This window comes from Amycolatopsis xylanica (assembly GCF_900107045.1).
Lineage (GTDB): Bacteria > Actinomycetota > Actinomycetes > Mycobacteriales > Pseudonocardiaceae > Amycolatopsis > Amycolatopsis xylanica.
This window is the reverse complement of the sequence record NZ_FNON01000005.1, coordinates 57252-114922: the sequence shown is the minus strand read 5'-3', so window position 1 is coordinate 114922 and position 57671 is coordinate 57252. Positions and strand designations below refer to the sequence as shown.

Below are 57671 nucleotides of genomic sequence, written 5' to 3'. Positions count from 1 at the left end.
ACGGCCATGCGCACCGAGCCGACCACGTTCGCCGGGCGCGACCAGGTCAACCCGCAGGCGGGCCGCGACGCGGCCAAGGCGTTGTGGGCCGAAGCCGGGATCACCGACCCGATGTCCCAAGTGGACGCCGCCGAGATCTACGTGCCGTTCTCGTGGTTCGAGCCGATGTGGCTGGAGAACCTGGGTTTCACGGCCGAAGGCGAAGGCTGGAAGGCGACCGAAGCCGGGGACACCGCGCTGGGCGGACGGCTCCCGGTGAACCCGTCGGGTGGCGTGCTGTCGTCGAATCCCATTGGGGCGTCGGGGATGTTGCGCTTCTCGGAGGCCGCCAAGCAGGTCATGGGCCGGGCCGGTGACTACCAGGTCGACGGTGCCCGGGTCGCGCTCGGGCACGCCTACGGCGGCGGGTCCCAGTACTTCTCGATGTGGGTGGTGGGGTCGGCCAAGCCCGGGGCCTGACCCGCGGGACCGGGATAAAGCGGGCTTTATCCCGCGATGTTTAGCGGGCTTTATCCCGGGGAGTAAAGCCCGCTTTATCCCGGGGTTGCTGGGGGCCCGCGGCTTTGAGGGTGCGCAGGACGGGCGCGGTCTCCAGGGTGCGGATCGCGTCGAGGGTGCCGAGGCGGTGCGTCAGGTAGTGGTGCAGCGCGCCGGGATCGGCGCACAGGGCGTGGGCCATCAGGTTGGTCGGGCCGGTGGTGGCGGCGACGAAGGCGAGTTCGTCGTGCTGGGCCAGCGTGGTGCCGACCGCGTCGAGGTGCGCCGGCGTGACGGCCATCCAGAGCAGTGCTTCCGTGGTCGCGCCGAGCAGTGCCGGGTTGATCTCGACGTCGAAGAACAACTCGCCGGTGGACTGCAGCGCGGCGAGCCTGCGTGCGACCGTGGCCGGGGACCAGCCGGTGGCCGCGGCGAGGTCGGTGAGGCTGGCGCGTCCGTCGCGGCCGAGTGCGGTGAGCAGATCGCGGTCGGTGGCGGCGAGCAGGCGATCGCCGGGAACCACCTCGAGTGCCAGCTGCTGTTGCTGGTGCTCGGTGAGACCTTTGAGGTGTCCCGGCCACGGGGTCGGGCCGCCGCGGTAGGCGTGCAGGATGTAGTGCGCCGACACCGAGGTGATGCTCGTGGCGCGCGGAATGTCGTGCAGCAGCAAGGGGTTTCCGGTCGCGGCTCCGGTGTCGACGATCGTGACGATCTCCGTGCCGCCCGAGGCGAGCTTCACCCAGGACGTGTCGGCGCGCCTGGCCAGCGCGAGCGCGAGGTCCTGTGCGGTGTGCGGACTGGCGGTGAGCCTGGCGAGCCAGCGGGTCTGGCCGGCGCGGTGCGGTTCGCCCAGGCCGACCACGCGCATGCCGTGGTCGGCACGCAGGCGCTGGTAGCGGCGGGCGATGGTCTGGGTGGACACGCCGAGGACCTCGGCGATGCGGCTGAACGAGGCGCGGCCGTCGAGCTGGAGTGCGTGGATCAGGCCACGGTCTATCTCGTCGAGCATGCACATATTCTGCACGGGGACGGCAGCTGATGGAACAAATCGACAAATCGTCGTGAGTGGGTGGAACGTTCGATCAGTGCTCGGCAGGCTCCGCGGCATGACGAATTCCAGGCGCGGGGCGGCGTTGGCCGTCCTGCTGACCGCCGAGGCGATGAACCTGCTTGACGCGACGATCGTGCAGGTCGCCGCGCCCGCGATCGACGCGGATCTGCGCGGTGGCGGCTCGGCCATCCAGTGGTACAGCGCCGCTTACACGCTGCCGTTCGCGATCCTGCTGATCACCGGCGGGCGGCTCGGCGACCTGATCGGGCGCAAGCGGATCTTCCAGATCGGCGTCGCCGGTTTCGTGGTCACTTCGCTGTGGTGCGCGCTGGCCGGGTCGGCCGGGCTGCTGATCACCGCGCGAGCGCTGCAGGGCGCGGCGGCCGCGTTGATCATCCCGCAGACGATCGGGCTGATCCGCTCGATGTTCGCGAACCATGAGCTGTCCAAGGCGTTCGGATGGATCGGGCCGGTCATGGGCCTGTCGGCGGTCTGCGGCCCGCTGCTCGGCGGGGTGCTGACGCATGCCGACCTGTTCGGCTCGTCGTGGCGCGCGGTGTTCCTGGTCAACCTGCCGCTCGGGGTACTGGTGCTGGCGGCGAGCCCGCTGCTCACCGAGGACAAGGCCGCACACCGGCCGCGGTTCGACTTCGCGGGCACGCTGCTGGCGAGCGTCGGCACGGGGCTGATCGTGTATCCGCTGATCGAAGGAAATCCACTGTGGACCATCGCTGGGGTCGCGGCGCTCGTCCTCTTCGGACTGCACCAGCGGCGGCGGTCACGGCAAGGGCGAAGCCCACTCGTCGAGATGAGCCTGTTCCGCGATCACGGGTTCCCGGCCGGGCTGGCGACCGCGTTGCTGTTCTTCGCCGTGGTCACCGGCTTTACGCTGGTCGTGGCGTTGCAGGTGCAGCTGGCCGAGCATCGCGACGTGCTCGCCGCCGGGCTGACGCTGGTGCCGTGGTCGGTGGGCGCGGGTGTCGCCTCGGTGGTCTCCGGCCGGGTGCTCGTGCCCCGGTTCGGGAGCAAGGTGCCGTTCGCGGGGCTGGCGATCATGCTCGCCGGGCTGCTCGGGTACGCGCTGGGCGCGCCAGCGCTGCTGGTGTGCGGGATCGGGCAAGGGCTGTTCACGTCGGGGTTCTTCACCGCGACGCTGCGCCGGGTCGGTCCCGCCGAGACCGGGTCGGCCGCCGGTCTGCTCAACGCCGTCCAGCAGCTCGGCGGGGCGGTCGGGATCGCCTTGCTGGGCAACGTTTTCCTGACCTACGGGGTGACGGCGGCCTGCTGGGTCGCCGGCGCGCTGCTGATCGGGACCGTGCTCACGACCGTGGTGCTCACCAGGCCAGCGGGATCAGCTCCGAGCCGTCGTCTTCCGGAAGTTCAGGCTCGGCGGTGACGAACAGGCCGGTGCCACGGAAGTCGATCTCACAGCCGCCGAGCGTCGCGATGAACGCGGTGTCCGCGGCGTCGCGGCCGGTCGCGACGCGGACCAGGCTTTGCCTCGGCGCCAAGCGGGTCGCGTCGAAGACGTACCAGTGGCCGTCGATCGCGGCCTCGAAGACGGCATGGAAGTCCATAGGGGACAGACCGGGCGCGTAGACCGAGACGTAGCGCGCGGGGATGTCGATCACCCGGCACAGCGCGACGCAAATGTGCGCGAAGTCCCGGCAGACGCCCTCCCCCGCCAGCAACCGGTCGACGGCGTCGTCGACCGGGCTGCCCGAACCGACCACATAGGACATCCGGTCGTGCACATAGCCGACGATGGCGTCGACCTTGGCGCGATCACCGCTGAGGCCGCCGAATTCGGCCATGGCGAAACCCATGCGGTCGGTCGGGCAGTAGCGGCTGGGCCGTGTGTAGATGGCGAGGTCGGCGGTGGTGAGCGCCTGAGGCTTGACGGGCTTGATCTCGCACTCGGCTTGGTAGCGAACCGAGAAATCCCTGGCGGGCAAGTCGAAAACGTGCGTGCGGGTGCCGTGAGCGAACTCGACGATCTCGGGCGGGAAGTCGTCGGAGAGCGTCAGTTCCTCTCGGTCCGCGCCGGCCGCGGCCGCGAGGGTGAACGCGACGCGGCCGGGCACGGTGACCGACAGGGCGACTTCGGCATCGATCAGGCAGCGCATCCCGCCATGTTAGGCGTAGCGCACTTGGTAATGCTTGATGCCGTTGAGCCAGCTCGACCGCAGGCGGTCCGGCGGCGAGAGTTCGGTGATGTCCGGCATGGCGTCGGCGATGGCGTTGAAGATCAGGTCGATCTCCAGGCGCGCGAGGTTGGCGCCGATGCAGTAGTGCGAGCCGGTGCCGCCGAAGCCGACGTGCGGGTTGTCCTCGCGCAGGATGTCGAACTTCTCGGGCTGGTCGAAGACCTCGGGGTCGAAGTTCGCCGAGCTGTAGAACATGCCGACGCGGTCGCCCTTGCGGATGCTCTGGCCGCCGAGCACCGTGTCGCGGGTGGCGGTGCGCTGGAAGGCGACGACCGGGGTGGCCCAGCGGACGATCTCGTCCGGCGCGGTCTTCGGGCGGCGCTCCTTGTAGAGCTCCCACTGGTCGGGGTGATCGAGAAACGCCTTCATGCCATGGGTGATCGCGTTGCGCGTGGTCTCGTTGCCCGCGACCGCGAGCAGGATGACGAAGAAGCCGAACTCGTCGGAGCCGAGCGCCTCACCGTCCACATCGGCGTGGATGAGCTTGGTGACGATGTCGTCCATCGGGCATTTCCGACGTTCCTCGGCCATGTTCCACGCGTAGCCGACGAGCTGGGCCGACGCGGCGAGCGGCTCGAGTTCGTACTCGGGGTCGTCGTAGGCGATCATCTGGTTGGACCAGTCGAACAGCTTCATGCGGTCTTCCTGCGGCACGCCGATGAGCTCGGCGATCGCCTGCAGCGGCAGCTCGCACGCGACGTCGGTGACGAAGTCGCCGGAGCCCTTGGCCTTCGCCTCGCTGACGATGCGGTGGGCGCGGTCTCGCAGGGCGTCTTCGAGCTTGGAGATCGAGCGCGGGGTGAAGCCCTTGGACACGATCCGGCGCAGCTTCGTGTGCTGCGGGGCGTCCATGTTGAGCAGGACAAGGCGGTTCGCGTTCATCCGGTCTTCGGTCATGGTCTCGTCGAAGCGGATGATCGCGGTCTTCTCGGCCGACGAGTACAGCTCGCTGTCGCGCGAGACCTCTTTGACGTCTTCCAGCCGCGTCACCACCCAATAGCCGTCGTCACCGAAACCCGCGGTGTTGTGGGGCTGCGGGTTCCACCAGACCGGGGCCGTCTGGCGCAGCTCGGCGAACTCCTCGAGGGGAAGCCGATGCGCGTAGAGGTCGGGATCGGTGAAGTCGAAACCGGCGGGGATGAGCGGTGCGGCCACGGGACCTCCTGGTCGACGACGTTGTCGAAAACACTGTCCGGACTCAGTTGGAACACGTTCTAAACCCGATTAGAGCATACGGCGTTAACCATGGGAAGAGGCCTGAGTGAACGGGGTTTACTTCGCCGATCCGGAGCGGAAACTCCAGGTAGACGTCGATCTGCCCGCTTGGCGGTTGACCAGGTGATTCCTTGCACTAAATTAGAACGTGTTCTACTCTCGACTCACTGAGAGTAAGCGGACGAGGAGGTACCCGTGGGCGATCCGGTCATCGTCGATGCCGTGCGCACCCCCATCGGCAAACGCGGCGGCTGGCTGTCCGGCCTGCACGCGGCGGAACTGCTGGGTGCCGCTCAGCGCGGCCTGCTCGACCGGTCCGGGCTCGACCCGGCACTCGTCGAGCAGATCATCGGCGGCACGGTCACCCAGGCCGGCGAGCAGGCGGGCAACATCACCCGCACCGCGTGGCTGCACGCGGGCCTGCCGGTCACCACCGGCGCGACGACCATCGACGCGCAGTGCGGCTCGGCCCAGCAGGCGACGCACCTCATCGCCGGGCTGATCGCGGCGGGCGCGATCGACATCGGCATCGCGTGCGGCGTCGAAGCCATGAGCCGCGTCCCCTTGGGCGCGAACCGCGGCACCGAGGCGGGCACGCCCCGGCCGGAGTCCTGGTCGATCGACATGCCCAACCAGTACGGCGCGGCCGAGCGCATCGCCGCCCGCCGCGGCATCACCCGCGCCGACGTCGACGCGTTCGGCGTCGCCTCCCAAGCGAAAGCGGCGGCGGCGTGGGCGGCGGGTCATTTCGACCGGGAAGTCGTGCCGGTGAAAGCGCAGGAGCAGCTGGTCACGCGCGACCAGGGTCTGCGCGACACGACCTTGGAGGGACTGGCGCGCTTGAAGCCGGTCATGGAGGACGGGGTGCATACGGCGGGGACGTCCTCGCAGATCTCCGACGGCGCTTCGGCCGTGCTGCTGATGTCGTCGTCCAAGGCGCGTGCGCTCGGGCTGCGGCCGCGGGCGCGGATCCGGGCGCAGGCGCTGGTCGGGGCCGAGCCGTACTACCACCTGGACGGGCCCGTCCAGGCGACCGAGCGCGTGCTCGCGCGTGCCGGGATGACGATCGCCGACCCCGATCTCTTCGAGGTCAACGAGGCGTTCGCGTCCGTTGTCCTTTCGTGGCAACGGGTTCACGCGCCCGACGAGAGCCGGGTGAACGTGAACGGCGGGGCGATCGCGCTCGGGCACCCGGTCGGCAGCACCGGCGCCCGGCTGATCACGACCGCGCTGCACGAGCTGGAGCGCCGTGACGGCAACACCGCGCTGATCACGATGTGCGCGGGCGGCGCCATGGCCACGGGCACGGTCCTGGAACGCCTCGGCTGAGTCCCCGGGGTCGTGAGTGTTGCGGCCGGTTCTAACCGGCCGCAACACTCACGACCCCCGGGCGCCGGTCCGCACAAACGCCACTCTTGCGAGGCTGAGCGACACACAAGCCCCGTTCATTCCATCGGGAAGCCCTAACAAGCTGGATAAATACGGCAAGGTCGGGCGAAAGGTGGGGTTGCGCGTCCTTTGTGGACGCTCAAGGGGCGTGGCCGGTAGCGGCTGAAGGAGTCGAGCTTCGCGAAACCCGAGTTTTGGCCAGTGGATGGCCCAAACTCGGGTTTCGCAAGCCACACTGTGGTCTAGGCCAAGGGCTCACTGCCCAGCATTGGGTTATTGGGCGGAAAGCCGAATTGGCGTGCGTGGGTGGCTTGGGTGAGGGCCTCCCTCACCCAGTTCGAGTTGGTGAGGGCCTCCCTCACCCAGATATGCGGGTCAGGGCCTCCCTCACCCAGTTCGAGTTGGTGAGGGCCTCCCTCACCCAGATATGTGGGCCAGGGCCTCCCTCACCCAGCTGCTTGGGTGAGGGAGGCCCTGACCCAATCGGGCTCGCGCGAGGGGCCTGCGTGAGGGAGGTCGTGAGCGTTGCGGGCGGTTAGAACCGCCCGCAACGCGCACGACCCCGAGCTCCCCGGGCAGGGCGCCCAAGCCCGGCGCGGCCCCCCTCGAACTTGGGCGAGCCCGCACCGGCCAGCCCCGGAACACGTCATGTTCGGGCCTTTCCCTCGGTAGGACCGGCCGCAGCACTCACGAACCCAGGTATGGGAGGGCCCGGCACTCGGGGGAGAGGGTGAGTGCCGGGCCCAGTTCGGGGAATGCCTTACGGCGTGGGTGGGGCCGGGGTCGGGGTCAGGGTGATCACGACGCGGCGGTAGACCTGGATGGCGCCGGTGGCGCTGTCCCAGGTGATGGAGCCCTTCTGGAAGTCGCTGCGGCGGCCGCCAGGGATGTCGTACTCGTCACTGGTCGGGTAGCCCAGTTCGGACCGCTCCCAGCCCATGCTCGCCCACTTGTCGCGGATCGCGCCGAGTACCCAGTGGGCGCCGGTGCTGGGTGACCAGAAGATGGACATCATGCGCTCGGGGATGTAGTGCACGAACTGGCCTGTGCCGTCGGCGCAGGTGGACTGGTCGATGGCCAGAGGCGCGGGGCTGCCGTTGATGTCGAAGCGGCCCAGGCTGTCGAAGACCGGGATGATCGCGCCGGAGAGCATGCGGGCCTCGCCGCGGTCGGCCTTCCAGTAGAGCCTGCCGTTGGCGTAGTCGCGGTAGCGGACGCCGTTTTCGACGACCTCGGGCGACTTCGGGTTGCCGATCTTGGTGCGCAGGGCGTCGTCGTTGTACCAGCGCAGGATCAGCGGGGTCGAGATGATCGGGTCGGGGTCGACGATGTTCCAGGTGGCGTCGGCCTTGTAGACGTCGAGGTTGCCGTCCCACCAGTTCTGGCCGCTGTCGTTGGCCGCCCAGATCTGCGCGTTGATGTGGCGCATGAACCGGCCCGGCAGCGCCTTCGACTCCAGCGTCACGCCGGAACCGGTCAGGCCGGCCTTCGGGCACCAGGTGGCGTCCAGCTTGAACTGGTCTGAGCCGTCGCTGGCGTGCAGCTTGACGCGCATGTCCTGCTGGCGCAGGTAACTGCCGACGTGCCCGGCCGACTCGAAGGAGTAGCAGGCCGGGTCGGCCAGGCCCGCGACGGTCTTCCAGGTCGACTCGCCGAGCTTGGCCTCGCCGGCGGCGCCGGGGGTGCCCGGCGTGATCCAGGCGTCGCCGCCGCCGCTGCGGACGTACCAGCCCTTGGCGCCGGGCGTGGTGGCCATGAGCGACTGCGCGAGCACCGCGTACTGGCCCTCGCTCAGGAACTTGGTGACGTCGGCGGGGGTGCCGGCGAGTGCCGCGGCCGCGGCGGCGACCAGGCGCGGGCGGAGGCGGCTCTGCTCGGCCTTGGCCTTGATTTCGCGGACGAGCTGGCGGTCCGCCTCTTCGCGGGCGGCCTTTTCCCTGGCGGCGTCACGCTTGTCGGCGTCGTAGATGCCGGTGTCGATGAACGCCTTCCACACGGCCGGGTCGCTGCTGCGCAGCGCGGCGTTGGCGGCGTTGAGGATCTCGACGTGCCGCGGCTGGGCCAGTTCCTGAGTCGTCAGGAGCTGGCGGATGAAGTTGTCGTCGGTCAGGTTCGTCCACGGCTCCGGCGCGGTGATCGCGAGGATGGCGGCGGCGTTCTTCTTCGCCAGCTGCGCGGCCAGGATGCGAGCCTTCTCGGCGTCTTCCTGCCTGGCCTTCTCGATCGCGTCGCGCTGGTCCTGCGTGTGCAGGGTGTAGATGGTGGTGGTGATGAACGTCTTCCACGCGGTGGCGTCGCCGCCCCACGCGTCGGCGGCGCCCGCCTTGACCTTGGGGCCGGTCGAGCGGCGCCACACCTGGTAGACGAAGTTCTGGTCGGTGCCGTCGAGCATCGCGGCGTCGGCGGGGATCTCCGCCCAGGCCGCGGCCTTCTGGCGCGCTTCCCGCGCGAGGCGGGCCTCTTCCTGGCGGCGGGCGTACTCGATGCGGTCGCGGTCGGCGAAGTCGAAGACGCCGGTGCGGATGAACGCGGTCGCGTCCGGCGCGTCCGGGCGGTCGACCACGATGCGGTAGACGCGGTACGCCTCGGCCTTGGTCTGCGGGAACTTGTCCGCGCTGATCTTGTCGTAGACCTTGAAGACGAAGTTCTTGTCGGTCAGCATCAGCCACTCGTCGGTGGCCTCACCGACCTCGATGGCGCGCACGGCCTTGACCTTCTCGACGTCCGACGCCTCGGCGAGCGCGGTGGCCGCCGCGTCCGTGCTCTCCTGCGGAACGGACGGCGGCGGCGGTGGTGCGGTGACGGCGGCATACCCCGCCGACGGCGTGACGAGTCCGGCCAGCGCGGCGGCGGTGACGACGGCCGCGCCCACGCGCACGGACCAGCCACGGGTGATCACAGTTCTTCGCATACCCCAGATACCTTTTTCAGTAGGTGTGCAACCCACCCGGGGAACCGAGGGCATGGCGAAACGACGACGCGCTCGAATACGCAGCGCCCGAACCCACTAAAGCCCCCAGTAGCCCCAGTGCCGGTATCTACCCCAGTGAGATCCCGGCTTGGGGAAACTAACGTGCCGCACCACGCAACCGCAAGGGCACCACGGAAAAGTTGACCTTCGGGGCATTACGGGAATGGGTATTCCCCGCGAAGGGTTTACGAACGCGCCCGCGTTTTCAGGACAGTTCCGTGCGTATCACCGGCCCGTTCCCCGGCCTCGCGAACCGCACTCTCGGCCGCCCCGGTGTCCAGCGCTCGACCCACAAGGTGTCCGTGTCGACCCAGGTGAGCACCGCCTCGGTGAGATCGAGCCGGAAGAGGTGACTCGGCTCGGCGTCCTCGCCGACCACCGACTTGAGCTCCTCCCAGTCGGTGATCTCCACCGCGACACCGGCGATCTTGGCGTCTCCCCCGTCCTCGACCCCGGGGTAGGCATGGATCGCGAACCGCCCGTCCCGCCGCAGATCCCGTGCCTTCACCGCGTCGAGCATCGACCCGACGAAGATGTCCGGCCCGTGGAAATCCACCTCCGTTCCGCTCACCCTCGGTGAGCCGTCGGCCCGCAGTGTCGCGAGCACATGTGACTTGTCCGCCAGGAACCGCGCGAGAACCTTCTCCGCCAGCTCCGGCGCTTCCGCTGTGAACCGCTGCCAGGTAGCCATGGGACGAGCATCGCATCCGGCACCGACAGTTTTCCCTCAGCGCGAGGTCAGGCGCCATAAACCGGCTCGGGAGCCGGTGCGCTCGCCACCAGCCGCCCGACCACCGGGCCGAGCTCGGACGGCTCCCAGCGGGCGCCCTTGTCCTCCACCACGCCATGCCGCCACGGGTCGGCCAGCGAGACGCGGCCACCGTCCACTTCGAACACCCGGCCGGTGACGGCGGCGGATTCGGCGCTGCCCAGCCAGACCACCAGCGGCGACACGTTTTCCGGTGCCATGGCGTCGAAACCGGTCTCGGGCTTGGCCATGTTCTCCGCGAAGGCGACCTCGGTCATCCGGGTCCGCGCGGCGGGCGCGATCGCGTTGACCGTGACGCCGTACCGGCCGAACTCGGCGGCCGCGTTCACGGTCAGCCCGGCGATCCCGGCCTTGGCCGCGGTGTAGTTGCCCTGCCCGACACTGCCGAACAGGCCGGCGCCCGAGCTGGTGTTGATGATCCGCGCGTCAGGCCGCCGTCCGGCTTTCGACTCGGCTCGCCAATGCGCCGCCGCGTGCCGCATCGGGGCGAAATGGCCTTTCAGATGGACGCGCACGACGGCGTCCCATTCGTCTTCGGAAAGGTTGACGAGCATGCGGTCACGCAGGAATCCGGCGTTGTTGACCAGCACGTCGAGCCTGCCGAACGACTCCAGGGCGGTCGCGATCAGGTTCTCGGAGCCCGCCCAATCCGCGACATCGTCGGTGTTGGCGACGGCTTTTCCACCCGCCGCCTCGATTTCCTCGACCACGGCGGACGCCGGATCGAGATCGACGTCGTTCACAACCACCGACGCGCCCTCGCGCGCGAACGCCAGCGCGTGCGCCCGCCCGATCCCCCGGCCCGCGCCAGTGACGACGACGACCCTACCCTCGACGATCATTCGCTCTCCTTGCTCGCTGCCGCGAGAAACGCGGGAACCTCACCGCCGCCGTGCACCTTGAGCGTCGCCCCGCTCACGTAAGAAGCCAAGGGGGAAGCCAAGAACACCGCGCACGCGCCGATCTCGTCCGGTTCGGCCAGCCGTCCTAACGGGACGGTCTTGGCGACTTCCACGCCGTCGCCGTAGTGCAGCTGGGAAAGCTCGGTCTTCACCATGCCGACGTCGAGCGCGTTCACCCGCACCTTGGGCGCCCACTCGACGGCGAGGCTCGCCGTGAGGTTGTCCAGCCCGGCCTTCGCGGCGCCGTAGGACGCGGTGCCCGGCGACGGCCGCGTCGCGCTGACGCTGCTGACGTTGACGATCGCACCGCCCGTTTCCTGCTGCTGCATCACGGCATTCGCCGCGCGGGCGACGGTCAGCGGCGCGAGCAGGTTCAACGCGACGATCTTGCTGTGGAACCGCGGTGACGCCGTCGCCGCGTCCGCGTACGGCGCGCCTCCCGCGTTGTTGACCACGACGTCCAGGCGGCCATACCGGTCGACGATGGCCGCGATCAGCTCGTCCACCTGGTCCGGCTCGCGCACGTCACAGGCGAAGAAGTCCTCGTCGTCTTCCGGCGGGGTGCGCCCGCAGATCGGCACGTGGGCGCCCGCGCGCAGGAAGGCGCGCCGGATCCCGGCGCCGACCCCGCGCGCGCCGCCGGTGACCAGCACGACGGCGTCGTCGAGCCGGAGCCGCAGAGCTGTACCCGAGTCGTGCACCCTGCTAACGTACCAAGCAAGTGCTAGGTTTGGTAACCCGTGAGGATGCTTATGCCGGTCAACAGCGAGCAGCCCGAGCCGGGGATCACCGTGGTCACGGTCGACGCTCCCCCGGTCAACGCCCTCACCGTCCGCGGCTGGTTCGACCTGGCCGAAGCCGTCCGCAAGGCGGGTGAGGACCCCGCGACGCACGTCGTCGTGCTGCGCGCGGAAGGCCGGGGCTTCAACGCGGGCGTCGACATCAAGGAGATACAGGCCGACCCCGGCTACGGCGCGCTGATCGGCGCGAACCAGGGCTGCGCGGCCGCGTTCGCCGCGGTCTACGACTGCGCGGTGCCGGTGATCGCCGCGGTGCACGGCTTCTGCCTCGGCGGTGGGATCGGGCTGGTCGGCAACGCGGATGTGGTGGTGGCCAGCGAAGACGCCACGTTCGCACTGCCCGAAGTGGACAGAGGCGCGCTCGGCGCGGCCACGCATCTCGCCCGGCTGGTGCCGCAGCATCTGATGCGCGCGCTGTACTACACGGCGGGCACGATCGACGCCCATCAGCTGCACCACCACGGCTCGGTCTACGCGGTCGTGCCGCGTGCCGACCTCGACGAAACCGCGCTGGGCGTCGCGAGGCAGATCGCCGCGAAGGACACGCGGGTGATCAGGGCGGCGAAACAGGCGATCAACGGCATCGACGTGCAGCCGGTACACCGCAGTTACCGCTTCGAGCAGGGCTTCACCTTCGAGCTCAACCTCGCGGGCGTCTCCGACGCCGCGCGCCAGGACTTCTTGGACGGCAAGTGATGGACAAGCGGATGACCGTCGACGAGATGGTCGGCGAACTCTCGGACGGGATGACGATCGGGATCGGCGGCTGGGGCTCGCGGCGCAAGCCGATGTCCTTGGTACGGGCCATTCTGCGGTCGCCGCTCAAGGACCTGACCGTCGTTTCCTATGGCGGGCCGGACGTCGGGCTGCTGGTGTCCGCCGGCAAGATCCGGCGGCTGGTCTTCGGGTTCGTCACACTCGACTCGATCCCGTACGACCCGTGGTTCAGCCGGGTCCGCGAAGCGGGGCAGATCGAGGTGACCGAGTACGACGAAGGCGTGCTCGGGACCGGTCTTTCCGCTGCGGCGCAACGGCTTCCGTTCCTGCCGACCCGCGCCGGTCTCGGGTCGGACGTGCTGACGTTCAACCGCTCGCTGCGGACGATCCACTCGCCGTACGAAGACGGCGAAGAGCTGCTGGCCGTGCCCGCGCTGCGGCTGGACGCGGCGTTGCTCCACCTCAACCGGGCCGACGCGCGGGGCAACGTGCAGTATCTCGGGCCGGATCCGTACTTCGACGAGCTGTACGCGCTCGCCGCCGATCGCGTGTTCGTTTCGGTCGAGAAGGTGGTCGAGACCGCGGAGCTGACGCGCACCGCGCCGGTGCAGAGCCTGTTGCTGAACCGGGGTTTCGTCCACGGCGTGGCGGAATCACCGCGTGGCGCGCACTTCACCACCGCCGCGCCCGACTACGGGCGCGACGAGCGGTTCCAGCGGCATTACGTCGACTGCGCCAAGGATCTCGACGCGTGGCCGGGGTTCGTGGACCGGTACCTGTCCCGTGACGAGGCCGGTTACCAGGCCGAAGTCGCCAAGTTCGAGGAGGCAGCGTGATCCGCGCCGATGTGGCCGTCGCCGCGTGCGCCGACCTGTTCCGGGGCGACGGCGAGATCGTCGCGAGCCCGATGGGCTACATCCCCGCGCTCGGCGCCCGGCTGGCGCGGCTGACCTTCGAGCCGGACCTGCTGCTGTCCGACGGTGAGGCGTACCTGCTCGACGCCGACGGGACACTCGAAGGCTGGCAGCCGTTCCGCAAGGTGCTCGACACCGTGGTGCCCCGCGGAAAACGGCATGTGGTGATGGGCGCGAACCAGATCGACCGGCACGGCAACCAGAACATCTCCGCCATCGGCGCGCACGCGCGGCCGACGCGGCAGCTGCTCGGCGTGCGCGGCGGGCCGGGGAACACGGTCAACCACCGCACGAGCTACTGGGTGCCGCGCCACAGCACGCGGGTCTTCGTCGACCAGGTCGACGTCGTCTCGGGCGTCGGGTACGAACGTGGTGCGGGGCAACAGTTTCACGACGTCTACCGGGTAGTCACCAACCTCGGCGTGATCGACTTCGGCGGAACCGAGCACGCGCCGCGCCTGCTCTCGGTCCATCCCGGGGTATCGGTCGAGGTCGTGGTCGCGGCGACATCGTTCGAACTGGACGTTTCGAACGTCACCGAGACTCGGACGCCCACCGACGAGGAACTGAAGCTGATCGACTCGCTCGACCCGAAGTCGTTGCGGGACAAGGAAGTCCCGTCGTGAAGACGGCGTTGACCTCGCTCGTCGGCATCGAGCACCCGGTCGTCCAGACCGGCATGGGCTGGGTCGCCGGGCCACGCCTGGTCACCGCGACGGCCGAAGCCGGCGGCCTCGGCATCCTGGCCTCGGCGACGATGACGTTCGACGAGCTGGCCGCCGCGGTCAAGGAGGTCCGCGGCCGCACCGACCGGCCGTTCGGCGTCAACCTGCGCGCGGACGCCCACGACGCCGAGCGCCGCATCGACCTCCTGATCTCGGAAGAGGTCCGCGTCGCGTCGTTCGCGCTGGCCCCGCGCCCGGAGATGATCGCCCGGCTGAAGGAGCACGGGATCGTGGTGATCCCGTCGATCGGCGCCGCCAAGCACGCGGCGAAGGTCGCCTCCTGGGGCGCCGACGCGGTGATCGTGCAAGGCGGCGAGGGCGGCGGCCACACCGGCGGCGTGGCGACGACCTTGCTGCTGCCCTCGGTCTTGGACGCGGTCGACATCCCGGTGATCGCCGCGGGCGGTTTCTTCGACGGCCGAGGTCTCGCGGCGGCGCTGGCCTACGGCGCGGCCGGGGTCGCCATGGGCACCCGGTTCCTGCTGACCCAGGAGAGCACGGTCCCGGACGCGGTCAAGCAGGAGTACCTGCGGCGCGACCTCACCGGCACGGTCGTGACCCGCAAGGTCGACGGCATGCCGCACCGGGTGCTGCGGACCGAGCTGGTCGACGCGCTGGAGTCGTCACGCACCGGCACCCTGCGCGCGGTGCGCAACGCGATCCGGTTCCGCAAGCTGACCGGCGTGTCGTGGCCCGCGCTGGTGCGCGAGGGCATCGCGCTGCGGCGGGAGCGCACGTGGTCGCAGGTGATCATGGCGGCCAACACCCCGATGCTCCTGCGCGCGGGCCTCGTCGACGGCGACACCCGGGCAGGCGTGCTCGCGTCCGGCCAGGTCGCGGGCCTGCTCGACGACCTGCCGACCGTGGCCGCGCTGGTCGGGGGGATCGTCGCCGACGCGGAGCGGATCCTCGCTCGTTTGGCCGGAAAACCCTGTGGTTGACTTGATTCATGATCCCGGTGGCGGACGGTGAGCTGCATGTGAGTGTCACCGGCGACGGTCCCCCGCTCCTGCTGATCGCGGGCGGGCTCGGCGCCGCCGACGCCTACCGGACGCTGGCGAAGCACCTCGACGGCTTCACCATCGTCAGCTATGACCGCCGAGGCCATTTCCACAGCTCAGACCACACTTCGGGGCCGATCCCGGTCACCCGTCACGCCGACGACGTCTTCGCGATCCTCGAGCACCTTTCGCTCGGCCCGGTGAGCGTGTTCGCCAGCAGCGCGGGCGCGCTGATCGGCCTCGACCTCGTCTCCCGCTACCCGGCGGCGGTGTCGACGCTGGTCGCCCACGAACCGCCCGCCGTGCAGCTCATGCCGGACGCCCAGGCCTGGCTCGAGGACGTCGCCCAGCAGGTCCGGCTGGCCCGTTCGGGTGACCTGATGGCCGCGTTCACGCGGTTCGTCAGCGGCATCGCGGGCGCGGCACTGCCCGACCTGCGCGCGGTCCGGCTGCCCAACGAGAAGGAATGGCAGTTCCTGTTCGACCGCGAGATCACGGAGTTCTTCGACTATCTGCCGGATTTGCGCGCACTGCGCAAATCCGGCGTCGACATCGTGCCGACCGCGGGCTCGGGGAGCCGCGGCCGGTATCACTACCAGCCCGCGAAGGTGCTGGCGCTGGAGCTTGGGCTGCCTTTCGTCGAGTCACCCGGTGCGCACCTGGCGCCCCAGCGGAACCCGAAGGAATTCGCGGTCGCCCTGCGCGAATTCCTGTCGTGAGTGGTACGGCCGGTTAGAACCGGCCGTACCACTCACGACCACTTAGTAGAACGACCTGGACGTCCGCTGGCCGTTGTGCGAGGTTTCTATCCGCCTGTTGAACGGCACGCCCGGCGTCACGGAGATGTCACCCGCCGGCCCCACGGGGCTCCTGAGCAGGTTCCGTGGCGCTTCGCCCTGCCGGTACTGGAGCACCTCGACATCCGGGTAAGCGTGGCCGACCAAGGCGATGTCGGCGTTGTCACCCTGAAGCCTGATCGCGAGGGTCTGCTGTGTCGGGAAAAACGGGGACGAAACGCTGTTCACGCCTTGGAAAGCGAGGAACAGCTCCGCACCGTCATCACGTTGCTCCGCCTCGTAGATCGAGATCTGGTTGAGGCAGGTCGCGCACCCGAGTTCCTTCGCCGGAACGACCACGGACGGTCGTTCCGGCAAGGAGACCTTTCCACCACACATATGGCAGTAGTACTCGCCCGCGGTCTTGCCCTGGATCGTGCTCGCGGTGACCGTGTAGGAGACCTCACCGGTATCGGTGTCCCACGCCACCGCCATCCGGAAGCGGGCGGTCGGATCCTCGGAGAAGTCACGGTTGTCGCCGAACAGATAGCCGAACAGGGCATCTTCCTTGGCGATGAAGGCCCTGGCGACGATGATGCCCTTGCCGGGCGCCTTCGCGCTGGTCTTGATCGTTTTCCGCTGGCTGCCGGGCGGCGGCTGGCCGAAGTAGATCTCCTTCGCCACCTCCTGGTCGGACTTCCGGTGGTCCGGCGCGTACCTGCCGTCCGGCAGGCCGTTGCGGCAATCGTTGTCCGGGCACATGATCAGACCGCTCGGGTCGGACATGGTGACCGGCGAGTCGCCCGCGTAGGCGTAGGCGTTGAACTGCTGGGGCTGGGACGGGTCCAGCACCGGGTCGGCCGAGACGAACTTCCCGGTCGCGGGGTCGTAGTCCCGCTCACCCAGCCTGGTCAGCCCACTTTTGGCGTCCGGCTGGCCGCCGACGAAACCGCGGGTGGCGGGCCAGGTCGCCGGCTTCGGCTGCCGGTACTGGCCGAACGGGTCGACGCGGTTGTACGACACCGCGAGGTCGCTCGCCTTGACCGCCGCCGTGTCGGTGCCGTTGCGGTCCTGGAACAGCCAGGTCAGCCCGCCCGCGGCGGTCCGCATACCGATCGTCTGCCCGTTGTGCCTGTAGAACCGGGTCCCGGTCTTCGCTCCGGTCGCCTTGTCGACACGCACCTCGCCACTGGCCAGGTAGAGCGTCGCGCCCTTGTCGTCCTTGGTGATCAGCCGCGTGCCGTCGGCGTCGTAGACGTACGACGTCGTGCCGCCCGCGTCGGTCGCCGAGACCAGCCGGTCCTCGAGGTCCCAGTCCATGGTCTGCGGCACACCGTCCGGCTTCGGCCTGACGCGGGTAGCGCCGGTTTCGGTGTAGTCGTAGCCGCCGACACCCGCGCCTTCACCGGTGGTGGTCACCTTGGTGGCCGCGTGCGGCCTCGGCTGCCCCGGCGCCGGATACTCCGACACCCGCTCGGACTTGACCTGGCCGTTGGAGCCGTACTTGGTCTCCTTCTTCCGGTTGCCCGCGGCGTCGTACTCGTACTTGTTCCAGTACGGAGCGAGCCCGCCGAGGCTGCTGCCCGCCGCTCCCGCGCACTGCGCCGTGGAGGTCCACGCGTTGGTCATGCGCTTGACGTGGTCGTAGCTGAAGCACTGCACGTCCTGCGTCTCGCCCAAGGTCTTGGTGTCGACCTTGGTGACGTTGCCCGCCGGGTCGTACCCGAAGTTGACGTCGGACTGAACGTTCCACTCCTTGCGATGCTCCATGGTCACCCTGGACACGCGCCGGGTGGCCCGGTCGTAGTCGTGCCGCTCCCAGGTCTCGTTGTTCACGTCGCCCAGCCGCAGCAGCTCGGGCTCGCCGAACTCGGTGTATCGGGTGAACCCGGCATACGTCGCGGTGCCGACACCCTTCAGCGTGCTCGGCTTGCCCCAGTTGTCGTACCGGTACTGCAGTGTCTCCGCGCCGAGCCCACCGTCGAGCGCCGGCGCGGTCTCTTGGTCCAGACCACCGGCGACGTTGTAGACGGCGCTGGACTGATACGTGCCCTGCAGTCCGTCACCGGTGTCCGGAATGGTCACCTTCGTGCCGGTCGGGTGATAGGCCGCGTCATAACCGGTGACTTCGACCTTGTACTCCTTCGCGCCGACGAAGCGGCTGGACGACACGAGGTGTCCCTTGGCCGTCCGGCCGTCCTTGAAGGTGTCGTAGTCCCACTTCGCCAGCACCGGGGCGTCCTTTTCGGTGCCCATCTTGGTCTCCGTGCGCCTGCCGAGCAGGTCATAGCCGTACACGACCTTCTTGTTCCGGGCGTCGGTACGGACCGCGAGCTGTCCGCCGTCGTCGTACTCCAGCGTGGTCGTGCCCTTGTCGGGGTCCTTGACCTCGGTCTGCCTGCCGAGCTTGTCGTACTTGTACTCCCACTTGTTGCCCGCGGCGTCCGTCATCGTCTTCGGCTCGCCGGACTTCGTGTAGGTGTACGACGTGTCCTCACTGGCGCTGGTCGCCAGCGCGGTCGTGTGCTGTGCCTGCTTGGTGACCAGGCCGCGCGCGTCCGTGAAGGAGGTCGTGGTGGTGCCACCGGCTGGCGGCACGGCCACCGTGCGGTCGCCCTTGTAGGTGGTCGTCGAGCGCCACTTCTCCTGGCCCTGGCTGCGCACGACCGTGGCCGTCGGCCGCTCGACCGCGTCGAACTCGGTGATGGTCTGCGTGGGCACGTCGGCGTCGCCCGCGCTCGAGACGAACAGGTCACGGCCGGGCTGACCGGTGGCCAGGTACTTGCCGTTGTTGACCACCGCGAGGCCGCGGGTGTCGTACTTGGTGTCCGTGACGACCTTCGTGGTCGACGTGCTGCCGTTGACCCATGGGTACTCCTGGGTCTGCCTCGGCCGCAGGAAGCCGTCGTAGAGCACGAACCCGGACACGTAGTTCAGCCGCGAGGTCAACGTGTCCGTGACGACCGCGCTCGTGCCGTCGTTGCGCAGGAAGTAGGAGAACCGCTGGTTCCCCGCCTCGCCGTCCACTTTGGACCGGCCGGGCCGCCAGACCTCGGCGAGCCTGCCGAGCGGGTCGTAGGCCAGGTCGGTGCGCTTGCCGTTGAGGTCGACCACCGTCTTGGGCTGGTTGAGGGCCTGCTCGAAGGTGGTCGTGGTGGTCCCGCCCGCCGGGTTGGTGACCACCATCGTGGTGGGCACCCCGGCCGCCGGGGTGAAGGCCGTGCCGGTCGTCCGCTTGAGCGCGTCGGTCTCACTCGTGATGCGGCCGTAGCCGTCGTACGCGGTCTCCGACTCGGTGAGCCAGTCGGTGGCCTTCCCGGCGAAGTCGAACGACTTGACCTTCCGCACCTTGGTGGCGTTGCCCGCCGTGGCGACGCCGAGTCCCTGTCCGTCGTAATAGGTCTCGGTCACGCCGAGCGCGTCGTCGGGGTACTTGGCCGCCGCGCCACAGGCCACGCCGGTCAGGGTCTGGCTGCTCGGGAGGTTCGTCGCCGAGCCGTCCGTGTTCCTGGCGTACGCGGTCGTGGTGCACCGGTCGTCCTGGGTGTCGGCGAGGTCGCCGAGATCGTTGACCTGGGTCAGCAGCCCGGTGTTGTCGTCGTAGGTGTTGGTGAGCTCGGTGTTGCGAGGGGCACCGTCCTCGACCGTGGTGCGGGTCAGCGTCTTCTCGGTCCGGACCCGGTGCGCGACCGCCTTGTCCTGCGTGCCGGTGGTCCAGACCTTCGGCAGGTTGAGCGTGGCCGAGACCTCGGGACCGTTCACTCCATTGTGGACGACGCTTTCCAGCTCGAAGCCCTCCAGCCCGTCGAGGTCGTCGCGCTCGACCCCCTTGGAGTCCTTGACCTTGGCGGTCCTGATCCCGCCCTTGTCGTTGTCACGGCCGCCCTGCATGCCACGGAAGTAGCGGTGCTCCTGCTCGGAAACCTTGACACCGGGCTCTGCCGCGGTGTTGCCGTGCTGCACGACGACCTTGTCGAAGCCGCGCCACTGCGACCACGTCCGGTTGCGCTCCAGCGTCAGCGGGTCGTCGTCGTAGCGCCACGCGCCGGGTCCGTAGGCGTACTTGGTCAGCTCGGCGAGCGAGCCGCCGACGCGGTCGCGCTTGAGCACCTCCTTGACCACGTACTTGTTGAACCAGTCGATCCGGCCCGGCGCCTGGTCGGGCTGCCAGTACTGCGGGAAGCAGCGCTTGTCGTTCGCCCAGGCGTTCACGGTGGCGTCACAGTCGGACTCGTACCAGTTGACGTTGACCGAGCCGCCGGTTTCGTTGTGCACCACGTTGATCCGCGGCTTGTTCAGCTTCGGATAGGCGAGCGAGGTGTTCACCCGGTTCGCCTCCATGGTGTACCCGAAGACGACCGGGGGCTCCGGCGTGGTGCCGCCGACCAGTCCGGTGTGGGTCAGCTTGTCCAGCTTCAGCGTCGCGTCGGTGCCGTCACCGGGATCGACGTAGCTGTGCTCGAAGTCCCACGTGTCCACGCCGGCGTACTGGCCGTCGACGAGCGTCTTGGTGGTGAGCTTCTTGAGCCGCTTCGTCGACCAGAACGTCGGCGAGACCTTCGAGCAGGTCGCCGAGTCGCAGAACTGGTCCCACGGGACGTCCTTCTTGGTGCAGTCGACGTTGCGGGTGCACCGGTCGGCCGATTCGACGTCGACGATGCCGGTCGCCCCGCCCGCGACGCCTTCACGGGTGCCGAACTCGGCGCGCAGCAGCGCACCGCCCCTGGTGTACTCGGCCTTGGTCTTGCCGTTCTTGTTGTAGGCGTTGGTTTCCTTGGTGTAGAAGTACTTGACCTCGTTCTTGTTCCGGTCGACCACCCGGTCCAGCATCCACTTCCAGGCCTGGTCGCAGGAGGAGGCGGCGAAGTCGTTCGGCACGTAGCACGGTTCGCCGTCGTTGTTGCCGTACACCGGGGCGTTCCAGGTGGAGGCCGCTGCGGGCTCGGAACCGAAGTAGTACTGGGTTCCGTCCACAGTGGTCACTCGCCAGTGGTTGCCGTCGCGGTCGCCGTTGTTCTTGCCGGACAGGTACTCGACCTTCGACCCCTCGTCGTTCTTGGCGTGCCAGCCGGCGGCGTCCTTGACCAGGTCGGTCGCGGTGCCGTTGAACGAGATCGAGGCGTGGTCGCCCGCCCAGCACTGGTCGTAGCTGTCCTTGGCGCCGTCGTCGGCGCAGGTCCGGAACTTCCAGACGACCGCGCCTGGGCTCAGCTCGAAGCCCTCACCGGCCGCGGTGGCCTGGTTGTTCGCCGCCGCGGTGCGGCCGTCGACCGTGCCGGAGTTGTAGCTCAGCACCAGGTTCGGCTTCAGCTCGCCCGGCGTCGGCGGCATCTTGAACGGATGCGACCAGGCGAACGTGCCCGACTGCAGGCCGACCTGCCAGTTCGAGGATTCCGAAAGCGTGGAGGCCGCGTAGTCACCCGCCACACCGCCCGCGCCGGTGTCCAGCGCGACCACCGAACCTTCGGCGGCGACGGGCACCGAGGAGCTGGCCTTCCCCGCGGCCAGGTCGTTGCCGGTCGGCAGCACGGTCCGGGTCCGGCACTCGGCACGGTCCGGTGTGGACAGTGCGCAGGCGGGCAGGCTCACCAGCCGCAGCCGGGACGCCCAGTCACCGCCGTAGGCGTACCGGAACTCCGAATAGTCCACCTCGACGGTGGTCGGCCCGGCGGCCGCCTTGGCGCCGTCGGCACTGCTCAGCTTGGTCAGCACCCCGGACACGCCGGCGGCCGCGGTCGCCTCCCGGTCGAGCACCTCGACCTTGACCTTGCCGGGCGCGGCCTTGCCCGCAGCCTTGGCCGCGGCGCCGCTGATCCAGACCGGGGTCTCCCCCGCCCGTTGCGGCTGCTCGGTCACCGTGACCTCGCCTTCGGCCTTGGCGGGCCAGGTGACCTTCGCGGCGCCCTTGATCACCCGGTTCGCCAGCGGGTCCTCGCCCATCGGCTCGAACGGCGGCTTCTTGCCCGCCACCGGGGTGGCCGTGCTGAGCGGCGCGGGGTCGCCAGGCGGCCGCACCGGCGCGGCACTCGCCGGCGCGGTCACGACCGCGCCGGCGAGTGCCGCGACCAGCACGGCGGTGATTCCTCGGGGTCTGGTCCAGCTTTGTCTTCTTCGCATACTCCACCTCTTTTTCGGGGAATGGCGGGTATTACCGGGCGCGGACGGCGGCGGTGAGACTCGGCATGGTCGCGACGTACCCGAGGCGGCCGATGAGCCGCTGCCCCTCGCACGCCTCATCCACGGAATCGAACCGCTCGTTCCGGTTGTTCGTGGCGCAGCCGTAGAGCGGCTTGTTCTCCATCCCGGCTGGCGGCTCGGTCCAAATCCAGCCGGAGACCTTGAGCTGCGTCTTGCCCTCGCAATTCGCGTCGGTCGAGCTGAAGGTGTCGGCGCCGTCTTTGCACAGTCGCAGCGGGACAGTGCCCGCCTGCGAGGCCAGCGACAGGCGGCCGAACGAGCCTTCACGCGAGTAGCCCGGTGGCACGTTGGAGACCTCACTGGCGTGATCCTCCACGCCGCCGCCCTCCGTGCGGATGAACCGGAACAGCTCCGCGTAGGCCAGCGTGTAGCCGAGCAGCCCTTCCTTGGTGTGCCCCTCACATCCGGGATCCGTCGACTCGAAGTGCTCGCCGGTCTTGGCCGTCTTCAACAGGCACCGGTACAGCGGCAAGGTCGGTTGCCCGGCGGGCGGGTTCACGTAGACCGCACCGAGCACCCCGAGCAGGCGCTGGCCCTCGCAGGTGTCCATGACCGAGGTGAACGTGTCCTTCTCGAAGTAGCACGAGTACAGCAAGCGGGTGTCGGGCGTGCCGACGGGCACGAGCTGGCCCAGCGGGGCCTGGAGCCGGTAGTCCCTCGGCAGCGTCGACTCCGGCCGGTTGATGGTGTAGAACTCGGTGTCCGTGTTGACGTACCGCTTGAGCATGCGTCCCGGCGCCCGGTTCGGCAGCGGATAGCGGTATTCGTCGCTGATCTCGTCCTCGGTGCGCACGCCCCGGTGAACGCGAACCTCGTCGATGGTCCCGCGGAATTGGGGCCCTCCCCCGGGTCCGCCGCCCGCGCCGATACTCAACGTCGGCCCCAGCGGCTGGATGGCTTCGAACGGTTTGTCCGGCAGCCGCGCTTCACCGATCTGGACGCCGTCGGCGTAGAGGCGCAACGCGGGAGAAGCGGCGTCGAACACACCGGCCAGATGAGTCCATCCCGTATGCGGCGCGCTGTCCGGAACCGCCTCGTACCATCCGTTTCCGCCCGCCTTGGCGACCCGGAACACCCACTTTCCCCGCGTGCCGTCGTAAATGAGCTGGACAGCGATACCGGGCGCGGTGGTGTTCACGCTCACGACGGTCTGGAATCTCGTGTCCAGCGCCTTCGGCAACGCCCACGCGCTCACCGTGTAGCTGCTGTCGGACGGCACGACGGAGCCGTCGATCGTGGCGATGCCGGTGTCCGCGATGACCAGGCCCTGCGTGCCATTGCGGCCGGGACCCCAGCTCGCGCCGTTCGCCAGTGTGGCCTGCCGGAAGGAACCGGCGAGTTCCGTGCTCGTGGTGCCGGTTCCTTCGTCGAACGTCACCACCGACTCCGGCACCGCTGGCTGGCCAGCCAGCTTGTCGATCTCGGTCGCGCCAGCCACCTGCAGATCCGTCAGCGACCGGCCGTACGCCCTGACCTCGTCGACGCTTCCCGTCCAGGTGTCACCGAGAGCGCCGTCCCACTGGCCGCCGCCGATCCTCGGCGGCCCGTCGGCGGACCACTGGGCCTGATGCGGGGTCGTCGCGGCTTCGATCCCGTTGACGTACAAGATGATCCGTTGCTCGGACGGGTTGTAGACACCGGTCAGATGGGTCCAGACGCCGAACTTCGCCGGTGCGAACGCGTAGTCCAGGTTCGGCCACTCGCCGCTCTGGCTCTGGCCGTCACGGGTCGCCATGAAGAAGCTCCACGCCCGTGCGTGACCGTTGTAGCCGAGCGCGAAGCCGCTGTTCTTCTTCCCGTCCTGGCTGACCGCGGTGTGGTAGCCGAGCCCGGGATCGTTGTCGAGGCGGACCCAGGCACTGATGGAGAAACCTGCCGGGGTCCACACCGCGGGGGTGGTGCCGACGGGGAAACCGCCGTTGCCACCGGTTCTCAGTCCCTTGCCGACCCGTCCCGCGGTCCACGCCGCGACGCCCTCCGGCAAGGTCCCGTTGTGCGCGCCGCGGACGTCGAGCACCTCACGGGACTCACTGTGGCCGTCGAGACGCCAATGAGCCAGCGGCGGGGTCGGCACGCCCACCCGGAACTCGTACTTCTTGGTGTTGGCCTCGCTGCCCATGTTCCCGGCGGCATCGACCGAGGTGACCTCCAGCGTGTGCGGATCCTCGGTCAGCGGGGTGATCAGGGCAGTCGCCTTGCCGCCGGTCGCGGGCACCGTGCGGAAGTCCGAACCGGACAGCCGGTACCGGAACCCGGCCACGTCGGCGACCCCGTTGGCGTCGAACGTGAACTCGCCGGTCTGCCCCGGCGCGCCGCCGTCCGGACCGGTGCCCCGCTCGGGATAGTGCGTGGATGAGACCAGCGGCGGTTTGTCCGGCGCGGTGGTGTCGAGGGTGATGTTGCACGGCCCGCCGAAGCTGTACGCCCACGCGCCCCACCTGTCCATCACGGCGACCCGCCACTCGTACTTCTTGCCGTTGACGAAGCCCTTGTCGTCGAGCCGCATGCGGAACTCACTGGTCGAGTCCTGCTGCGGCAACAGGTTCTTCTGCCAGGGGCGGTCGGGATCGCCGCGCTCACGCCACTGGAACTCCGCCTGCACCCGGTCGCCGTTGATGTCGCTGGCGGAGGCGGCGAGAATCGGATTCGGCGTGCTGATGAACGACGCCGCGTCGTCGGTCTTCGCGCATTGGTGCTTGGGCTCGGAGTACAGGCCGTACGCTTCGTACGGGTGATCGTTATAGGTGACGGTCAGCTTGGTGTCCCATGGCTTGAACTTCTTCCACGCGCGGGAATCCGCGCGTTCCTCTTCTTCCGTCCTGCCGGGCGGGCGCAGCATGAAGGTCACCGTGTCCTTGCGCTCCGCGACCGCGGCCGCCACGCCGCCGCTGACGTTGAACCCGACCCAGTCCTGCGGGCATTTCGAATCGTGCCCGTGCGCCACTTCCTTGCTGTCCTGATGGCCCAGCCAGGTGGGCCCGTTGTTCCACGACGTCCCGCCGTCGATCTGGGTCGTGCGGTAGATCTCGACCCATCTCTTGTCGCACGAGGGTGACCAGGATTCGAGGAAGCTCGCCGACGCGCTCAGCACGTCCTTGTAGTGCAGATCCCTGATGTTCCATTGGAAGTACGACCGGACGTGCACCTTGGGGCTGTCGTAGTCGCTGAAGCCGACCTTGGCGATGTTGTCGCCGTCGCCGTTCCAGTAGTTGAGGCCCCGGTAGGCGGCGGGCACCGCGTAGGTCAACGCGAACGCGGCCACGCCGGGTGTCCAGTCCGGGTCGATCTCCACCGGGAACACGGTCGCCGGATCGGCCAGCATGGCCTGGTCGGGGGTCAGCAGCAGCTTGCCGCCCGCGACCTCGGTCTTGACCACGGCGCGCTCGCGCTTGCCCGACGAGTCCCACATCTGCGGCGTCGGCGCCTGGAAGACGGTGGCGCCCTTGTCGTCGATCGCGGTGACCGCGCCGGTCTTCTCCACGCGTAGGGAGAGGCCTTCGGTCTCCAGTCCGAATCGGACGGTCGCCAGCTCGGGGTTCTTGGCCGCCTCAGGCGTTTTCACGATCAGCGAATGCGAGAAGCCGTCGCGCTTCGCCACGAACTTCAGGTCCACCCCGGGGAAGACCTCGGGATAGATGGCGGTTTCCTGATCGAGCACGGGCGCGGGCAGTTCCTTCGGCCAGCTCAGGCTGAAGCGCTTACCCGGCGCGCCGAACCGGACGACCGGCGCCTTGCCACCACCGGAGAACTCGACCGGGACGGAGGTGGCGCCAGGCGCGACGGCACCCGCCTGGCGCACGAGCTTGGTGTCGATGTCGGCCCAGCCGCTGCCCTTGCGAGCCCGGACCGGGCTCAGCGCCTGTTCCATCTTCATCGTGCCGTCGGGCTCGGCGAAGACCTGCGTGGTCTCCGTCCGCTGATCCAGCGCCTCGACCTGTTTGCCCGAGGCGCGGGCCGCCGCCGCGGCGCCCGCGGTGGTCGCGTGCTCGGTGATCGCCGGTTGTGGCGGCGCGGGCGCGGCGGCCGCGCCCGGCGCGGTCAGCAGGCCGACGGCCAGCGCCGCCCCCAGCAGCAAGGAAAGTCGTCTTCGCACCAGAACCCCCAGATACGCCGAAGCATGGGCAATCTGGACGAAGCGTGGTGAGGGTGGTTGTCATCGCGCTGGCAAATCGCTGTCATCGCCAGAGTTTCAAGCAGGCGTGAAAAGGCTGGTCAGGGGTCGTGAGTGCTCCGGCCGGTTCTAACTGGCCTAAACACTCACGACCCCTCCAGGAACGGGCCGGCGACCTTCCAGAACTCGTCGGGCTTGGTGCTGTGCACGCGGTGCCCGGCATCCTCGATGACCACCAGCTCGCAGTCGGCGATGGCCCGGCTCACGCGGGCGAGCGCGTCGACCGGCACGTGACTCGTCGGGCCGCCGCTGACCAGGAGCGTCCGCGCGGTGATCGCGCCCAGCCGCGCCCACCAGCCGGGGTCGGGGCTGCGCAGCTCGGTCATGATCGGCTCGATCAGGCGCCAGTCGAACGGCAGCGGCTCGGCGGGCTCGGTCACCGGGGCCAGTGGTTCCTTGGGCAGGTCCGGCGGCGGTGGCGTGTCCTCGATGACGAGCCGCCGCACCAGCGCGGGCTCGCGCTGGGCGATGAGCACGGCCACCCGCCCGCCCATCGAGTGGCCGACCAAGTCCACTCGCGAAATCCCTTGCGTGTCAAGGAAGGCGAGCACTTCGTCGGCCATCAGGTCCAGCGAGTACCGCTCCGGCCGCGCGCCGTCGCCGTGTCCCGGCAGGTCGACGGCCAGCACACGGCGGGTCCCGTCGAACCTGGCCGCGAAGCCGTTCCAGGTCGCGGCCGTACTTCCCAACGCGTGCAGCAACACAACAGGAATCCCCATGCACCGAACCTATCCTCTGCTATATTCGAACACATGTTCGAGGGTCCGATTCTGCACGCCGACCTCGACTCGTTCTACGCGTCGGTCGAGCAGCGGGACGACGCCGCGCTGCGCGGACGGCCGGTGATCGTCGGCGGCGGGGTGGTGCTCGCGGCAAGCTACGAGGCGAAGGCGTTCGGTGTGCGCACGGCGATGGGCGGGCGGCAGGCCAGGCATCTGTGCCCGCACGCGATCGTCGTGCCGCCGAGGATGAAGGCCTACTCCGAGGCGAGCAAGGCCGTGTTCAAGGTCTTCCACAACACCACTCCGCTGGTCGAAGGCCTGTCGATCGACGAGGCGTTCCTCGACGTCGGCGGCCTGCTGCGGATCTCGGGCACGCCGAGCCAGATCGCCGCGCGGCTGCGGCGTGACGTCGCGGAGCAGGTCGGGCTGCCGATCACGGTCGGGGTTGCGCGGACCAAGTTCCTCGCCAAGGTGGCCAGCGGCGTCGCCAAGCCGGACGGCCTGCTGGTCGTGCCGCACGACGGCGAACTCGCGTTCCTGCATCCGCTGCCGGTCGAACGCCTCTGGGGCGTCGGCAAGGTCACCTCCGGCAAGCTGCGCGAGCGCGGGATCACGACCGTCGGCCAGGTCGCCGCGCTGAGCGAGGCCGTGCTCGTCTCGATGCTCGGCGCGGGCACGGGGCATCACCTGTTCGCGCTGGCGCACAACCACGACCCGCGTTCCGTGCAGGTCGGCCGCCGTCGCCGCTCGATGGGTTCGCAGCGCGCGCTCGGCAGGCGCCGGAGATCGCCCGAGGAGCTCGACAGCATCCTCAGCGCGATCGCCGACCGCCTCGCCAGGCGCCTGCGCGCGGCGCACCGCGTCTGCCGCACGGTGACGCTGCGCCTGCGTTTCGCCGACTTCTCCCGCGCGACCCGCTCGCGCACCCTGCCGGAGCCGACCGAGCACACCGAGGTCATCCTCGCCGCCGGCCGCGAGCTGCTCGCCGACGCCAGGACGCTCGTCGAGGATCAAGGCCTGACCTTGATCGGGCTCGCGCTGTCCAACCTGACCAGGGACAACTCGATACAGCTGGAGCTGCCGTTCGACGGCTACGAGACGATCGCGCTCGACACGGCGCTGGACAAGGTCCGCGATCGATACGGCTCGTCGGCGATCACACGCGCGACGTTGCTCGGCCGCCCCGACGACCTGGAGATGCCGATGCTGCCTGACTGAAACGCCGTTGAAAGATCAAACGACATATACCCGATAGTGTCCAACCTGAGTGAGCAGGTTCGGCGATGGAGGCGGGTTTGGTCGGCAACGGCGAGGGGAACACCAGCAACTCGGTCAGCAGTAGCGTGGGCGGCAACGTCAACCAGCACCGAGACACTCATATCCACACGCTAAATATCTTTGGTGTTCAAAACCCACAGGTTTCAAGCAGTATCGACCATCCGTGGGCACAACTCGTCGAGAAGTCCCAGGCCTGGCATCACGTTGACGATGAGTACGCAGAAACCCTGCGCAGCGCCGCCGCCATAGCAGCCAAGCTCGCCGCTATCCGCGATACGGCCGAGGCCGTGGTCAGCGCCGACCCCTGGATTGACCGGACTTTCGCCGAACGTGTCAGCAAGCGCATGGGCTGGGCGTTGAAGAAGTGGCTGGCCAAAGACCTCCGACTCTCTGCAGCCGAGGCCGCACTGCTCACACTCGTTCCGCTCGTGCAGCACACACTGTGGGTCGCGACCGCAGCCAGCTTAAGTTCGGTCGAGCCGACAACTCTGACCGGGCACAAGACTCCCAGCGAAAGCCGGGCCGAGTTCGAAGCCTTCGTTAGCGGTTTTCCCCGGCTAGTCGGCCGCGCCGAACTACCGCAACTACCCGACCGGACCAGTGCTCGCGTCGAGATCGGCTGGTGGTTGTTCCATCACTGGCTCGCCAAACGGATGGCGCTACTGCAGCCTCACATGATCGGCGATCTGCTCGCCGAAGCAGGCGTTCACGACGACCGCATGCGCCAGATACTCGATCCGGCTTCACTGTGCGAAATCCTCGTCGGCCTCCGCCTTGAGCCAAGCGCACTCTGCGACAAAACCCGCCTGTACAAGCTGAAGACGAAGAGACCCGTCGACGGCGGGACGTCGGACGAAGAATACATCCGCGGACCGTTGCTGACGCTGGTATTAAGCATCGCGCAGGCAGCGGCTATCAAGATCACCGACTTGTCAGACACCGTTGTCTGGCATCTCGGCATTCCCTCGTCTGTCAATCTCAGGCAGTTACACGAGTCCGTCACCCAGGCGACCTGGGAGGAACGCGCCGACGGCCCAGTACTCGCCGCCACCTGTCATCACGAAGCCATCGTCGTGGCTTTGCGCGAATATGCCACCCGGATCGACGCCTTGCTACACGCCGTGCGACGGGCAGCGGAAGACCTTCCGGCGCTCGGCGTTTTGCGCTCGCTGCCATCCCGTGCATCAGCTGATGGTGTGGCACCCGCCGTAAGCGCCGACGGCAAACCGGTGTTCGACAACTGGAGCCAGTTCCGCCTCGACGAGCAACGAGTGCGCGAGCTGCTCATGGGCGAGCAACTCTACCATAACCGCGACCTCGCGATCCGCGAGCTGTACCAGAACGCACTCGACGCGTGCCGCTACCGGGAAGCTCGTGACAAATACCTCCAGCGCAAAACCGGCCGTGCAAGTGGTTGGATCGGAAACATCGAGTTCAACCAGGACACCGAGCACGGCCGAGCATATCTGGAATGCGCGGACAACGGAATCGGCATGGGCCATGCCGAACTGACTGGCGTGTTCGCACAAGCAGGCATGCGTTTTGCCGACCTCACCGAGTTCCAGCTTGAGCAGGCGAACTGGAATAGCGTGGATCCACCCATCGAGTTCTACCCGAACAGTCGTTTCGGCATCGGCGTGCTGAGCTATTTCATGCTCGCCGACGAGATCACTGTGACGACCTGTCGAATGGACTCCGAGGGCGGCACGCCCGGCCCGGAGCTCCAGGCGACTATTTCCGGCCCCGGACATCTATTCCACATCAAGAAGATCGCCGAACACGGAACGCCTGGCACGCAGGTTCGACTGTACCTCCAAGACACGACGAAACCACCGTCATGCGTGCGCGTTTTGGATAGACTACTTGGAATCGCCGATTTCACAACCACCGCACGACATGGAGACGATCATCTCGAATGGGAGCCTGGCGTACTACATTCTCGAGAAAGTCAGCATTGGGAAAAAGGTGGCCTCAATGCACACGGCACGCTGATTCCTGCAATCGACGGGCAGGTAGTGTGGTGCGAACGCGGCGGAGCGCTGCTTGTGGATGGCCTGCTAGTAAAGCCTTCGCACGAACACGGCATCTTTGCCAGCGCCGATTTTGGTGAATTCAACGGTGTCGTCGTGAACCTCACCGGCCGTCGTGCACCACGCCTGTCCGTCGACCGAACAGAGGTCCTCGATGACGTATCAACAACCGTCGAAAGACTCCTGATTCCGGCAACACGCGAACTGATCGAAACAGAACCACCCTTAGCAGATTTCGACTGGATTTCCAAAGTCGGCCACAATAGCCCCCGCCTGGCAGACTTGATCACCGAATCTATACTCAAAAATGCAAAACCGGAACACGAGCAATGGCCCAACGCCCAGCAATCAGGGCATTTTAGCGAAGATGCTCACTTCGACACAGAATTCGCGTCACACGTGAGACACAAGTCAAAACTTTGGCCGAGGTTCGAGAAGCCGGCCGGCGGCTCTCCACCAGACCACATTTTCCTATGGCGCGTGGTCGCACACCGACCAAATCAAGCATGGAAGCTGTTGAAAAACGAAGTAAGCGACCTGAGCAAAGTCTACTCCACACTTCCCGCACTTCCTTCTGATCTGACACTGCTCTGCCCAGAACAGATCGACGGCTATTGGCTGCTCGACACTAAACTCGACACGCCCGGTCACATTCTAAACACCGCCGCAATCAGTGGACGCAGCCCTTATGAAACCGCATGCCGCGCCCGCCAACTGGGAGTTTCAAGCCAGCACGCGGAAGTATTCTCGAAGAAATACACACCAGACTCCACCGAGATAGCGCTGGTCAACGAGAACGCGGAGAGGAGTCAACAGCCACTGACTCGACAGTATCCTATCCCTGTCCGACATATGGTAAGCGCACATTTCAAGCTTGGCTTAAGTTTTGACGACCTGCTCCAACGCATGTCACGTTACGGCTTCGACACTTCCATATCAGAGAAAATTACCTGCACACCTACCCCCGCAGACACGCAATTGCTCAATCGTCGGGAACTCAAGATCTCCACGGAGGAAAGGGTCTCACGCTGGACCCTGAAGCTCCTGAGCGCGGATCTCAACCTCTCCGAGAGCGAGATTGAACGCAAGTTGACCGGCTACGGATTTCAATTCATTGACGACTCCGACATCGATCCCGACTCGCTCGACCTCAGACTACTGAGCCCAACACTAGACGGACGTCCACCCTGGCTCGCCGCGAACACGGTAGTTCCACTTGGACACATAGCCAAAGCGGCCCGCCGACTCGACTTGACAACAGAATCTGTTTGCGAACGCCTAACTGCATTAGGCAGACAAACACCAAATTCGGTTCCCGATAGCATAAGCTACACCAACGTCAAGCTTCTCAGCGTTGACCTTGATGGCACTCGCCCCTGGTTGGCACCAGACGAAGCGGTGACCCCGACACATCTTGTGGCCGCCTGGAGGGAACTCTTGTTACCCCCGGACGTCGCGGCAAAAGAGTTGAGCCTTCTGGAATTCGACGTCCCACACTACGATCTGCCCGAGCGCGACCTACCGACCGACTGCATCCTGCTCGGCATCGACACGGATACCGGAATTGTCAGCAAGGCCAGCGAAAGAAATGTCCCCCTGCATCATCTGGTGACATGTGCCCTGAAACTTTCCTGGACGCTGTCCGCAGTAGTCGATCGGTTGCGTCAACTCGGAGTCGATGTTCCCGACATCAAGACCACCATCCGCAATGCGATGGAACGTCTCCCCCACTAGCGAAATGGAGCTTCCCACCATGGCCGACCCCTTCCTGATCTCGGTTTCCGCAACACTCGCCGCTCGCACCGTCATAGGACTCTACGAACTCGTCAAGAAGAAGTTCACCAGGGACCCCGAGGCAATGGCAGCGCTCGAAGCGGCCGACCAGGACAAGCCCGAGAGCTTGCAGGTCCTGGCAGAACGGCTGGACATCGCTATGAAGGCTGACACCGACTTCGCCGCGGCGGTGATGGAGCAAGCACCAGCCCGCCAAACTGGAGACAGCGATAATGTGCTCAACCAGAACTTCGGGCATGTCGAAGGCAAGTTGCTGCAGGCACGAGACATCCACGGTGACGTGAGCTTCTAACGTACGACGCCGCTGAGAAGCTCGATACCTTCCACGATCTCAGTCGGCGTGCTCGCGGCATACCCGAGCACCAGCCCCGGCGGCCCGGAAACCTGGCTGTGCCACGACAACGGCTGCACCTTGACGCCCTCTTCGAGCGCGCGGGCCGCGATGTCCACATCGGACTCGCCGTCGAATGTGATCATCAGGTGCAGCCCGGCGGCGGCGCCGTGCACGGTCGCCTCGGGCAGATGCGTCCGCAACGCCTCGATCATCACGTCGCGCCGCTGCCGATGCCGTCGCCGCACGAATCGCAGCTGGCGCTCGAGTTCGCCGGATTCCATCAGGTGCGCGAGCACCAGCTGCGGCAGCACGGCATTGCCCAGATCGGCGCAGCGCTTGGCCGCCACGACCTCCTCGCGGTACTCGGACGGCACCAGCAGCCAGCCGACGCGCAGCGCGGGAGCGAGGAGTTTCGACACGCTTCCCGTGTAGCAAACGCTTTCGGCGAGCATCGAGCGCAACGCGGGCACCGGCGGGCGATCGTAACGGTGCTCGGCGTCGTAGTCGTCCTCGATGATCAAACCGTCCCAGCGCATCAGCTCGCGGCGCCGCTCTCCGTCGAGCACGACGCCGTTCGGGAACTGATGCGCGGGCGTCATCAGCACGACCGGAGCACCGCTCTCGCGCAGGGCGTCCACGCGCAGGCCACCGGCGTCGACCGGGATCGGCGGGGTGCGCAGGCCGAGGTGGTTCAGGTGCTGGCGGGCGCCCAGTGAACTCGGATCCTCCACCGCGACCTCGGAAATCCCGCGCTGCCGCAGCACCGCCGCCAGCAGCGCGAGCGACTGGGCGACCCCGGCGACGACGATCACCTCACCCGGGTCGACGCTGATCCCCCGGCCGCGGGCCACCCAGTTCGCGACGGCCGCGCGCAAGGCCGGGGTGCCGCGCGGATCGCCGTACCCGAAGTCGGCGGGCGAAAGCGTGTTCAGCACCGCGCGCTCCGCGCGCAGCCACGCCGCCCGAGGGAAGGCGGCCAGGTCCGGCACCCCCGGCGAGAGATCGATACGGGCGGGCGCGGCGCGGATGGCGTCGAAGATGTCCCGATCAGGCGCGGCGGCGAACGGGCTCGACGGGCGGGCGGCGGGCTCTCGGGGCTGGGGCGACGCGGGCGCGGCCACGACGACGGTCCCGGCCCGGCCGCGGCCGTCGGCGTGGCCGTCTTCGATCAGGCGCTGATACGCCTCGACCACCACGCCTCGCGAAACCCGCAGGTCCTCGGCAAGCACCCGGGTCGCGGGCAGCTTGCCGCCGACGGGCAGGCGGCCGTCCGAGATGGCCAGGCGCAGCCGCTGCGCCAGCCAGTCCGCCAAACCGCCCGGTGGCGCGTCGCCGAGGTGCAGCTGCAGGAAGTCGGAGCCGGTTTTGGTCCGATCCAGCGGGACATCCTTAGACCTGCTCATCAGACCATTATGACCGCACGGCGGTCCTCATGAGTATCGAGTTCCTGCCGACGGCGCTGGGCGCGAGGCTCGCCTTCGGGGACGTCTAGCGTTTTGAGATGATGGCCGCCGAGGTACTTTTCCCAGAAAGGACAGCGGTGGACACGCAGATCGAGACGCTCGAATTCCAGGCCGAGGCGCGCCAGCTCCTGCAGCTGATGGTCCATTCGATCTACTCGAACAAGGACATCTTCCTGCGCGAGCTCATCTCCAACGCGTCGGACGCGCTGGACAAGCTGCGGCTGGCGGCGTTCCAGGACAAGGAGCTGCAGGCCGACACCACCGACCTCCACATCACGCTCGACGTCGACTCCGAAGCGCGGACGCTGACCGTGCGCGACAACGGCATCGGGATGTCGCGCGAGGAGGTCGTCACCCTCATCGGCACCATCGCGAAGTCGGGCACCGCCGATCTGCTGCGGAAGATGAAGGAGGCCAAGGACACCGCGGCCTCCACCGAGCTGATCGGGCAGTTCGGCGTCGGCTTCTATTCCGCGTTCATGGTCGGCGACAAGGTCACGCTGCTGACGCGCCGCGCCGGCGAGACCGAGGCGACCCGCTGGGAATCCGGTGGCGAGGGCACTTACACGATCGAGACGGTCGCGGACGCGCCGCAGGGCACCTCGGTCACCGTGCACCTCAAGCCGGAAGACGCCGAGGACCACCTTTTCGACTACACCGCCGACTGGAAGATCAAGGAGATCGTCCAGCGGTACTCCGATTTCATCACCTGGCCGGTCCGGATGACCGTCGAGCGCGACGGCGAATCCATGGTCGAGACGATCAACTCGATGAAGGCCCTGTGGGCGCGGTCGAAGGACGACGCCACCGAGGCCGAATACAACGAGTTCTACAAGCACATCAGCCACGACTGGACCGACCCGCTGGAAACCATCCAGATGAAGGCGGAAGGCACGTTCGAATACCAGGCGCTGCTGTTCCTCCCGGCGCACGCGCCGCTGGATCTCTACATGCGTGAGCGCAAGCGCGGCGTCCAGCTCTACGTCAAGCGCGTGTTCATCATGGACGACTGCGAAGCGCTGATGCCCGAATATCTGCGGTTCGTCAAGGGTGTCGTCGACGCGCAGGACCTTTCGCTGAACGTTTCGCGGGAGATCCTGCAGCAGGACCGGCAAATCCAGCTGATGCGCCGCCGTCTGGTCAAGAAGGTCCTTTCGACCGTCAAGTCCATGATGGACACCGAGAAGTACCAGACGTTCTGGAAGGAATTCGGCCCCGCGGTCAAGGAAGGGCTCGTCAACGATTTCGACAACCGCGAGACCATTCTCGAGATCTCGTCCTTCGAAACCACCCACGACGCCGAGAAGCTTTCCACGCTGCGCCAGTACATCGAGCGCATGAAGGACGGCCAGGAGCACATCTACTACCTCACCGGCGCCTCGCGGTCGACGATCGAGAACTCGCCGCACATGGAAGCGTTCAGCGCCAAGGGTTACGAGGTGCTGATCCTCACCGACGCGGTCGACGAGATGTGGGTCGACTCGATCGGCGAGTTCGACGGCAAGCGGTTCCAGTCCATCGCCAAGGGCCAGGTCGACCTCGACACCGAGGAAGAGAAGAAGGACGCCGAGTCCGAGCGCGACCAGCAGCAGAAGGACTTCGCGTCCCTGCTCACCTGGATGACGAAGTCGCTGGAGGAGAACGTCAAGGAGGTGCGGCTCTCGTCCCGCCTCACCACCTCGCCCGCCTGCATCGTCGGCGACGCGCACGACGTCACGCCCACGCTGGAGAAGATGTACCGCGCGATGGGCCAGGACGTCCCGCACATCAAGCGCATCCTCGAGCTCAACCCGGCCCACCCGCTGGTCACCGGGCTGCGCAAGGCCCACGACGAGGGCAAGGACGACGCCGACTTGGCCGAGCTCCTCTACGGCCTCGCCCTGCTGGCCGAGGGCGGCGACCTGAACGACGCGCCGCGCTTCACGCGCCTGCTGGCCGACCGCCTCGCCCAGACGCTGTAAGGACTCGTGAGCGTTGCGGGCGGTTAGAACCGCCCGCAACGCTCACGACCCCAGCGCTCGGCTCATCACCCGCTCGCCCGCGGCGAGCGACACCTCCACGAACCCGTGCCGCCGGTACAGCGCGGTCGCCCGCTCGTTGGTCTCGTAGACCAGCAGCCCGACCCGCGCCGCGCCAAGGCCGCGCGCCCATGCGACGACGGCGTCCAGCAGCGAGTCCGCGACACCTTGGCCGCGCGCGAACGGCGCGACCCACATCGAAAGCAGCTGGACCGTGGCGCTCTCGTCGGCGGCCGTTCCGCTGGCGATCCCGGCGGGCTTGCCTTCGTACTCGGCCAGGACGTTGAACGGCACGTCCACGAGACGGCCGCGCCACCGCGACTCCGGCGCGTCGAGCCAGTCCGCGAGCGTGCTGCCGAACGCCTCGGGCGCCTCGCGCAGGGCTTCGAGCCGCAGCTCGCGCCACTCGGCCCAGTCATCCGGCGTGAGCTCTCGCAGAGAAATCGTCACACCCGCACCACAATCGCGGTCGCGTTGTCACGTCCGCCTGCCGCTTCGGCGTCCGCGAGCAGCTGCCAGACCAGTTCCTCCGGTGACCGAGGCTGGCCCAGGATCTCCAGCATCCGGTGGTACGGAACCTGTTCGGCGATCCCGTCGGTGCACAGCAGGAAAACGTCGCCCGGCCGGGGAAACACGGTGAGCACATCGGGTTCCGGCCGCGCGGGATGCCCGATGTATCGGGTCAACTGGTAGCGCGCCGAGGACGCCTGCGGCGAGTCGAACGGGTACCAGCCGTGGACCGCGCCCAGCCAGGCCATCGTGTGATCCGTGGTCAGCAGCTCCAGGAGGCCGTCACGCAGGCGGTAGACGCGGGAGTCGCCGACCTGCGCGATCAGGAAACCGTCCGCTCCCGGCACCAGCGCGGTCAGCGTGCAGCCGGTCAGCTCGCCGAGTTCGGCGCCGATCTCACCGACCCGTCGCTGGGCCGCGGCCACCGCCTCGCGGACCGACTTCGCCGTCGCCGGCGCCGAGAGCAGCTCGACGACGGTGTCCACGGTGGTCCGGCCCGCCATGGCGCTGCCGCGGCCGTCGCCCATGCCGTCCGCCACGATGGCGAGCAGCGGGTCGACGCTCAGGTGGGCGACGTCGTAGTTCTCGCGGTAGCGATTGCCGATCTCGCTCCCGGCAGCGGCACTGATGCTCATGCCCCGAGTCTGCCGGAAACCCCGGCGCTAGGTCAGGCCCCGGTTCGTGGCCCACCGCGTCAGCTCGCGCCGGTTGGACAGCCTGAGCTTGCGCAGCACGGCCGCCGCGTGCGTCTCGACCGTCCTGGCCGAAATGGACAGTCGCGTGCCCACCTCCTTGTACGTGTACCCGGCCGCGACCAGGCGCAGGACGTCGCGCTCGCGCGGGGTGAGCTGGTCGAGCTCCGGGTCGCCGTGGAACGCGGCGAGCACGAAACCCGCCAGGCGGGGTGAGAAGTAGGCGTCGCCGTCGTGCACGCGGCTGATCGCCTCGCACAGGTCGGGCCCCGAGATCGCCTTGGTCACGTACCCGTGCGCCCCGCCGCGGATGACCGCGATGACGTCCTCGGCGGCGTCGGACACCGAAAGCGCGAGGAAGCGCACGCCGGGGCAGGACACCGCGTTCAGGATCGCCAGGCCGCCGCCGTCGGGCAGGTGGACGTCGAGCAGGACCACGTCCGGCCGTGACGCGCGGATTCCTTCGATGGCCTCGGACACCGTCGCCGCCTCGCCGACGACGTCGACGTGCGCGCCGACCTCCGCGCGGACACCCGAGCGGACCAGCGCGTGGTCGTCGACGACGAAGACGCGGATCACAGCGGCATCCTTAGTTCGACCTCGGTGCCTTCACCGGGTATTGAACGGACCTCGGCCATGCCGCCGTGCTGCCGGACCCGGCCTTCGATCGAGTCGACGATCCCGCGCCGGTGTGGTCCATTGTGGACCGACGGATCGAAGCCGCGGCCGCGATCCTTGGCCAGTGCGAACACTTCCGTCTCGGTCACTTCCACCAGCACCGACATTTCCCTTACCCCCGCGTGTTTCGCCGCGTTCGTCAACGCCTCCCGCACCGCGCCGGCGACCGCGCGGGTCCTGGCGTCGAGCGCGCGGCTGCCGACCGAGACCAACTCGACCGTGACCGCGTATCGGTCCTCCACCTCAGCGACCAGCTCGGCGATCGCGGCGGCGAAGTCGTCCTCCGACGGCCTGCCGAACAACCACGCCCGCAGCTCCCGCTCGGTGCCGCGCGCGAGCCGCCGCACCTCCGGTTCCTCGGTGCGCTTGTGGATCAATGTCAACGCCTGCAACACCGAGTCGTGCAGATGCGCCGCGACCTCGGCACGTTCCTCCGCGCGCACGCGCGCCGCTCGCTCGCGCGTGATGGTCCTGGCCAGCAGGTAGATCCACGGCAGCAGCACGGCACCGACCAGCGCGACCACCCCGGCGGCGAAGATGGACGCCATCGCCACGCCCGCGCCCGCCGGGGTGTCGCCGATCAGGAACACCGAGATGGCCGCGCCGCCCGTCGCCGCCGACGCCGAGAGGGCGACCACACGGCGGAACAGGCGGTCCGCCTCGTGATCGCCGCGCAGCCGGGCTGCGGCAAGCCGGGTCCACGGCACCACCGACAGCCCGACCACGGTCAGCATGATCGCCACGACCACCGGCAGGCTCGGGCGCGGCGTGTACTCCACCGCCCAGGCCAGCACGCCGAGCGAGCAGAAACCGAGACACCCCACCAGAACCAGCCATCGTGGTCGCACCTTCGCCAGCCTAGGGAATCCGGAACACGTTCGCCGCCAGTCGACCACGCGGGACGTCGGTGTTGCGCGCGATCACGTCGCCGAGGTTCTGCCGGAAGTCGATCCCGAACAGCGCCTTGATCGCCACGAGCGACGGATCGTTGCCGTAGAAGAACCGGTCCCCATCCCGCATCGCCTCGAACTGCTTCTTCCAGATCGCGAGCTGCAGTTCGCCGAACTCACTGCCGGGCACGGGTTTCTCGGACACCAGGCCGGGAAACGCCTCCAGCGTGTTCACGTCGCCGTACAGCGCCTTGAGCCGCGGCGCGAGCGTGGTCCGCCGCTCCCCTCGGACGGCCGTGTCGCCGCCCGGCGGCACCGGGTTCCCCGCCGCGTCGAACAGCCGGACGAAGTCGAGCGCGTCCGGATCGTCGATCTCCGCGCCGGGCGTGAGCTCGGGGTCGGCCGGGAACGTCTCGCTCGCCTCGCCGGTGACCGCGCTGAACGAGGCCTTCGGCGCGAGCCCGTACGCCTGCCGGAGCTGCTGATACGTCGGCATGCCGTGGTCACGGCCGCGCTCGATGTCGATGGCGCCGATGTCGAACACCGCGATCTGGTCGCCGCGCCGGAACACGATGTTCCGCACCAGATCCCCGATCTGCTCGTCGCTGGCCGACTGCGGGTACGCGCCCAGCCCCTGCAGGACCGGCCCGAGCTGCAGCTGCGTGACGAGGTCGGGGTTGAACGTCGCCACCTCGGACGGCACCTTGATCTCCACCGTCCCCGGTGACCGTCACCGTCAACCCCTTGGCACGCAACGCTTCCAGTTGCGCCGGCGTGTAGTGGCTGGTCTCGGTCTTGAAGCGGAGATCGCCGTTCAGCATGCTGTGCGCCCGATAGCCGACGGTGGCGAACTCATTGCCGACCGTCGGATTCACCTGCGGGTTGTACCCGCGATAAGGCGCCAGCCGCACTCCCAGCGACGGCAGGAACTCCTCATAGGTGATGTACTGCTGCGTCGCGATGACCACGCGCCGCGCGATCTGGAACTTCAGCTCCTCCGGAAGCCCGCTCGGCAGCCGGTCGACGATCCGGTTGTGCTCCCTGGCGAACAGGTTCTGCACGCTCAAAAGCCCGATGTTCTCGTTGGCACGATGATCGCCGGTGACCGCCGCGCGCCCGTCCAGCCCGACCGGGTCGTCCATGCCCGGCGCCGAATTCTTGTCGCCACGCTCGTCACGCCTGGGCAGCATCCCGCCGGGCAGCAGCAGGTGCGCGCCGTTGTTGCCGAGATCGCCGTCGACCGGGCCCTCCCGCAGCCATTCGAGCCGCTCGGGCGTGCCGCCGTAGACCGCGAACGCGTCCAGGTAGGAGTCGAGCAGATTGACCTGCTGCCGAGGCCCGCTGCTGGGCACTGTCGCGCTGCGCCGCAGCGGCAACCCGCCGGCCTGCGGAAACCGTTCGAGCGGATCGGCGGGGTCGAAGCGGATCGGCTGGATCTCGGCGCCGTCCTTGCGCAGCCCGAAGGTGTGGTCGAGGAACTGGCCCCAGGTCGCCGTCCACTGGGTCATCCCGCGCGGCGACGCGAGCCGCTGACCGGTGTCGTTGAAGATCCGGTTGCTGACCCGTCTCGCGTTCGGCCCGGTGACCGGCACCCCGAGCCCGTCCGCGTACCGGGCGCCCGTCAGCCGCAGGTACGCCGCGCCGGCCACGCCCCACTCCGGGTGCGCGCGGTTGTTGCCGGTGCCGTCGAGACTTTGGTACTCCAGCCCGGACGCGCTCGCCGTGCCGCTCGCCAGCACGAGGAGAACCGCGGCCGGGACGACCGCCTTGGTCACACGATGTCGTTTTCTCATGCCCCCAGGCTTGCGCCGATCAGGTGACCGGCACATCCGTAAAGACCCCGGGAAAATCCCGGAGGTCTACGCTCTCGCGGTGTCCGTACTCAAGTGGATCACCGTCGCACTCTGCGTGCTGCAGGGCGGATACATGCTGGTAGACGGCATGCGCGCGCTGATGACCGGGCAGTACATCACTCCGGGCTCGGGCGAGCACGCCGGGCAGCTCGGCCCGTGGGCGCGCCTGGTCGAACGCGTCGGCCTCCCCGCCGAGTCGACGCCGATGAAGCTGATCTTCGTGGCGCTGGGCGCGGCCTGGCTGGCCGCCGGGGTGGGTGTCGCGGCCGAGGCCGCGTGGTCGTTCGCGGCCGGGCTGGCGCTGGCCGTGGCGACCCTCTGGTACCTGGTCCCCGGCACCGTCATCGCCGTCCTGGTCGCTGTATTGCTGCTGGTCAGAGCAGGCCGCTGAAAGCCCGGGATAAAGCGGGCTTTATCCCGGGCCACTGACTCGCCGGGGTGGTCAGAGGCGTTCGATGATGGTCACGTTGGCCGTGCCGCCGCCTTCGCACATCGTCTGCAGGCCGTAGCGGCCGCCCCGGGCTTCGAGTTCGTGCAGCAGGGTGGCCAGCAGCTTGGTGCCGGTCGCGCCGATCGGGTGACCGAGCGCGATGCCGCCGCCGTTGACGTTCACCCGCTCCGGGTCGGCGCCCGTCTCCTCGATCCACGCCAGCACGACGCTCGCGAACGCCTCGTTCACTTCGAACAGGTCGATGTCCTCAATGGACATTCCGGCGCGGCGCAAAGCGTACGAGGTGGCGGGAATCGGCCCGGTCAGCATCCAGACCGGATCCGCCGCGCGCACCGAAAGGTGGTGCACGCGGGCTCGGGGTGTCAGGCCGTGCTCGCGGACGAAGGCCTCGGAGGCCAGCAAGGTGGCACTCGCCCCGTCCGAGATCTGCGAGGCCACCGCCGCGGTGATCTGCGAGCCCTCGCTGAGCGGCTTCAGGCCCGCCATGCGCTCGAGGGTGGTGTCCCGGCGCGGCCCCTCGTCGAGCCGGAACCGCTCGAACGGCACGATCTCCCGCTCGAACCGGCCGGAGTCGAGTGCCGCCAGCGCGCGCTGGTGGCTGCGGAAGGCGAACTCCTCCATCGCCTCCCGCGAGATGTCCCAGTGCCCGGCGATCATGTCCGCGCTGCGGAACTGTGACACCTCCGCGCTGCCGAACCGCTCCTGCCAGCCCTTCGAGCCGGAAAACGGATCATCGAAACCGTACTCGCGTCCGGCGATCATCGCAGCGCTGATCGGGATCTGGCTCATGTTCTGCACCCCGCCGGCGACGACGAGGTCCTGCGTGCCGGACATGATCGCCTGCGCGGCGAAATGCACGGCCTGCTGGCTCGACCCGCACTGCCGGTCGACGGTCACGCCCGGCACGTGGTTCGGGTAGCCCGCCGCGAGCCAGGCCGTGCGGGCGATATTGCCGGCCTGTGAGCCGATCGTGTCCGTGCAGCCGAGAATGACGTCGTCGACGAGCGCCGGGTCGACGCCCGCGCGCTCGACGAGAGCGGTGATCACATGCGCGGCCAAGTCCGCGGAGTGGACCCCGCTGAGCGCTCCGCCGCGTTTCCCGACCGCGGTGCGCACCGCGTCCACAATGTACGCTTCAGCCACTTTTCGTCCCGATCCCGTCGAGGAGTATGCCGAGATACTGCTTCGCGACGGCGTCGGAAGTCAGTGCGCCGTCAGGGTTGTACCAGCGGACGGCCACCCAGACGGTGTCGCGGATGAACCGGTAGACCAGCTCGACGTCGAGGTCCTGGCGGAAGACCCCCGCGCCGACGCCGTCGGTGAGGATGCCGTTCCACAGCTTGCGGAACTCGGCGTTGCGGTCGACCAGGTAGGCGAACCTCGGCAGCTGCATGAGGTGCTTCGCCTCGTTCTGGTAGATCGCGACCTCGGCGGGACGCCGGTGGATCGAATCGAACGAGGCGGTGACGACGGCTTCGAGTGTCTCGCGGGGACCGTGCCCGGCCGCCACGATCTCCGCGTAGGTCCCGAAAAGCTCGTCGAGGAACCCGGTGAGGATCTCGTCGGCCATCGACTCCTTCGAGTCGAAATGGTGATAGAGGCTCCCGGACAGGATGCCGGCCGCGTCGGCGATGTCGCGCACGGTCGTCGAAACGAAGCCGCGCTCGGCGAACAGGCGCGCGGCCAAGGACAGCAGTTCGGCTCGGCGGGAGCCACCTGGCTTAGGCATGCTGACTGCTCACGGACACAACCTCACCGGTCAAATAGGACGCGTAATCACTGGCGAGGAACACCATGACATTGGCGACTTCCCAGGGCTGCGCCGCCCTCCCGGAAACCTCGCGCCCGGTCAGCTCGGCGAGCAGCTCCTCGCTGGTGACCTTGGCGAGGAACGGGTGCATCGCGAGGCTCGGCGCGACGGCGTTGACCCGGATCCCGTGCTGGGCGACGTCGACGGCCGCGCACCGCGTCAACGCCATGACACCGGCTTTCGCGGCGGCGTAGTGCGCTTGCTCGGCCTGCGCACGCCAGCCGATCACCGACGCGTTGTTGACGATCGCGCCGCCGCCACCCTGCTCGACGAACTTCTTGATCGCCGCCCTGGTGGCGCGGAACGTCCCGTTCAGCGTGACATCGATGACCCGCGACCACTCGTCGTCCGTCATGTCCACAATGGATTTCGACCCGCCGAGCCCGGCGTTGTTGATGACCACGTCGATCCGTCCGAAGTGGTCGGACGCGCCATCGATGAGCGCCTGCACCTGATCTTCCTGGGTGACATCGCACGGGATGGCGTGCACCCCGAGCTCCTCGGCCTTGGCGGCGAGACGCCGTTCGTGCCAGTCGCTGATGACGACGCGGGCGCCTTCCTCCGCGCAGCGCTTGGCGACCGCCGAGCCGATGCCGGTGCCTGCGGCGGCCGTCACGACGACCACCTTGTCCCGCAACAGGTTCGCGCCTTCTGGATACTTAGGGATCGGGATCACGGCCGGGCCTCCCTCGGCAGGCCGAGCACCCGCTCGGCGATGACGTTGCGCTGGATCTCGTTGGAGCCGCCGTAGATCGTGTCCGCGCGGCTGAACAGGAACAGCCGCTGCCACTGGTCGAGCCCGTCCTCGGCGAGCATGCCGCGCTCACCGCGGATCATCATCGCCAGCTCGCCGAGCGAGCGATGCCAGTTCGACCAGACCAGTTTGGACACTTCCGCGACACCGGGCGAAGTGTCGCCCAAGGTCCGGATCGCGTGCGCGCGCATAACTTCTAAGCCCACCCACGCGCGCTGGAGCCGTTCCGCGATGATCGGGTCATCGGGATCGGCCAGCTCGGTCAATGCCTGCAGCTCACGCCGGAACCCGACCTGCTGGCCGAGTGTGGCGACCCCGCGTTCGAAGTCGAGCGTGCCCATGGCCACGCGCCAGCCATCGCCCGGTTCACCGACGACCAGGTCGGCGGCGGTGCGCGCGCCGTCGAAGAAGACCTCGTTGAACTCGGAGGTCCCGGTCAGCTGGCGGATCGGCCGCACGTCGACACCGGGCTGACGCATGGGAACGAGCAGGTAGGACAGTCCTTTGTGGCGTTTCGACCCGGGTTCGGTGCGCGCGAGCACGAAACACCAATCGGCGAGATGCGCGTGCGACGTCCAGACCTTCTGGCCGTGCAGCACCCATTCGCCGTCTTCGAGTCTCGCGGTCGTTGACACCGCCGCGAGGTCGGAACCGGCGCCGGGTTCGGAGTAGCCTTGACACCACAGCTCTTCGACCGACCGGATCTTGGGCAGGAAGCGCCGCTGCTGCGCGGGCGTGCCGAACGCGATCAAGGTCGGGCCGAGCAGGTTCTGCCCGATGTGCCCGACGGTCGCCGGCGCGTCCGCCCGCGCGTACTCCTCGTGGAAGATCACCTGCTCGTCCAGCGTCGCGCCACGGCCGCCGTGCTCGACTGGCCAGCCGAGACAGGTCCAGCCCGCGGCGGCCAGGTGCCGTTCCCAGGCCACGCGTTCCTCGTAGGCCTCGTGGTCACGGCCGGGCCCGCCAAGTCCTTTGAGCGCGGCGAATTCGCCGCGCAGGTTCTCCTCGAGCCAGGCTCGGACCTCGTCACGGAACACCGGATTCACCACCTGTCGACATCTGGCGAGCTCCTGCGTAGGCTACCCTACCAAGCACTTGCTAGGGAGACCTCAGATGGAAGAGACGATCCCGGCGGCGTTGGCGGCCGCGGCCGAGCGGTTCGGCGCCCAGGAGGCGCTGGCCGACGGCGACGTGCGCCTCACCTACCGCGAGCTGCACACCCATGCCCGTGACGTGGCGGGCTTCCTGGCGAATTCGGGGGTGCGCCACGGTGACCGCGTCGCGCTCTGCGCCCCCAACACCTGGCATTGGGTCGTCGCCGCGCTCGGCGTACTGACCGCAGGCGCGACCCTGGTCCCGATCAACACCCGCTTCACCGCGCGCGAGACGAGCGACATCCTGCGCCGCAGCGACGCGTCGGCGTTGATCATCACCGGCACGTTCCTCGGTGTCGACCGGCTCGCCGACCTCGACGGCTCGGTGCCCGCGACCGTGCTGCGCATTCCGGTCGAAGGCGAGGAACCGCCGCGCGACGGGGTCACCGAATGGGCTGCCATTCCGCACTACGTCGGCTTGCTGCCGCAGGTCGGCCCGGACGACGTGAGCGACATCCTGTTCACCTCCGGCACCACGGGCCAGAGCAAGGGGGCGATGACCAGCCACCGCCGGACGCTCGCGGTGGCCGACGCCTGGGGTGAATGCGGCGAGCTGACCGAGCGCGACCGCTACCTCGTGATCAACCCATTCTTCCACAGCTTCGGGTACAAGGCGGGTATCGTCGCGGCGCTGCTGCGCGGGGTGACGCTCGTGCCTCAGCGGACTTTCGACGTCCACGAAACGTTGCGGCTCATCGAAGCGGAGCGGATCAGCGTGCTGCCCGGCGCGCCCACGATCTACCAGGTCCTGCTCGACACGCCCGAACGCCTGACGCACGACCTCTCCAGCCTGCGGCTGGCGGTGACCGGCGCCGCGACCGTGCCCGAGGCACTCGTCGAGCGCATGCAGACCGAGATCGGCTTCGAGACCGTGCTCACCGGCTACGGCCTCACCGAAGCGGTCGTCGCGACGATGTCCAGACCCGGTGACGACAAGGCGACCGTGGCACGGTTCTCCGGCCGCGCGGCCGCCGGGTTCGAGGTGAAACTGGGCGAATACGGCGAAGTCCTGTTGCGTGGCCCCAACATGATGCTCGGCTATCTCGACGATCCCGAGGCCACCGCGAAGGCGATCGACGCCGACGGCTGGCTGCACACCGGCGACGTCGGCGTGCTCGACGAGCGCGGCTATCTGCGGATCACCGACCGCATCAAGGACATGTACGTGGTCGGCGGGTTCAACGTCTACCCCGCCGAGGTCGAGCAGGCGCTGGCCTGGCTGGACGGGGTCGCGGAGTCCGCCGTGATCGGGGTGCCCGACAAGCTGCTCGGCGAGGTCGGGAAGGCGTACATCCTGCGCCGGGGCGAACTGTCCGAAGAGGACGTCTTCGCCTACTGCAAGAAGAACCTCGCGAACTACAAACAGCCGCGGTTCGTCGAATTCCGGGACGAACTGCCGCGCAATGCCTCCGGGAAAGTGCTGAAACGCGTACTGCGAGAGGAAAACCCATGAGCGAGGTCCGGTACGAACGGCGCGGCCCGGTCGCGATCGTGACCATGAACCGGCCCGAGTACCGCAACGCGCAGAACTCGGCCATGACGTACGCGCTCGACGCGTCGTTCCAGCGAGCGGTCGAGGACGACGAGGTCAAGGTGATCGTGCTCGCCGGCGAGGGCAAGCATTTCTCGGCGGGACACGACATCGGCTCACCCGGGCGCGACGCCGACGTCTCGTTCGAGCGCAAGGCGGTCCTGTGGTGGGACCATGTCGGCGCCGAGGGCGGTGACCAGCGGTTCGCGCGCGAGTCCGAGGTCTATCTCGGGATGTGCCGCCGCTGGCGGGAAATCCCGAAGCCGACCATCGCGAGTGTGCAGGGCGCGTGCATCGCGGGCGCGCTGATGCTCGCGTGGGTGTGCGACCTGATCGTCGCCTCCGAGGACGCGTTCTTCGCCGATCCCGTGGTGCGGATGGGAATCCCGGGGGTCGAGTACTTCGCGCACCCGTGGGTGCTCGGCCCGCGCGCGGCCAAGGAGGTGCTGTTCACCGGCGAGCGGTTCAGCGCTCAGCAGGCCAAGGAATGGGGCATGCTCAACCGGGTCGTGCCGCGTGACGATCTCGAGAAGGAGACGCTCGCGCTCGCGGAGAAGATCGCCGAGATGCCCCGTTTCGGCTTGGCGCTGGCGAAGAAGGCGGTCAACCAGGCCGAAGACCTGATGGGCCTGCGGTCCGGAATGGACTCCGTGTTCGGGTTGCATCATTTCGCGCACGCCCACAACGCCGAGCTGTCCGGCGGTGACTCGCTCGGCGGCCAGGACGCCCGCTCGATGCGCGACGCGAATCGGAAATCCTGATGGACCTGGATCTCGACGCCGCCACGATCGCCTTTCGCGACGAGGCCCGCGACTGGCTTCGGTCGAACGTGCCGGATCGCCGTCTGGCGTCCTTCGACACCGCCGCGGGGTTCGCCGAACATCGCGAGTGGGAAGCGCGGCTGGCCGACGCGCGCTGGTCGGTCGTTTCGTGGCCCGCGGAATTCGGCGGGCGGGACGCGAGCCTGCTGGAGTGGGTGCTGTTCGAGGAGGAGTACTACGCCGCGGGCGCGCCCTTGCGGGTCAACCAAAACGGGATCTTCATGCTCGCGCCGACGCTGTTCTCCCACGGCACCGAGGAGCAGCGGCGCCGGATACTCCCGAAAATGGCGCGCTCCGAAGAAGTCTGGGCGCAGGCTTGGTCAGAGCCCGAAGCGGGTAGCGACATCGCCGCGCTGCGCAGCACCGCGACCCGCACCGACGGCGGCTGGCTGCTCAACGGGCAGAAGACGTGGAGTTCGCGTGCCGCCTTCGCCGACCATGCGTTCGGGTTGTTCCGCAGTGATCCGGCGAGCAGCCGCCACAAAGGACTGACCTACTTCATGGCGGATCTGCGGGCCGAGGGGGTGACCGTCCGCCCGATCCCCCAGCTCGACGGCGAACCCGGGTTCGCGGAGATGTTCTTCGACGACGTCTTCGTGTCCGATGTGGACGTGATCGGCGCGGTCGGCGAAGGCTGGAAGGTCGCCATGACCACGGCCAACAACGAGCGCGGATTGTCCTTGCGCAGTCCCGGCCGTTTCCTCGCGGCCGCGGATCGGCTCGTCGAGGAGTGGGATCGCCATGGCAGGCCTCGCGAGGTCGCGGATCGGGTCGCGGACGCCTGGATCGGCGCGCGGGCATATCAGCTCTACACCTTCGGCACGGTCACCAGGCTCGCCGAAGGCGGGCAGCTCGGGCCGGAGTCCAGTGTCAACAAGCTTTTCTGGTCGCAGTTGGACGTCGCGCTGCACGAGACGGCGCTGGATCTGCTCGGCCCGGAGGCCGAGGTGGACGGCTGGTCGGACGGGTGGCTGTTCTCGCTCGCCGGGCCGATCTACGGCGGCACCGACCAGATCCAGCGCACCACCGTCGCCGAACGCCTGCTCGGCCTGCCGCGAGGTGACCGATGAGGTTCGCACTGTCCCAGGAGCAACTCGACTTCGCGGCCAGCATCGACGCCTGCCTGACCGAGACCGGCCCCAAAGGCCTCGCCGAACTGGGCGTCCCGGCTTTGCTTGTCCCAGAACGATTCGACGGGCTCGACGCGAGCACGGTCGACCTCGTGGTCGCCTTCGACCAGCTCGGCTATCACGCCACACCAGGCCCCTGGGTCGACACGGTCGCCGTGCTTCCGGCTCTGCTCGACGACGAAATCCTGGCGGGCGTCGCGGCGGGTGAGACCTGGGCGTCCATTGTCTACCCGCCACATGTGCCGTACGCGCTCGACGCGGACACCGCCGAAGCGAGGATCTTCGTGGACGGCGACGACCTGAGGGCCTTCACCGCCGGACGCGGCTTGTCCTCTGTGGACAAATCGCGCAGGCTGTTCGAGGTCGAGCCAGGTGAGATCATCGGCAAGGCGGCCGACGCGGCGCGCGCGTTCGAGCTCGGCGCGCTCGCCACCACGGCCCAATTACTAGGCCTAGGCCGCTGGCTACTGGACAATTCTGTTGCATACGCGAAACAACGGAAACAATACGGCCGGGAAATCGGCCGATATCAGGCGATCAAGCATCTGCTCGCCGAGGTCGTCACCCGGCTCGAACTCGCCAAGCCGTTGCTCTACGCGGCAGCCTTGAGCCTGAGTCCCCGCGACGTTTCGGCGGCGAAGGTCGCCGTCGCCGACGCCGCCCAGCTGGCCGCGCGGACCGGTCTTCAAGTCCACGGCGCGATCGGCTATACGGCCGAACATCCACTGGGTGCCCGGCTGACCAAAGTGCGCGCCTTGATCGCCGCCTGGGGCACACAAGGATTTCACCGCGCACGTGTATTGGAGTCGCTGTGAGCTTCACGGAAGAGCAGGAAGCGTTGCGCGCCAGCGTGCGAAAAGCACTGGAACGCAACCCGGAACCATGGCAGGCCCTGTGTGAAATAGGCGTAACGGCACTGGCGATTCCCGAAGAATACGGTGGTCTCGGCGCCGGGCTGACCGAGATCCAGATCGTCGCCGAGGAACTGGGCCGCGTGCTGGCGGATGTTCCTTTCCTGAGCACGGTTCTGGCCACCCAGGCCCTACTGTCCACTGAGGACGAAACGGCGCGCAAACGATTGCTGCCCCGGCTGGCCGAGGGCACCACCGGCGCGCTGGCACTTACCGGCGAGTACGTCATCGACGGCGACACTGCGGAGATCCTCTTGGCCGCCAAGGGAAATACGCTGTACGAAGTGGACAGCGCCCACAAGCGGCACACCCCGACGATGGACGAGACGCGGCGCCTCGCGAGCGTGGAAATCGTCGATGCACACCCCGTCGGTGAAGTCAACATCAATCAGGTAAGAGATGTCGCCTTGGCGGTTTTGGCTGCGGAGCAGGCCGGCGCGGCCGCGCGAGCGTTGCACATCACAGTGGAATTCTGCAAGCAACGAAAGCAGTTCGGACGGGCGATCGGCGGGTTTCAGGCGCTCAAACACCGCATGGCCGACCTGTACGTGCTGATCGAGACCGCGCGCTCCGCGGCCTACGCGGCGACGTCCGAGCGTATGGCCGCGATCGCGAAAGTGTACTGCTCAGAGGCATTTTGCGCGGTCGCGGCCGAGATGATCCAGTTGCACGGCGGCATCGCGATCACATGGGAACACGAGGCGCACCGGTACTTCAAACGCGCGCACCTGAGCGCTCAATTGTTCGGCGCGCCCCGCGATCATCTCGCGAGGGTAGGGCAAACCCCAGTATGAACATTGTGGTCCACGCTATTCCCGCGCGCCTGGCCACCTGTCACTGTGTGGGGTGTGACCACAAACGAAGTTCTCTCGCCGCCCGGTAGTGATTTCGCGCGGCTTACCCGGCGCGTCTCGGAGGCGGACCTCCTCCGGCGGCGTCCCGGCTACTACATCGCGCGCTTCTCACTGGTGATCGGCCTCTTCGCCGCGGGCTGGACGGGCTTCGCCTTCCTCGGCGACAGCTGGTGGTCGCTCGGGATCGCGGTCTTCTTCGCCGTGATGTTCGCCCAGATCGCCTTCTTGTCCCACGACCTCGCGCACCGCCAGGTCTTCCGGACGCGGCGGCCGACCGAGATCGCGGGCTGGGCGATGGGCAACTTCGGCATCGGCATGAGCTACGGCTGGTGGATGGACAAGCACACCCGCCACCACGCCAACCCGAACCACGACGAGCTCGACCCGGATGTCGACCCGGATGTGCTGGTCTGGTCGAAGAAACAGGCCAAGGCCGCGCGCGGGGTGCCCGCGTTCATCGGCCGCTACCAGGCGTTCCTGTTCTTCCCGCTGCTCACGCTCGAGGGCTTCAACCTGCATGTTTCGGGATTCCGCGCGCTGTTCAGCAAATCGCTGAAGCACAAGTGGATCGAGGGGTCACTGCTCACCGCGCACGTCGTGCTCTACCTGGCCGCGGTGTTCACCGTGTTGTCTCCCGGTAAAGCCGTGCTGTTCGTGCTGGTGCACCAGTGCCTCTGGGGTGTCTACATGGGATCGGTCTTCGCGCCCAGCCACAAGGGCATGCCGATCCTCAGTGGCAAGACCGAGCTCGACTTCCTCCGCAAGCAGGTGCTGACCTCGCGCAACATCCTGGGTGGACGGCACGTCGACATCGCGATGGGCGGCCTGAACTACCAGATCGAGCACCACCTGTTCCCCAGCATGCCCGCCCCGCACCTCGCCCAGGCCCAGCGCATCGTCGAGGACTACTGCGCCGAGCTGGGCATCCCCTACAGCAAGACGACGCTGCTCAACTCGTACTCGCTGGTGCTGCGCAGCCTCCACGAGGCTGGGGAACCTCTCAGGAACCGCTCGTAGACTCGAAGTATGAAGAAGAGGATCGTGGCGGCGCTGGGCGTGGCGGGCGCCGCCTGGGCACTGAAGGACCTGCCCGCGGCGTTCGGCGCGAAAGCGACCGGCGCCAGGGTGGACCGCATGCGGCGCTCGCCGCAGTACGCGGACGGGACGTTCCACAACACCGCGCCCCGCCGTGAGATGCCCGCCTCGACCTACCGCGAGATCTTCCGGGAGATGTTCTTCGGCGAGACCCGCAAGCAGCGCAAACCGGCCGGGGAGATCCCGATCGTCCGCGACCCGCTGCCGCCGCGCGCCGAAGGACTGCACCTCACCTGGTTCGGGCACGCGTCCACCCTGGTCGAGATCGACGGCGCCCGCGTGCTGCTCGACCCGGTGTGGGGCGAGCGCGTCTCCCCCGCCGCCTTCGCCGGTCCGAAGCGGCTCCACGAGCCGCCTCGGCCGATCGAGTCACTCGGCCGGATCGACGCGATCGTCATTTCCCATGATCACTACGACCACCTGGACATGCCGACGGTGCGGACCCTGCTCAAGACGCAGGCCGCCCCGTTCCTGGTACCGCTCGGCATCGGCGCGCACCTGGAGCGCTGGGGTGTCCCGGCGTCGCGGATCATCGAGCTCGACTGGAACGAAGAGGCCACGGTCGCCGGCGTCCGCTTCGTGGCGACCCCGGCCCAGCACTTCTCCGGCCGCGGCCTGTCCAACGACAGCACCTTGTGGACGTCGTGGGCGCTGATCGGCCCCGAGCACCGCGTCTTCTACACCGGCGATTCCGGCTACTTCGACGGCTACGCCCGGATCGGCGAGGAGCACGGCCCGTTCGACGCGGCGCTGATCCAGATCGGCGCGTACGCCCCGACCTGGCCGGACATCCACATGACCCCGGAGGAGGGCGTCGCCACCCACCTCGACGTGCGCGCCCGCCTGCTCATCCCGGTCCACTGGGCCACGTTCACCCTGGCCATGCACCCGTGGACCGAGCCGGCTGACCGCGTCTGGCGCGAGGCGAAGGCCCACGACGTCGAGCTGGCGATCCCCAGGCCCGGCCAGCGGGTCGACGTCTCGGCCCCGCCCGCCGTCGACCCCTGGTGGCAAGCACTCGGCTCGTGACCGCGCTGATCGTGAGTGGTACGGCCGGTTCTAACCGGTCTAAACACTCACGAGCCCTTTGAGCCGGGAGGGGGGACGGGCCCTAGCCGCGTGGAAGCCGCCCGAGGTCTGCCCCCGAGGTTGCCTTGAGTCAGGGCCTCCCTCACCCAGTTCGCCCCGGTGAGGGCCTCCCTCACCCAACATTTCGGGTCAGGGCCTCCCTCACCCAGTCCGACCCGATGAGGGCCTCCCTCACCCAACATTTCGGGTCAGGGCCTCCCTCACCCAAGCCGCGCACCGCGGGGCTGGGCCGCGCACTCCAACCTGGGGGGTCGTGAGTGGTACGGCCGGTTCTAACCGGCCTAAACACTCACGAGCCCTTTGAGCCGGGAGGGGGGACGGGCCCTAGCCGCGTGGAAGCCGCCCGAGGTCTGCCCCCGAGGTTGCCTTGAGTCAGGGCCTCCCTCACCCAGTTCGCCCCGGTGAGGGCCTCCCTCACCCAACATTTCGGGTCAGGGCCTCCCTCACCCAGTCCGACCCGATGAGGGCCTCCCTCACCCAACATTTCGGGTCAGGGCCTCCCTCACCCAAGCCGCGCACCGCGGGGCTGGGCCGCGCACTCCAACCTGGGGGGTCGTGAGTGGTACGGCCGGTTCTAACCGGCCTAAACACTCACGAGCCCTTTAGCCGAAGAACTCGGCCAGCAGCGGCTTGAGCGCTTCGGGGTGCGCGAGCACGCCGTGGTCCTGCCCCTCGAGGACGACGTACCGTCCATCCGGGATCGCCTCCGCGACCGCGCTCGCGGACAGGCGCATCCACTCGTCGGTGGTGCCCCCGCCGATCGCGAGCGTCGGCACGGTGATCGTCTCGAGCCAGCCGGGCAGGCGGTTGCCGGGGCCGCAGAGCGTCGTGTCGTAGTAGAGGGTGTGCGCGAGCCCGGTGAACCAGCCCCACATCGGGCTGCTCTTCATGCCCTCGACCTGCTCCTTCGGCACGCCGACGCCCTCCGTCAGGAACAACATGACCGCGTCTTCGCGCCGGTCCTCCTCGGCGCAGGCCCGCAGCCTCGCCGTGAGGTCGTCGCCCGGATACTCTCGCCCGCCGACGATGAACGGGGGCTCGTAGACGGCGAGCCTGTCGATCGGCAGCCCGCGCCGCGCGGCCTCGAGCGCGAGGATCGCGCCCGACGAGTGCCCGAAGAGGTGAGCCCGGCCGCCCACGTGCTCGATGAGCGCGGCGATGTCCTCCACCTCGCGCTCGATCGCGTACTCGTCGCCGTCGCCGCTGTCGCCGCGGCCGCGCCGGTCGTAGCCGATCCCGGAGAACTCCGGGTTCAGCGCGGCCGCCAGCCCCGCGACGGTCGACCGGTCGTTGAAGGCGCCGCCGACCAAGATCACCGGCGGGCCGTCCCCGGCCCGCTCGAACGCGATCTTGGTGCCATCCGCCGAGGTCACAGTGTCCATGAAGGTCCTCCCATACGGGTCATCGTATGGGTAAGTCGGAGTCACCACCGGCGTTTCGACATGCCGCCGTTCAGAGCCAGTCGTCGGGGCGCGGCCAGGTCAGCAACGAGGCCAGGGTGTCCGGCGCGGGCTCGGTGACCGTGTACCGGCCGCGGTGGAAGAGCAGCGGCCGGGCGTCGGACGGCTCGCCGAGCGCGGTTACCCGGCCGATGACCACGTAGTGATCACCCGCCTCGTGCACCGCTTCGAGCGAGCAGTCGATCCACGTGAGGGCGCCGTCGAGCAGCGGCGAACCTGACGGAGCAGGCGTCCACTTGACGGACGCGAATTTATCCTGGCCCCGCGCGCCGAACGTCGCGCTGACCTCCTGCTGATGCTCGCCGAGCACGTTCACGGCGAAGTGGCCGGCGGAAGCGAGCACCGGCCAGGTGCGGGACGTGCGCGACGGGCAGAACAGCACGAGCGGCGGATCGAGGGACAGTGCCGCGAAGGACTGGCAGGCGAAGCCGACCGGGGCGACACCGTCGTGGCCGGTGACGACCGCGACGCCGGTGCAGAAGTGGCCGAGCACCGAACGGAACCGGACGGCGTCGACCACCGGGGACGTCACCGGGCGCCGATCGAGAAGTCGTGCCCCCACAACGACACGGCCGTGCTCTCGCGCGCGATCCAGCTTTCGTCGTCGACCTGGCGGCCTTCACAGCCGAACTCGACGTCGAAGCCGCCGGGGGTCTTCATGTAGAACGACAGCATCAGGTCGTTGACGTGCCTGCCGAGCGTCGCGGACATCGGCACCTTGCGCCGCTGCGCGCGGTCGAGGCACAGCCCGACGTCGTCGGTGTTCTCCACCTCGACCATCAGGTGCACGATCCCGCTCGGCGTCGGCATCGGCAGGAACGCGAGACTGTGGTGCCGCGGGTTGCAGCCGAAGAACCGCAGCCACGCCGGCTCCCCGTCGGCGGGCCTGCCGACGAACTGCGGCGGCAGCCGCATCGAGTCGCGCAGCCGGAAGCCGAGCACGTCGCGGTAGAACCGCAGCGCCGCCTCATCGTCGTGTGTGGACAGTACGACGTGGCCGAGTCCCTGCTCCTCCGTCACGAACCGGTGCCCGTACGGACTCACCACGCGCCGGTGCTGCAGCGCGACGCCGTGGAAGATCTCCAAGGTGTTGCCGGACGGGTCGTCGAAGGTGATCAGGCCGTTGACGCACCGGTCGGCCAGCACCTCGGGACTGCCCTCTTTGTACGGTACCGAGTGACTGTCCAAACTGGACCGGATCTCGTCCAGCTCGCCCGCGTTCGCGACCTCCCAGCCCGCCTGCGCCAGCCGGTCCTTCTCGCCAGGGAAGATCACGAGGCGCGCGGGGAAGTCGTCCATCCGCAGGTACAACGCTTCGGGGTCCGATCCCTTGCCCTCGACCATGCCCAGCACCTTGAGGCCGTACTCACGCCAGGCGGCCATGTCGGTCGCCTCGATGCGGAGGTAGCCCAGCGAACGAATGCCCATCAGGATGCTCCCAGGAAATCGAGCGTCAACCGGTTGAACTCGTCGAACTTCTCCAGCTGCGCCCAGTGTCCACAGTGGCCGAACACGTGCAGCTGCGCGCGCGGGATCATCTTCAACGCCAGCAAAGCGCCGTCGAGTGGGTTGACCCGGTCCTCGCGGCCCCAGATCAGCAGCACCCGCTGCCGCAGCCGGTGCGCCTCGCGCCACAGCATGCCCTGCTCGTAGGTTTCCGGTTGGCTGAAAGACTTTCCCATCGCCCGCATGGCCGCCAGAGACTCCGGAGCCGATGCCACGGCGAACCGTTCGTCGATCAGCTCGGGCGTGATCAGCGACTGGTCGTGCACCATGATCCGCAGGAACGCTTCGATGTTCTCGCGCGTCGGCGCGGCACCGAACCGTCCGAGCTTCTTGATGCCCTCGGTGGGATCGGGCGCGAAAAGGTTGACGCTCAGCCCGCCCGGCCCCATGAGCACGAGCCGACCGGCCCGCGACGGGTGCTTCAGCGCCAGCCGGACGGCCGTGCCGCCACCGAGCGAGTTCCCGACGAACGCCGCGCGCTCGATGCCGAGCGCGTCCATCAGCCCGACCACCGCGTCCGCGCTGTACCCGAAGTACTGCGGATGCTCGGTGCGCTTGTCCGACTGCCCGAACCCCGGCTGGTCGACCGCGATCGTCCGGTACGACTTGGCGAACTCCGGCACGTTGCGCCCGAAGTTGCTCCACGCCGACGCGCCGGGCCCGCCGCCGTGCAGCAGGATGACCGTCTCGGCGTGCTCCTCGCCCGCCTCGTGATAGTGCAGCTTCAGGCCGTTGACTTCGGCGAATTTCCCCATCACACCATCGCATTCTCGACCGGCAGCCCGAAGGCGCCCGTGCCGAACATGACGTACGCGCGCTCGGCGTCGTTCGCCGCGTGCACCCGGCCCGCGTGCGCGTCGCGCCAGAACCGCTGGATCGGCGTACCGGCCTTCAGCGCCCGTCCGCCGGAGTTCTCGAAGAGCCGGTCGACGGCCATGATGGCCCGCTCGGTCCCGCGCACCTGGTCGCGTCGCACGCGCAGCCGCGTCGAGAACGGAAGCTTCTCCCCCTTGCACGCCAGCTGGTACAGCTCGTCGATGTTGTGCGTCAGCTGCAACCAGGCCGCGTCGATCTCGCTGGCCGCTTCGGCGATCCGCACCTTGGCGAACGGGTCCTCTTTGGACTGCTCGCCCGCGTAGGCGGCGCGCACCCGGGTGCGCTGGTACTCGACGTGCGCGTCGTACGCGCCCTGCGCCATGCCGATGATCGGTGCGGTGATCGTGCTCGGATGCACTGAGCCATAAGGAAGCCGGTACAGCGGGCCCGGGTTCACCGCCTGGCCGGGCGTCTTGCACTTCGAGGTCGCGATGAAGCTGAGCGCCCGATGCTGCGGGATGAACACGTCCTCGACGATGATGTCGTTGCTCCCGGTCCCCCGCAGTCCCACGGTGTCCCAGACATCCTCGATCGTGTACTCACTGATCGGCAGCAGGTACGTGCAGAAGTCCACCGGCTTGCCGTCGGCGAACGCGGGCCCGCCGAGCAGCACCCACGTCGAGTGGTCACAGCCCGAGGAGAAACTCCAGCGCCCGGTCAGCCGGTAGCCGCCCTCGACGACCGTCGCCTTGCCCATCGGCGCGTACGACGACGAGATGCGGACCTCGTGGTCGTCGCTCCAGACGTCCTCCTGGGCCTGCGCGTCGAACAACGCGACGTGCCACGGGTGGACGCCGAGGATGGACGCGACCCAGCCGGTCGAGCCGCACGCCGAGGCGATCAGCTTGACCGCGGTGTAGAAGCTCACCGGGTCGGCCTCGTAGCCACCGTACGGCTTCGGCTGCAGGAGCTTGAAGAAACCCGTCTCCTGCAACGCTTTGATCGACTCCTCGGGCACGCGCCGGAGGTCCTCGGCTTCCTGCGCGCGTTCCCGCAACACCGGTAGCAGCTCCTGGATACCGGCAAGCACCGCGGAAACTGTCTCAGTCATACCGGCAAGACTAGAACACGTTCTCGTTTTTGTCGAGAAATCCCTGGGCTATGGCCCCGTGACGTCCAGCTCGGCGGCCGGAAAACACACAGTCCGCAAGCGACAGTCCGCTGACGTAGGAGCTAGAACAGATTCCCACCGCCGACCGGCCCGCGGCGTAGAGCCCCTCGATCGGAGTGCCGTCCTCGCGCCGCACGCGGCCGGTGTCCTCCTCGACGACCAGGCCGCCGAGCGTCAGCATCGGGCACGGGAAACCGATGCTCGGCTTGATCGAGACGTCGATGAGCGAATACGGCGGCGTCGCCAGCATCCGGACGAACTCGGGCGGCTTGCCCATCGGATCGGGGTTCCGATACGCGGCCGCGGTCGCCTCCAGCCCGTCGGGGTCGATCCCCGCGCGCCGCGCGACCTCGGCGAGCGTCGGCGCGCTCACTCGCCCCCGCCCGAACAGGTATCGAGCCTGAAGCCATTGGAACCATTGGCTTTGCCCGCGCACGTCGCGGCGCGCCTCGCTCAGCAAAGCGTCGTCGACCAGCAGCCAGCCGCGCCCGCCATGCCGGTTGATCATGCGTTCGCCGACCGCCGCGCCGTACCGCGACTCGTCGACGATCCGCTGCCCCTCGGCGTCGACCA

46 protein-coding genes and 1 pseudogene (2 of these 47 cut by a window edge) are annotated in these 57671 nt (G+C 68.2%); 20 read left to right on the top strand and 27 right to left on the bottom strand.

Going from position 1 to position 57671, the window contains the following annotated elements:
- Window positions 1-459: the 3' end of a thiolase domain-containing protein gene (locus BLV57_RS23435; RefSeq protein ID WP_091292169.1), read on the top strand. The gene continues 708 nt to the left of window position 1, outside the view; 459 of the gene's 1167 nt are visible here — the last part of the coding sequence; its start codon lies beyond the left edge, outside the window; it ends in the stop codon at window positions 457-459.
- Window positions 460-499: 40 nt separating this feature from the next.
- Here the strand turns inward: BLV57_RS23435 and BLV57_RS23430 are convergent, their stop codons facing one another.
- Window positions 500-1492 carry an Lrp/AsnC family transcriptional regulator gene (locus tag BLV57_RS23430; protein ID WP_091292167.1) on the bottom strand — a complete coding sequence of 331 codons (993 nt, stop codon included), beginning with the start codon at window positions 1490-1492 and terminating at the stop codon, window positions 500-502.
- Window positions 1493-1583: 91 nt separating this feature from the next.
- Here BLV57_RS23430 and BLV57_RS23425 point away from each other — a divergent pair, with 91 nt between their 5' ends.
- Window positions 1584-2924 (top strand): MFS transporter, encoded by a 1341-nt coding sequence (locus BLV57_RS23425; RefSeq protein ID WP_091293136.1) that lies wholly within the window; start codon window positions 1584-1586, stop codon window positions 2922-2924.
- Here BLV57_RS23425 and BLV57_RS23420 read toward each other — a convergent pair.
- Both BLV57_RS23420 and BLV57_RS23415 read right to left on the bottom strand, forming a co-directional pair.
- On the bottom strand, window positions 2863-3654 hold the full coding sequence (locus tag BLV57_RS23420) for a transglutaminase-like domain-containing protein (protein WP_091292165.1): 792 nt from the start codon (window positions 3652-3654) through the stop codon (window positions 2863-2865). The two genes, BLV57_RS23425 and BLV57_RS23420, sit on opposite strands and share 62 nt — an antisense overlap.
- 9 nt (window positions 3655-3663) lie before the next feature.
- The gene (locus BLV57_RS23415; protein WP_091292163.1) at window positions 3664-4890 is read right to left on the bottom strand and encodes a cytochrome P450; all 1227 of its coding nucleotides are present in this window, start codon (window positions 4888-4890) and stop codon (window positions 3664-3666) included.
- A gap of 255 nt (window positions 4891-5145) precedes the next feature.
- Here BLV57_RS23415 and BLV57_RS23410 point away from each other — a divergent pair, with 255 nt between their 5' ends.
- The gene (locus BLV57_RS23410; RefSeq protein WP_091292161.1) at window positions 5146-6279 is read left to right on the top strand and encodes a steroid 3-ketoacyl-CoA thiolase; all 1134 of its coding nucleotides are present in this window, start codon (window positions 5146-5148) and stop codon (window positions 6277-6279) included.
- 820 nt (window positions 6280-7099) lie between these two features.
- On the opposite strand, the gene BLV57_RS23405 is transcribed toward BLV57_RS23410, so the two are convergent.
- From BLV57_RS23405 to BLV57_RS23390, 4 genes are all read right to left on the bottom strand, one after another.
- On the bottom strand, window positions 7100-9250 hold the full coding sequence (locus tag BLV57_RS23405) for an AbfB domain-containing protein (RefSeq protein ID WP_176968771.1): 2151 nt from the start codon (window positions 9248-9250) through the stop codon (window positions 7100-7102).
- A 265-nt stretch (window positions 9251-9515) separates the two neighbouring features.
- Complete coding sequence (locus tag BLV57_RS23400) at window positions 9516-10001, bottom strand: pyridoxamine 5'-phosphate oxidase family protein (protein WP_091292157.1); 486 nt, start codon at window positions 9999-10001, stop codon at window positions 9516-9518.
- A gap of 47 nt (window positions 10002-10048) precedes the next feature.
- Window positions 10049-10921, bottom strand: a complete 873-nt coding sequence (locus BLV57_RS23395; RefSeq protein ID WP_091292155.1) for an SDR family oxidoreductase — start codon at window positions 10919-10921, stop codon at window positions 10049-10051.
- Entirely contained in the window at window positions 10918-11682 is a 765-nt protein-coding gene (locus BLV57_RS23390; protein WP_091292153.1) for an SDR family oxidoreductase, read from the bottom strand. The genes BLV57_RS23395 and BLV57_RS23390 overlap by 4 nt, the downstream gene beginning before the upstream one ends.
- A gap of 51 nt (window positions 11683-11733) precedes the next feature.
- Between BLV57_RS23390 and BLV57_RS23385 the strand changes: the two genes are divergently transcribed.
- From BLV57_RS23385 to BLV57_RS23365, 5 genes are read left to right on the top strand one after another with little or no spacing between them, the layout of a single operon-like run.
- Window positions 11734-12477: an enoyl-CoA hydratase family protein gene (locus BLV57_RS23385; RefSeq protein WP_091292151.1), complete on the top strand. Its 744-nt coding sequence runs from the start codon at window positions 11734-11736 to the stop codon at window positions 12475-12477.
- Window positions 12474-13334: a CoA transferase subunit A gene (locus BLV57_RS23380; protein WP_091292149.1), complete on the top strand. Its 861-nt coding sequence runs from the start codon at window positions 12474-12476 to the stop codon at window positions 13332-13334. Before BLV57_RS23385 ends, BLV57_RS23380 begins: the two co-directional genes overlap by 4 nt.
- Window positions 13331-14038, top strand: a complete 708-nt coding sequence (locus BLV57_RS23375; RefSeq protein WP_091292148.1) for a CoA-transferase subunit beta — start codon at window positions 13331-13333, stop codon at window positions 14036-14038. Before BLV57_RS23380 ends, BLV57_RS23375 begins: the two co-directional genes overlap by 4 nt.
- Entirely contained in the window at window positions 14035-15078 is a 1044-nt protein-coding gene (locus tag BLV57_RS23370; protein ID WP_091292146.1) for an NAD(P)H-dependent flavin oxidoreductase, read from the top strand. The genes BLV57_RS23375 and BLV57_RS23370 overlap by 4 nt, the downstream gene beginning before the upstream one ends.
- Window positions 15079-15086: 8 nt before the next feature.
- On the top strand, window positions 15087-15857 hold the full coding sequence (locus BLV57_RS23365) for an alpha/beta fold hydrolase (protein ID WP_176968770.1): 771 nt from the start codon (window positions 15087-15089) through the stop codon (window positions 15855-15857).
- A 42-nt stretch (window positions 15858-15899) separates the two neighbouring features.
- Here BLV57_RS23365 and BLV57_RS23360 read toward each other — a convergent pair whose 3' ends face one another.
- The 3 genes from BLV57_RS23360 to BLV57_RS23350 form a co-directional block, all read right to left on the bottom strand.
- The gene (locus BLV57_RS23360) at window positions 15900-22031 is read right to left on the bottom strand and encodes an RHS repeat domain-containing protein (RefSeq protein ID WP_143047131.1); all 6132 of its coding nucleotides are present in this window, start codon (window positions 22029-22031) and stop codon (window positions 15900-15902) included.
- Window positions 22032-22062: 31 nt separating this feature from the next.
- On the bottom strand, window positions 22063-26205 hold the full coding sequence (locus BLV57_RS23355; protein ID WP_143047130.1) for a LamG-like jellyroll fold domain-containing protein: 4143 nt from the start codon (window positions 26203-26205) through the stop codon (window positions 22063-22065).
- Between the two features lie 164 nt (window positions 26206-26369).
- A complete protein-coding gene (locus BLV57_RS23350) occupies window positions 26370-27002 on the bottom strand; it encodes an alpha/beta fold hydrolase (protein ID WP_091292140.1) in 633 nt (210 codons plus the stop codon).
- A gap of 33 nt (window positions 27003-27035) precedes the next feature.
- Here BLV57_RS23350 and dinB point away from each other — a divergent pair, with 33 nt between their 5' ends.
- The 3 genes from dinB to BLV57_RS23330 all read left to right on the top strand — a co-directional run bounded on the left by dinB (window position 27036) and on the right by BLV57_RS23330 (window position 32399).
- Window positions 27036-28223, top strand: coding sequence for a DNA polymerase IV (dinB, locus tag BLV57_RS23345; RefSeq protein WP_091292138.1), 1188 nt, complete (start codon window positions 27036-27038; stop codon window positions 28221-28223).
- 65 nt (window positions 28224-28288) lie between these two features.
- The gene (locus BLV57_RS42935; RefSeq protein ID WP_143047129.1) at window positions 28289-32047 is read left to right on the top strand and encodes a wHTH domain-containing protein; all 3759 of its coding nucleotides are present in this window, start codon (window positions 28289-28291) and stop codon (window positions 32045-32047) included.
- Between the two features lie 19 nt (window positions 32048-32066).
- Entirely contained in the window at window positions 32067-32399 is a 333-nt protein-coding gene (locus BLV57_RS23330) for a hypothetical protein (RefSeq protein WP_091293133.1), read from the top strand.
- On the opposite strand, the gene pdxR is transcribed toward BLV57_RS23330, so the two are convergent.
- Window positions 32396-33844, bottom strand: a complete 1449-nt coding sequence (gene pdxR / locus BLV57_RS23325; protein ID WP_091292132.1) for a MocR-like pyridoxine biosynthesis transcription factor PdxR — start codon at window positions 33842-33844, stop codon at window positions 32396-32398. The genes BLV57_RS23330 and pdxR overlap by 4 nt on opposite strands.
- A 137-nt stretch (window positions 33845-33981) precedes the next feature.
- Here pdxR and htpG point away from each other — a divergent pair, with 137 nt between their 5' ends.
- Window positions 33982-35865, top strand: a complete 1884-nt coding sequence (htpG, locus tag BLV57_RS23320; RefSeq protein WP_176968769.1) for a molecular chaperone HtpG — start codon at window positions 33982-33984, stop codon at window positions 35863-35865.
- A gap of 42 nt (window positions 35866-35907) precedes the next feature.
- Here the strand turns inward: htpG and BLV57_RS23315 are convergent, their stop codons facing one another.
- From BLV57_RS23315 to BLV57_RS44240, 6 genes and pseudogenes are all read right to left on the bottom strand, one after another.
- Window positions 35908-36372: a GNAT family N-acetyltransferase gene (locus tag BLV57_RS23315; protein WP_245757478.1), complete on the bottom strand. Its 465-nt coding sequence runs from the start codon at window positions 36370-36372 to the stop codon at window positions 35908-35910.
- The gene (locus BLV57_RS23310) at window positions 36369-37067 is read right to left on the bottom strand and encodes a PP2C family protein-serine/threonine phosphatase (RefSeq protein ID WP_091292130.1); all 699 of its coding nucleotides are present in this window, start codon (window positions 37065-37067) and stop codon (window positions 36369-36371) included. Before BLV57_RS23310 ends, BLV57_RS23315 begins: the two co-directional genes overlap by 4 nt.
- Before the next feature lie 27 nt (window positions 37068-37094).
- Window positions 37095-37700, bottom strand: coding sequence for a LuxR C-terminal-related transcriptional regulator (locus BLV57_RS23305; RefSeq protein ID WP_218134884.1), 606 nt, complete (start codon window positions 37698-37700; stop codon window positions 37095-37097).
- Window positions 37700-38650 (bottom strand): sensor histidine kinase, encoded by a 951-nt coding sequence (locus tag BLV57_RS42930; protein WP_143047128.1) that lies wholly within the window; start codon window positions 38648-38650, stop codon window positions 37700-37702. Before BLV57_RS42930 ends, BLV57_RS23305 begins: the two co-directional genes overlap by 1 nt.
- A 10-nt stretch (window positions 38651-38660) precedes the next feature.
- Window positions 38661-39383: a peroxidase family protein gene (locus BLV57_RS44245; RefSeq protein WP_281244427.1), complete on the bottom strand. Its 723-nt coding sequence runs from the start codon at window positions 39381-39383 to the stop codon at window positions 38661-38663.
- Window positions 39384-39480: 97 nt separating this feature from the next.
- Window positions 39481-40485, bottom strand: a pseudogene (locus BLV57_RS44240) (peroxidase family protein); the annotation flags it as partial.
- A 79-nt stretch (window positions 40486-40564) separates the two neighbouring features.
- Between BLV57_RS44240 and BLV57_RS23285 the strand changes: the two are divergent.
- Window positions 40565-40936, top strand: coding sequence for a hypothetical protein (locus tag BLV57_RS23285; RefSeq protein ID WP_091292122.1), 372 nt, complete (start codon window positions 40565-40567; stop codon window positions 40934-40936).
- A 51-nt stretch (window positions 40937-40987) separates the two neighbouring features.
- On the opposite strand, the gene BLV57_RS23280 is transcribed toward BLV57_RS23285, so the two are convergent.
- The 4 genes from BLV57_RS23280 to BLV57_RS23265 are packed head-to-tail and all read right to left on the bottom strand — an operon-like array spanning window position 40988 to window position 44606.
- On the bottom strand, window positions 40988-42139 hold the full coding sequence (locus BLV57_RS23280; RefSeq protein WP_091292120.1) for an acetyl-CoA C-acetyltransferase: 1152 nt from the start codon (window positions 42137-42139) through the stop codon (window positions 40988-40990).
- Entirely contained in the window at window positions 42132-42725 is a 594-nt protein-coding gene (locus BLV57_RS23275) for a TetR/AcrR family transcriptional regulator (protein ID WP_091292118.1), read from the bottom strand. Before BLV57_RS23275 ends, BLV57_RS23280 begins: the two co-directional genes overlap by 8 nt.
- Window positions 42718-43482 carry an SDR family oxidoreductase gene (locus BLV57_RS23270; protein WP_091292117.1) on the bottom strand — a complete coding sequence of 255 codons (765 nt, stop codon included), beginning with the start codon at window positions 43480-43482 and terminating at the stop codon, window positions 42718-42720. The genes BLV57_RS23275 and BLV57_RS23270 overlap by 8 nt, the downstream gene beginning before the upstream one ends.
- Window positions 43479-44606: an acyl-CoA dehydrogenase family protein gene (locus BLV57_RS23265; protein ID WP_245757525.1), complete on the bottom strand. Its 1128-nt coding sequence runs from the start codon at window positions 44604-44606 to the stop codon at window positions 43479-43481. The genes BLV57_RS23270 and BLV57_RS23265 overlap by 4 nt, the downstream gene beginning before the upstream one ends.
- 67 nt (window positions 44607-44673) lie before the next feature.
- Between BLV57_RS23265 and BLV57_RS23260 the strand changes: the two genes are divergently transcribed.
- From BLV57_RS23260 to BLV57_RS23230, 7 genes are read left to right on the top strand one after another with little or no spacing between them, the layout of a single operon-like run.
- A complete protein-coding gene (locus BLV57_RS23260) occupies window positions 44674-46167 on the top strand; it encodes a FadD3 family acyl-CoA ligase (RefSeq protein WP_091292114.1) in 1494 nt (497 codons plus the stop codon).
- Window positions 46164-47006, top strand: coding sequence for an enoyl-CoA hydratase (locus tag BLV57_RS23255; RefSeq protein ID WP_091292112.1), 843 nt, complete (start codon window positions 46164-46166; stop codon window positions 47004-47006). The genes BLV57_RS23260 and BLV57_RS23255 overlap by 4 nt, the downstream gene beginning before the upstream one ends.
- Entirely contained in the window at window positions 47006-48136 is a 1131-nt protein-coding gene (locus BLV57_RS23250) for an acyl-CoA dehydrogenase family protein (protein ID WP_091292111.1), read from the top strand. The genes BLV57_RS23255 and BLV57_RS23250 overlap by 1 nt, the downstream gene beginning before the upstream one ends.
- The gene (locus BLV57_RS23245) at window positions 48133-49011 is read left to right on the top strand and encodes an acyl-CoA dehydrogenase family protein (RefSeq protein WP_091292109.1); all 879 of its coding nucleotides are present in this window, start codon (window positions 48133-48135) and stop codon (window positions 49009-49011) included. Before BLV57_RS23250 ends, BLV57_RS23245 begins: the two co-directional genes overlap by 4 nt.
- Window positions 49008-49901 carry an acyl-CoA dehydrogenase family protein gene (locus tag BLV57_RS23240; protein WP_091292108.1) on the top strand — a complete coding sequence of 298 codons (894 nt, stop codon included), beginning with the start codon at window positions 49008-49010 and terminating at the stop codon, window positions 49899-49901. Before BLV57_RS23245 ends, BLV57_RS23240 begins: the two co-directional genes overlap by 4 nt.
- Before the next feature lie 54 nt (window positions 49902-49955).
- On the top strand, window positions 49956-50978 hold the full coding sequence (locus BLV57_RS23235) for a fatty acid desaturase family protein (RefSeq protein WP_091292106.1): 1023 nt from the start codon (window positions 49956-49958) through the stop codon (window positions 50976-50978).
- Window positions 50979-50987: 9 nt separating this feature from the next.
- Window positions 50988-52085 carry an MBL fold metallo-hydrolase gene (locus BLV57_RS23230; protein WP_091292105.1) on the top strand — a complete coding sequence of 366 codons (1098 nt, stop codon included), beginning with the start codon at window positions 50988-50990 and terminating at the stop codon, window positions 52083-52085.
- A 662-nt stretch (window positions 52086-52747) separates the two neighbouring features.
- On the opposite strand, the gene BLV57_RS23225 is transcribed toward BLV57_RS23230, so the two are convergent.
- The 6 genes from BLV57_RS23225 to BLV57_RS23200 form a co-directional block, all read right to left on the bottom strand.
- Complete coding sequence (locus tag BLV57_RS23225; protein WP_091292103.1) at window positions 52748-53527, bottom strand: alpha/beta fold hydrolase; 780 nt, start codon at window positions 53525-53527, stop codon at window positions 52748-52750.
- Between the two features lie 70 nt (window positions 53528-53597).
- The gene (gene hsaB, locus BLV57_RS23220; RefSeq protein ID WP_091292101.1) at window positions 53598-54137 is read right to left on the bottom strand and encodes a 3-hydroxy-9,10-secoandrosta-1,3,5(10)-triene-9,17-dione monooxygenase reductase subunit; all 540 of its coding nucleotides are present in this window, start codon (window positions 54135-54137) and stop codon (window positions 53598-53600) included.
- Window positions 54134-55033: an iron-dependent extradiol dioxygenase HsaC gene (gene hsaC / locus BLV57_RS23215; protein WP_091292100.1), complete on the bottom strand. Its 900-nt coding sequence runs from the start codon at window positions 55031-55033 to the stop codon at window positions 54134-54136. The genes hsaB and hsaC overlap by 4 nt, the downstream gene beginning before the upstream one ends.
- Entirely contained in the window at window positions 55033-55866 is an 834-nt protein-coding gene (gene hsaD, locus BLV57_RS23210) for a 4,5:9,10-diseco-3-hydroxy-5,9,17-trioxoandrosta-1(10),2-diene-4-oate hydrolase (protein WP_091292098.1), read from the bottom strand. Before hsaD ends, hsaC begins: the two co-directional genes overlap by 1 nt.
- Window positions 55866-57038 carry a 3-hydroxy-9,10-secoandrosta-1,3,5(10)-triene-9,17-dione monooxygenase oxygenase subunit gene (gene hsaA, locus BLV57_RS23205; RefSeq protein WP_091292097.1) on the bottom strand — a complete coding sequence of 391 codons (1173 nt, stop codon included), beginning with the start codon at window positions 57036-57038 and terminating at the stop codon, window positions 55866-55868. The genes hsaD and hsaA overlap by 1 nt, the downstream gene beginning before the upstream one ends.
- A gap of 10 nt (window positions 57039-57048) precedes the next feature.
- A protein-coding gene (locus BLV57_RS23200; RefSeq protein WP_091292095.1) for an FAD-binding protein crosses the window boundary here: on the bottom strand, window positions 57049-57671 show its 3' portion. The gene runs 973 nt beyond the window's last position; 623 of the gene's 1596 nt are visible here — the last part of the coding sequence; its start codon lies off the right edge, out of view; the stop codon is at window positions 57049-57051.

Coding starts and splice junctions, on each gene's coding strand:
- pdxR (WP_091292132.1), bottom strand. CDS start 33,844: ATGAGCAGGTCTAAGGATGTCCCGCTGGATCGGACCAAAACCGGCTCC.
- BLV57_RS42935 (WP_143047129.1), top strand. CDS start 28,289: ATGGAGGCGGGTTTGGTCGGCAACGGCGAGGGGAACACCAGCAACTCG.
- hsaA (WP_091292097.1), bottom strand. CDS start 57,038: ATGACTGAGACAGTTTCCGCGGTGCTTGCCGGTATCCAGGAGCTGCTA.
- BLV57_RS23260 (WP_091292114.1), top strand. CDS start 44,674: ATGGAAGAGACGATCCCGGCGGCGTTGGCGGCCGCGGCCGAGCGGTTC.
- BLV57_RS23250 (WP_091292111.1), top strand. CDS start 47,006: ATGGACCTGGATCTCGACGCCGCCACGATCGCCTTTCGCGACGAGGCC.
- hsaD (WP_091292098.1), bottom strand. CDS start 55,866: ATGGGGAAATTCGCCGAAGTCAACGGCCTGAAGCTGCACTATCACGAG.
- BLV57_RS23230 (WP_091292105.1), top strand. CDS start 50,988: ATGAAGAAGAGGATCGTGGCGGCGCTGGGCGTGGCGGGCGCCGCCTGG.
- hsaC (WP_091292100.1), bottom strand. CDS start 55,033: ATGGGCATTCGTTCGCTGGGCTACCTCCGCATCGAGGCGACCGACATG.
- BLV57_RS23425 (WP_091293136.1), top strand. CDS start 1,584: ATGACGAATTCCAGGCGCGGGGCGGCGTTGGCCGTCCTGCTGACCGCC.
- BLV57_RS23430 (WP_091292167.1), bottom strand. CDS start 1,492: ATGTGCATGCTCGACGAGATAGACCGTGGCCTGATCCACGCACTCCAG.
- BLV57_RS23245 (WP_091292109.1), top strand. CDS start 48,133: ATGAGGTTCGCACTGTCCCAGGAGCAACTCGACTTCGCGGCCAGCATC.
- dinB (WP_091292138.1), top strand. CDS start 27,036: ATGTTCGAGGGTCCGATTCTGCACGCCGACCTCGACTCGTTCTACGCG.
- BLV57_RS23310 (WP_091292130.1), bottom strand. CDS start 37,067: ATGAGCATCAGTGCCGCTGCCGGGAGCGAGATCGGCAATCGCTACCGC.
- BLV57_RS23350 (WP_091292140.1), bottom strand. CDS start 27,002: ATGGGGATTCCTGTTGTGTTGCTGCACGCGTTGGGAAGTACGGCCGCG.
- BLV57_RS23360 (WP_143047131.1), bottom strand. CDS start 22,031: ATGCGAAGAAGACAAAGCTGGACCAGACCCCGAGGAATCACCGCCGTG.
- BLV57_RS23405 (WP_176968771.1), bottom strand. CDS start 9,250: ATGCGAAGAACTGTGATCACCCGTGGCTGGTCCGTGCGCGTGGGCGCG.
- BLV57_RS23420 (WP_091292165.1), bottom strand. CDS start 3,654: ATGCGCTGCCTGATCGATGCCGAAGTCGCCCTGTCGGTCACCGTGCCC.
- BLV57_RS23365 (WP_176968770.1), top strand. CDS start 15,087: ATGATCCCGGTGGCGGACGGTGAGCTGCATGTGAGTGTCACCGGCGAC.
- BLV57_RS23225 (WP_091292103.1), bottom strand. CDS start 53,527: ATGGACACTGTGACCTCGGCGGATGGCACCAAGATCGCGTTCGAGCGG.
- BLV57_RS23275 (WP_091292118.1), bottom strand. CDS start 42,725: ATGCCTAAGCCAGGTGGCTCCCGCCGAGCCGAACTGCTGTCCTTGGCC.
- BLV57_RS23255 (WP_091292112.1), top strand. CDS start 46,164: ATGAGCGAGGTCCGGTACGAACGGCGCGGCCCGGTCGCGATCGTGACC.
- BLV57_RS23400 (WP_091292157.1), bottom strand. CDS start 10,001: ATGGCTACCTGGCAGCGGTTCACAGCGGAAGCGCCGGAGCTGGCGGAG.
- BLV57_RS23385 (WP_091292151.1), top strand. CDS start 11,734: ATGCCGGTCAACAGCGAGCAGCCCGAGCCGGGGATCACCGTGGTCACG.
- BLV57_RS23330 (WP_091293133.1), top strand. CDS start 32,067: ATGGCCGACCCCTTCCTGATCTCGGTTTCCGCAACACTCGCCGCTCGC.
- BLV57_RS23395 (WP_091292155.1), bottom strand. CDS start 10,921: ATGATCGTCGAGGGTAGGGTCGTCGTCGTCACTGGCGCGGGCCGGGGG.